This window comes from Streptomyces sp. NPDC059696, from assembly GCF_042733745.1.
GTDB lineage: Bacteria > Actinomycetota > Actinomycetes > Streptomycetales > Streptomycetaceae > Streptomyces.
The window spans coordinates 1-42,541 of record NZ_JBHWFG010000051.1; the positions used below are offsets into that span (position 1 = coordinate 1).

Annotated in this window: 34 protein-coding genes and 1 pseudogene; 22 read left to right on the forward strand and 13 right to left on the reverse strand. The window is 71.2% G+C overall.

Annotated features, from left to right (window positions below; translation table 11 throughout):
* Positions 1-46: 46 nt before the first annotated feature.
* Complete coding sequence (locus tag ACFV20_RS34325) at positions 47-601, reverse strand: YceI family protein (protein ID WP_385664377.1); 555 nt, start codon at positions 599-601, stop codon at positions 47-49.
* Between the two features lie 101 nt (positions 602-702).
* Between ACFV20_RS34325 and ACFV20_RS34330 the strand changes: the two genes are divergently transcribed.
* Positions 703-1,572: a helix-turn-helix domain-containing protein gene (locus ACFV20_RS34330; RefSeq protein ID WP_385664381.1), complete on the forward strand. Its 870-nt coding sequence runs from the start codon at positions 703-705 to the stop codon at positions 1,570-1,572.
* A gap of 73 nt (positions 1,573-1,645) precedes the next feature.
* On the opposite strand, the gene ACFV20_RS34335 is transcribed toward ACFV20_RS34330, so the two are convergent.
* From ACFV20_RS34335 to ACFV20_RS34350, 4 genes and pseudogenes are all read right to left on the reverse strand, one after another.
* Complete coding sequence (locus ACFV20_RS34335) at positions 1,646-2,551, reverse strand: carbohydrate kinase (protein ID WP_385664384.1); 906 nt, start codon at positions 2,549-2,551, stop codon at positions 1,646-1,648.
* Positions 2,548-3,591: a LacI family DNA-binding transcriptional regulator gene (locus ACFV20_RS34340; RefSeq protein ID WP_385664387.1), complete on the reverse strand. Its 1,044-nt coding sequence runs from the start codon at positions 3,589-3,591 to the stop codon at positions 2,548-2,550. The genes ACFV20_RS34335 and ACFV20_RS34340 overlap by 4 nt, the downstream gene beginning before the upstream one ends.
* A 340-nt stretch (positions 3,592-3,931) precedes the next feature.
* Positions 3,932-4,876, reverse strand: a pseudogene (locus ACFV20_RS34345) (hypothetical protein); the annotation flags it as partial.
* Positions 4,877-5,137: 261 nt separating this feature from the next.
* Positions 5,138-5,290 carry a hypothetical protein gene (locus tag ACFV20_RS34350; protein WP_385664389.1) on the reverse strand — a complete coding sequence of 51 codons (153 nt, stop codon included), beginning with the start codon at positions 5,288-5,290 and terminating at the stop codon, positions 5,138-5,140.
* Positions 5,291-5,553: 263 nt separating this feature from the next.
* On the opposite strand from ACFV20_RS34350, the gene uvrC reads away from it, so the two are divergent.
* The 13 genes from uvrC to ACFV20_RS34415 all read left to right on the forward strand — a co-directional run bounded on the left by uvrC (position 5,554) and on the right by ACFV20_RS34415 (position 22,341).
* Positions 5,554-7,719 (forward strand): excinuclease ABC subunit UvrC, encoded by a 2,166-nt coding sequence (gene uvrC, locus ACFV20_RS34355; protein ID WP_385664392.1) that lies wholly within the window; start codon positions 5,554-5,556, stop codon positions 7,717-7,719.
* Positions 7,716-8,675 (forward strand): RNase adapter RapZ, encoded by a 960-nt coding sequence (rapZ, locus tag ACFV20_RS34360; RefSeq protein ID WP_385664395.1) that lies wholly within the window; start codon positions 7,716-7,718, stop codon positions 8,673-8,675. The genes uvrC and rapZ overlap by 4 nt, the downstream gene beginning before the upstream one ends.
* Positions 8,672-9,766, forward strand: a complete 1,095-nt coding sequence (gene yvcK, locus ACFV20_RS34365) for a uridine diphosphate-N-acetylglucosamine-binding protein YvcK (RefSeq protein ID WP_385664397.1) — start codon at positions 8,672-8,674, stop codon at positions 9,764-9,766. The genes rapZ and yvcK overlap by 4 nt, the downstream gene beginning before the upstream one ends.
* Positions 9,757-10,746, forward strand: a complete 990-nt coding sequence (gene whiA, locus ACFV20_RS34370) for a DNA-binding protein WhiA (RefSeq protein ID WP_366709482.1) — start codon at positions 9,757-9,759, stop codon at positions 10,744-10,746. Before yvcK ends, whiA begins: the two co-directional genes overlap by 10 nt.
* Positions 10,747-10,897: 151 nt before the next feature.
* Complete coding sequence (locus ACFV20_RS34375) at positions 10,898-13,852, forward strand: M14 family zinc carboxypeptidase (RefSeq protein ID WP_385664400.1); 2,955 nt, start codon at positions 10,898-10,900, stop codon at positions 13,850-13,852.
* A gap of 227 nt (positions 13,853-14,079) precedes the next feature.
* Positions 14,080-15,087, forward strand: coding sequence for a type I glyceraldehyde-3-phosphate dehydrogenase (gene gap, locus ACFV20_RS34380; RefSeq protein WP_184845038.1), 1,008 nt, complete (start codon positions 14,080-14,082; stop codon positions 15,085-15,087).
* A 145-nt stretch (positions 15,088-15,232) separates the two neighbouring features.
* On the forward strand, positions 15,233-16,444 hold the full coding sequence (locus tag ACFV20_RS34385; protein ID WP_385664404.1) for a phosphoglycerate kinase: 1,212 nt from the start codon (positions 15,233-15,235) through the stop codon (positions 16,442-16,444).
* A 6-nt stretch (positions 16,445-16,450) separates the two neighbouring features.
* The gene (gene tpiA, locus ACFV20_RS34390; protein WP_385664406.1) at positions 16,451-17,227 is read left to right on the forward strand and encodes a triose-phosphate isomerase; all 777 of its coding nucleotides are present in this window, start codon (positions 16,451-16,453) and stop codon (positions 17,225-17,227) included.
* Positions 17,228-17,322: 95 nt separating this feature from the next.
* Positions 17,323-17,559: a preprotein translocase subunit SecG gene (gene secG, locus ACFV20_RS34395; protein WP_094052663.1), complete on the forward strand. Its 237-nt coding sequence runs from the start codon at positions 17,323-17,325 to the stop codon at positions 17,557-17,559.
* Between the two features lie 207 nt (positions 17,560-17,766).
* Positions 17,767-18,102, forward strand: a complete 336-nt coding sequence (locus ACFV20_RS34400) for an RNA polymerase-binding protein RbpA (RefSeq protein ID WP_003957010.1) — start codon at positions 17,767-17,769, stop codon at positions 18,100-18,102.
* 160 nt (positions 18,103-18,262) lie between these two features.
* Entirely contained in the window at positions 18,263-19,528 is a 1,266-nt protein-coding gene (locus ACFV20_RS34405; protein ID WP_385664409.1) for an MFS transporter, read from the forward strand.
* A gap of 65 nt (positions 19,529-19,593) precedes the next feature.
* On the forward strand, positions 19,594-21,243 hold the full coding sequence (gene pgi, locus ACFV20_RS34410) for a glucose-6-phosphate isomerase (RefSeq protein WP_385664411.1): 1,650 nt from the start codon (positions 19,594-19,596) through the stop codon (positions 21,241-21,243).
* 162 nt (positions 21,244-21,405) lie between these two features.
* Positions 21,406-22,341: a hypothetical protein gene (locus ACFV20_RS34415; RefSeq protein WP_385664414.1), complete on the forward strand. Its 936-nt coding sequence runs from the start codon at positions 21,406-21,408 to the stop codon at positions 22,339-22,341.
* 19 nt (positions 22,342-22,360) lie between these two features.
* On the opposite strand, the gene ACFV20_RS34420 is transcribed toward ACFV20_RS34415, so the two are convergent.
* From ACFV20_RS34420 to ACFV20_RS34430, 3 genes are read right to left on the reverse strand one after another with little or no spacing between them, the layout of a single operon-like run.
* Positions 22,361-24,643, reverse strand: a complete 2,283-nt coding sequence (locus tag ACFV20_RS34420) for an FtsX-like permease family protein (protein ID WP_385664417.1) — start codon at positions 24,641-24,643, stop codon at positions 22,361-22,363.
* Positions 24,644-24,682: 39 nt separating this feature from the next.
* Complete coding sequence (locus tag ACFV20_RS34425; RefSeq protein ID WP_385664420.1) at positions 24,683-25,441, reverse strand: ABC transporter ATP-binding protein; 759 nt, start codon at positions 25,439-25,441, stop codon at positions 24,683-24,685.
* Complete coding sequence (locus ACFV20_RS34430; RefSeq protein ID WP_385664423.1) at positions 25,438-25,953, reverse strand: PadR family transcriptional regulator; 516 nt, start codon at positions 25,951-25,953, stop codon at positions 25,438-25,440. Before ACFV20_RS34430 ends, ACFV20_RS34425 begins: the two co-directional genes overlap by 4 nt.
* 122 nt (positions 25,954-26,075) lie before the next feature.
* On the opposite strand from ACFV20_RS34430, the gene ACFV20_RS34435 reads away from it, so the two are divergent.
* The 5 genes from ACFV20_RS34435 (at position 26,076) to ACFV20_RS34455 (ending at position 32,737) form a co-directional block, all read left to right on the forward strand.
* The gene (locus ACFV20_RS34435) at positions 26,076-27,347 is read left to right on the forward strand and encodes an ABC transporter substrate-binding protein (RefSeq protein ID WP_385664425.1); all 1,272 of its coding nucleotides are present in this window, start codon (positions 26,076-26,078) and stop codon (positions 27,345-27,347) included.
* A gap of 164 nt (positions 27,348-27,511) precedes the next feature.
* Positions 27,512-29,170, forward strand: a complete 1,659-nt coding sequence (locus tag ACFV20_RS34440) for a glycoside hydrolase family 13 protein (protein WP_385664428.1) — start codon at positions 27,512-27,514, stop codon at positions 29,168-29,170.
* Positions 29,171-29,207: 37 nt separating this feature from the next.
* Positions 29,208-30,533, forward strand: coding sequence for an ABC transporter substrate-binding protein (locus ACFV20_RS34445; RefSeq protein WP_385664431.1), 1,326 nt, complete (start codon positions 29,208-29,210; stop codon positions 30,531-30,533).
* A gap of 6 nt (positions 30,534-30,539) precedes the next feature.
* Positions 30,540-31,901, forward strand: coding sequence for an ABC transporter permease subunit (locus tag ACFV20_RS34450; RefSeq protein ID WP_385664433.1), 1,362 nt, complete (start codon positions 30,540-30,542; stop codon positions 31,899-31,901).
* The gene (locus ACFV20_RS34455; protein ID WP_385664436.1) at positions 31,898-32,737 is read left to right on the forward strand and encodes a carbohydrate ABC transporter permease; all 840 of its coding nucleotides are present in this window, start codon (positions 31,898-31,900) and stop codon (positions 32,735-32,737) included. The genes ACFV20_RS34450 and ACFV20_RS34455 overlap by 4 nt, the downstream gene beginning before the upstream one ends.
* A 51-nt stretch (positions 32,738-32,788) precedes the next feature.
* On the opposite strand, the gene pgl is transcribed toward ACFV20_RS34455, so the two are convergent.
* From pgl to tkt, 5 genes are read right to left on the reverse strand one after another with little or no spacing between them, the layout of a single operon-like run.
* Positions 32,789-33,574: a 6-phosphogluconolactonase gene (gene pgl / locus ACFV20_RS34460; RefSeq protein WP_385664439.1), complete on the reverse strand. Its 786-nt coding sequence runs from the start codon at positions 33,572-33,574 to the stop codon at positions 32,789-32,791.
* Positions 33,571-34,695, reverse strand: coding sequence for a glucose-6-phosphate dehydrogenase assembly protein OpcA (gene opcA / locus ACFV20_RS34465; protein WP_385664442.1), 1,125 nt, complete (start codon positions 34,693-34,695; stop codon positions 33,571-33,573). Before opcA ends, pgl begins: the two co-directional genes overlap by 4 nt.
* The gene (gene zwf / locus ACFV20_RS34470; RefSeq protein WP_385664445.1) at positions 34,692-36,215 is read right to left on the reverse strand and encodes a glucose-6-phosphate dehydrogenase; all 1,524 of its coding nucleotides are present in this window, start codon (positions 36,213-36,215) and stop codon (positions 34,692-34,694) included. The genes opcA and zwf overlap by 4 nt, the downstream gene beginning before the upstream one ends.
* A gap of 4 nt (positions 36,216-36,219) precedes the next feature.
* Positions 36,220-37,338 carry a transaldolase gene (tal, locus tag ACFV20_RS34475; RefSeq protein WP_385664447.1) on the reverse strand — a complete coding sequence of 373 codons (1,119 nt, stop codon included), beginning with the start codon at positions 37,336-37,338 and terminating at the stop codon, positions 36,220-36,222.
* A 34-nt stretch (positions 37,339-37,372) separates the two neighbouring features.
* Positions 37,373-39,460: a transketolase gene (gene tkt, locus ACFV20_RS34480; protein ID WP_385664450.1), complete on the reverse strand. Its 2,088-nt coding sequence runs from the start codon at positions 39,458-39,460 to the stop codon at positions 37,373-37,375.
* A gap of 383 nt (positions 39,461-39,843) precedes the next feature.
* Between tkt and ACFV20_RS34485 the strand changes: the two genes are divergently transcribed.
* The 3 genes from ACFV20_RS34485 to ACFV20_RS34495 all read left to right on the forward strand — a co-directional run bounded on the left by ACFV20_RS34485 (position 39,844) and on the right by ACFV20_RS34495 (position 42,416).
* Complete coding sequence (locus ACFV20_RS34485) at positions 39,844-40,761, forward strand: heme o synthase (protein ID WP_385664458.1); 918 nt, start codon at positions 39,844-39,846, stop codon at positions 40,759-40,761.
* A 66-nt stretch (positions 40,762-40,827) separates the two neighbouring features.
* Entirely contained in the window at positions 40,828-41,160 is a 333-nt protein-coding gene (locus tag ACFV20_RS34490) for a hypothetical protein (RefSeq protein ID WP_385664453.1), read from the forward strand.
* A gap of 149 nt (positions 41,161-41,309) precedes the next feature.
* Positions 41,310-42,416 carry an amidohydrolase family protein gene (locus ACFV20_RS34495; RefSeq protein WP_385664456.1) on the forward strand — a complete coding sequence of 369 codons (1,107 nt, stop codon included), beginning with the start codon at positions 41,310-41,312 and terminating at the stop codon, positions 42,414-42,416.
* The last annotated feature ends 125 nt before the right edge of the window (positions 42,417-42,541 follow it).

Genomic DNA, 42,541 nt, shown 5'->3' on the forward strand with positions numbered 1-42,541 from the left:
GCCCCACGGGAAACAACCCGTGGGGCCCGGCGCGTTCGCCGTGCGGTCAGACGTTCTGCCGCGGTTCCACGAACTGCATGTCGAGCTGGATCTTGACCACGTCGCCGAGCAGGCCCGGAGCGAAGTCCAGCCCGAAGTCGCCGCGCCGGATCTCACCCGTCGCCTCGAACCCGGCGTGCCGGCTGCCGTCCATGGGCACATCGACCAACCCGCCGAACTCCACAGCGAGCGTCACCGGGCGGGTCACCTCGCCGATCGTCAGCTCCCCCTCCATGGTCCAGTCCTCACCCTCACCCGACACGCGCGTCGAGCGGTACGTCATCGTCGGGCGCTTCTCCACGTCCAGCAGGTCGGAGGCGCGGACGTGCGCGTCCCGGTCGGCGTTGCCGGTGTTGATCGAGGCCAGGTCGACGGTCGCGGAGATCCGCACGTCCTCGACCCGCTCCCCGATGTACAGCCCGGCCTCCAGTCGCTCGAAGCGCCCCCGCACCTTGGCGATGCCCAGGTGCCGAACCGTGAAGTTCACGGAGGAGTGGAACGGGTCGAGGGCCCACTGTCCGGGGGCCAGCGGCAGAGGCGTCACAGCGGTGTCATTCGTCATGCCCTCCACCCTGAGGGCCGGGCGGCCCCCGAGGGAGACCGGCCGGAGCCTGGTAGTGACGGGGCCACCCTCAGCGTCCACCCAGCCGGTACGTTCGGCGGGTGAGCGACAACGAGTTGGGCACGTTCCTGCGCACCTGGCGTGAAGCCGTCACCCCCGCCGAGGCGGGTCTGCCCGCGGGCCCCCGACGCCGTACCCCGGGCCTGCGCCGTGCCGAACTGGCCACCCTCGCGGGCGTCAGCGTCGAGTACATCACCCGGCTGGAACAGGGCCGCGACCGCAACCCGTCCGCCCAGGTGCTGGGCGCCCTCGCCGACGCCCTGCACCTCTCCCTCACTGACCGCGTGCTGCTGCGCCGCCTGACCAAGGAGGCGGGCGGCGGCGACCCGCTGATCTGTGCGGCGGCCCCGCCGCTCGGCCGCACGGCGCGCCCCACCGTACGGGCCGTGCTGGACCGGCTGGAGCCGGCTCCCGCGCTGGTGGTCAACTGGATCGGCGACGTCCTCGCCCACACGGCCGGCTACGAACGGCTGGTCGGCCCCCTCGGCCTGCTCGACGACGAGCGGCCCAACCTGCTGCGGTACCTGTTCACCGACGACCGGGCCCGCGACGCCTACAAGGACTGGGACCGGGTGGCCGACGACCTCGTCGCCCGGCTCCGGCACGGCGTGCCCCTGCGGGACCCGTACCTCGCCGAGCTGGCCGACGAGCTGACGGTGACGGCCGGCGCGGAGTTCACCGACCGGTTCGCCGACCTGGCCGCGGCCCCGCGACGGACGCCCTCCCAGCACATCGAGCACCCGGAGGCCGGGGCGCTGCGGCTGCTGAACGAGACGCTCGCTCTCCCCGACGAGGGGCAGCACCTCGTCGTCCACCTGCCCGCGGACGACGCCACGGCCACCGCCCTCGACCGCCTCAACGGCCGCCGGCCCGGCGCGCTGCGGGCGGTGGCGGCGGGGGAGACCGGCTGAACGCCGGCCGGTACGACACGCACAGGCCCCGGAGGTCCGGACATCGACCGGGGCCCCGGGGCGTCCGCCCCTGTCAGCCCTCCAGCTCGTGCGCGTACGGCGGCTCCGCCCCGGCCCGTGAGCAGGTGATCGCCGCCGCGCGGGCCGCGAAAGCCAGCAGCTCCGTCCAGCCGGCGTGGCCCAGCCCGGCAAGCCCCTGGGCGCTGAGGGCGTCGCGTACGGCGAGGCCGTGCAGCAGGGCCGCGTTCACCGTGTCGCCCGCACCGATGGTGTCCACGACCTCGACACGCTCGCCGGGCACCGTGTACTCGCCGTCGGCGGTGAAGGCGGTCAGACCGTCCCCGCCCCGCGTGATCACGACCGCGTCCGGGCCCGCCGCCAGCCATTCCCGGGGCGTGCCCCCGAGCCACTCCGCGTCCTCCGCGGACAGCTTCAGCAGCGACACCGACGGCAGCCAGCTCTTGAACCGCGCCCGGTAGGCGTCCGCGTCCGGAATCAGGCCGGGCCTGATGTTCGGGTCCAGTGCGGTGAACACGCCCTGTGCCGCCGCCCGCCGCATCATCTCCTCGTAGGCGCTCGCGCCCGGCTCCAGCACCAGGGAACAGGTGCCGAAGGACACCGCCCGGGTGCCGGACGGCAGCGCGGAGGGCGCCTCGAACAGCCGGTCGGCCGTCCCGTCGACGTAGAAGGAGTAGGCCGCCGAGCCGTCCGCGCCGACCGTGGCGACGGCGAGCGTCGTCGGCTCGGTGCCGCGCTGCACCGAGGACACGTCGGCCCCGGACGCGGTCAGTCCGTCCAGCAGCGCCTGTCCGAAGGCGTCGGACGACACCCGGGAGCAGAAAGCGGTGGGGGAGCCGAGGCGGCCCAGCGCCACAGCCGTGTTGTACGGGCCGCCCCCGAGCGCGGGCCGCAGCGCGGCCAGGGCACCCGTGCCCTGCGGTACCAGGTCGATCAGTGCCTCACCGGCGACGACGATCACGACGGGTTTCCTTCCTCGGACGGGCTGGGGCAGCCGCACGACGTGCGGTGCACGAAGGTGCAGGGCAGCCGCACGGTCCGGACGGGCCGGTCCGGTTCGGCGAGCCGCTCCAGAAGCACGTGGACGGCCCGGGCACCGATGTCCCTGCCGGGCTGGGCGATGGCGGTGAGCCGGGGGGAGAACAGATCCGCCCACGCGAAGTCGTCGAAACAGCACAGGGCGATGTCGCCCGGCACGGACAGCCCGTGCGCCCGCAGGGCACGCAGCACCCCGATCGTCATGGCGTTGTTGCCGGTCACCAGCGCGGTCGGCGGCACACCCAGCGACAGCAGGGCCCCGGTCGCCTGCTCGGCACCCGCCGACTCGGAGTCGCCGTGCACCAGCAGCCGCTCGTCGTACGCCAGCCCGGCGAAGGCCAGACCGCTGCGGTACCCGGTGATCCGTTCGCTCGTCGTGCTGAGCCCGGCCCGCCCCGCCACGAGTCCGATCCGCCGGTGACCGAGACCGGCGAGATGGGTGACCAGCCGGGACATCGGTTCGGCGTTGTCGGCGCACACCTGGTCGACGGGCGGACCGTCGTCCTTCCCGGGCGCGTGAACCAGCCGGTCCAGGAACACGGCCGGTACGTCGTGCCGGCCCAGGTAGGCGCGCAGGCCCCGCGGATCGGCGGAGGGCGCGACGATCAGGCCGTCGACCCGGCGCTCGTGCAGCAGCTGGACGACCTTCCGCTCGTGCTCCGGGTCGTCGTGCGGATCGGCGATCAGCAGGCTGTAGCCGGCTTCCAGCGCGGCGGTCTCGACGCCCTGGAGGATCTCCGTGAAGTAGGGATTGCTGATCGCCGACACCGCCAGCCCGATGGACCGGGTGCGGGCCGTCACCAGGGAACGGGCCAGCGTGTTCGGGGTGTAGCCGAGCTCCTCCACGGCGTCCAGCACGGCCTGGCGCGTGTGCGGCAGCACCGGCCGGGTGCCGTTGAGCACGTGCGAGACCGTCGCCACGGAGACACCGGCGCTACGCGCCACGTCGGCCATGGTCGCCATGGGCGTTCCCTCCTCCGCTTCCGGCGGGGAACGTATCGCATCGAGCGGCGGACGTAAACGTTTGCGCAATCGTTTACGTCCCGAGGGCCCCAGAGCCGGAGGGCGAACCTGGGCCCGGGCGGCGGCCCCATAAGGCGTTCCGGGCTGAGTGCCCGGTAGGCGTGCCGGACAGCGCCTCCGTCAGGCGCTCCCGGTCGGCGTTCTGGACAGCGCTTCCGTCAGGCGCTCCCGGTCGGCGTTCTGGACAGCGCCTCCGTCAGGCGCGCCCGGTCGGCGTTCCGGACGGCGGTCGGCCAGGCGTCCTGGGCGGCGGCGTCCCTGACGGTGTCCCGGGCGGCTCCTCCCAGTCCCAGCCGATGCCCAGGAACCCCGCGCGCACCCGGGGCTCGACCAGGTGCACCGAGTGGTGCCGACCGGTCAGCGCCAGGCCCTGGCACCCGCTGCGCGGCGCCGCGGCGGAGTGCTGGGCGAAGCGGTGGCACCGCACCGGCAGGGCCGCCGGGTCGAAGCACACCTGGAGGACGTACTGGCCCCCGGGGCAGTCGAAACCGCGCACGTACTCGCGTGCCACCCCCGCCGTGCCGTCCTCGACGCCGTAGCGGAACAGGAAGGTGTCCCCGGCCCGCAGCCGGGTGTCGAAGAGCAGTTCGGCGGCGAGCACCCCGGTGTCGCGGTGCCAACGGACGCGTCCGGTCCGGCAGTTCTCCAGGGCGTGCACCCGCATGCGCTCCGGCGCCGCACCCCGGTCCCCGTGGTGGACGGCCACGAAACGGTCGATGCCGTCCCGGTGGGCGCGCACGATGTGGTGCGACTCCCGCTCGGCGAGCTCGCGCCGCGCCCCGATCCGGAGCCGTTCGTGGTGGCCGAGGGAGTGCAGGCCCCCGTCCGGCGGGCAGTCCAGCTCGGCGAGCAGCCGGTCCAGGACTCCGGAGGCCTCGACGAGGGAGCGGTAGGAGCGGGCGGCGGACCGCAGCCCGGACGCGCTGTCCGCGCTCTCGGCGAGCAGCCGGATCAGCGACTCCTCGGGCAGCTCCAGGATCTCCTCCAGCGCGCGTACGGCCCGCAGCGACTCGGGGCGCTGCGGGCGCCGCGCGCCCTGCTGCCAGTAACTCAGGCTGGTGACACCGACCTTCACCCCGTGCCGGGACAGGTGGTGCTGCACGCGCTGCAGGGGCAGGCCGCGGGCGGCGATGGCGGCCCGCAGGGCGACGTGGAAGGGGCCGCCTTGCAGGACCGAGTCCAATGGCGCGGTGGCGACGTCCGCGTGCTGTGGGGCGTGCGGCATGCAGGGGCCTCTTCTCTGAGTCGGCAACGGCTGGTCAGACCGCTTGCACGGGGCCCTCCCGCCGGCGCGGGCAGGTCTTCACATCCGTACGCCGTCGTTCAGGGCCCGAGTTCCCCCGCATTGAAGCGTGTTGACCCGGCCCCGACAACACCTGATGCCGGACAGTGACCCACGTGCACCGGTGGCTCGCCCCGGACATGCGAACGCCCGGGGCGTGCGCCCCGGGCGTTCGCGTGGACGTGTGCTTCTGGGAGTGGTCGCCTAGGAGCGGTCGCCGCCGCCCTGTTCCCGCAGGGCCAGGCGCTTGGCCCGCACGATGTCGGGATCGCGCGGGTCCAGGGCGTCGGGCAGCGCGAACGCGTCGTCCGCGTACCGGCGGGCACGGACCGCCCGCCGGGTTTTCTCGATCCGCATCCGCTTCATCTGCGCAGCCCTCCGACCCGTGGCCCGCCCGCTCCCCACCGGGAAACGGCCGGTCCGCACCGACAACCTGTGCCTGCACCGGCACCGGCTCCGCCCACCGGACGTCGCCGTGTGCCGTGGGTGAGCCACATTCCCGCTCCTGGTGGGCCGTAACCCCGGGCGGCCCATGCCGTTGGAAACTGCCTGCCTCCGGGACCCTGATCATGTCCCTCCGCCGCGCCGCACTGTCGGTGCTCGCCAGTAGGGTGTGAGACATGGCCGACCCCTCCAGCTACCGCCCCAAACCGGGTGAGATCCCCGACTCGCCGGGGGTCTACAGGTTCCGTGACGAGCACCGCCGGGTGATCTACGTCGGAAAGGCGAAAAGCCTGCGCCAGCGCTTGGCGAACTACTTCCAGGACCTGGCGGGACTGCACCCGCGCACCCGCTCCATGGTCACGACGGCCGCATCCGTGGAGTGGACGGTGGTGTCGACGGAGGTCGAGGCGCTCCAGCTGGAGTACTCCTGGATCAAGGAGTACGACCCCCGGTTCAACGTCAAGTACCGCGACGACAAGAGCTACCCGTACCTCGCGGTGACGATGAACGAGGAGTACCCGCGCGTGCAGGTGATGCGCGGTCACAAGAAGAAGGGCGTGCGCTACTTCGGGCCGTACGCGCACGCGTGGGCGATCCGGGACACCGTCGACCTGCTGCTGCGCGTCTTCCCCGTGCGTACGTGCTCGGCGGGCGTGTTCAAGAACGCCGCCCGCACCGGCCGCCCCTGCCTCCTCGGTTACATCGGCAAGTGCTCGGCCCCCTGCGTCGGCCGTGTCTCCGCCGAGGAACACCGTGAACTGGCCGAGGAGTTCTGCGACTTCATGGCCGGCCGGACCCACACGTACATCCGCCGGCTGGAGAAGCAGATGGCGGAAGCGGCCGACGAGATGGAGTACGAGCGGGCCGCCCGGCTGCGCGACGACGTCGGCGCCCTGAAGAAGGCCATGGAGAAGAACGCGGTCGTGCTCGCCGACGCGACCGACGCCGACCTGATCGCGGTCGCCGAGGACGAGCTGGAGGCGGCGGTCCAGATCTTCCACGTCCGCGGCGGACGCGTGCGCGGCCAGCGCGGCTGGGTCACCGACAAGGTGGAGGAGATCACCACCGGCGCCCTCGTCGAGCACGCCCTGCAGCAGCTGTACGGGGAGGAGACCGGGGACGCCGTCCCCAAGGAGGTCCTCGTCCCCGCCCTGCCCGACCCCCTCGAGCCCGTCCAGGAGTGGCTCGCCGGGCGGCGCGGCTCCGGCGTCTCCCTGCGCATCCCGCAGCGCGGCGACAAGAAGGCCCTGATGGAGACCGTGCAGCGCAACGCCCAGCAGGCGCTCGTGCTGCACAAGACCAAGCGCGCCTCCGACCTGACCACGCGTTCCCGCGCCCTGGAGGAGATCGCCGACGCCCTCGACCTGGACAGCGCCCCGCTCCGGATCGAGTGCTACGACATCTCCCACCTCCAGGGCGACGACGTCGTGGCCTCCATGGTCGTCTTCGAGGACGGCCTGGCCCGCAAGAGCGAGTACCGCCGCTTCCAGATCAAGGGCTTCGCCGGGCAGGACGACGTCCGCTCCATGCACGAGGTGATCACCCGCCGCTTCCGGCGTTATCTCGCCGAGAAGGAGAAGACGGGGGAGTGGACCGACGGCGAGAACGCCTCGGCTCCCGTGTCCGACAGCGGCAGCGCTGCGGCTCCCGTGACTCACGGCGAGAACGCCATGACGCCCGTGTCCCGTGATGAGAACGCCGCGGCTCCCATGACCGACGGCAACGGCGACCTCGTCGGCACCGGCCCCACCGAGGACGACGGCCGCCCCAAGAAGTTCGCCTACCCGCCCCAGCTGGTCGTCGTCGACGGCGGCGCCCCTCAGGTCGCGGCCGCCCGGCGCGCCATGGACGAGCTCGGCATCGACGACATCGCCGTGTGCGGCCTCGCCAAGCGGCTGGAGGAGGTCTGGCTGCCCGGCGACGACGACCCGGTGGTCCTGCCCCGGACCAGCGAGGGCCTGTACCTGCTCCAGCGTGTCCGTGACGAGGCCCACAGGTTCGCGATCACCTACCAGCGCACCAAACGGTCCAAGCGCTTCCGCTCCAGCCCGCTGGACGATGTCCCCGGCCTCGGGGACACGCGCAAGCAGGCACTTCTGAAGCACTTCGGTTCGTTGAAGAAACTGCGATCCGCCACGATCGACCAGATCTGCGAGGTCCCCGGCATAGGCCGCAAGACGGCCGAGACGATCGCCGTGGCCCTCGCCCGCTCGGCCCCGGCCGCACCCGCCGTCAACACGGCGACCGGCGAGATCATGGAAGAGGAACCGGGCACCATGGGTTCCAGTGGGGAACCCATGGCAACGGGCGCCCCGGACGAACGACGGGGGCAGGAGACATGAATGTGAACGAGCACGACGCGCGACACGAGCAAGCCGGAGACGGAGCACAGGTGAATACGGGCACGCCCAACGAGAAGGCCCCGGTCCCGGAAGCGGCCATCCCCGAGCTGGTGATCATCTCCGGCATGTCCGGAGCCGGGCGCTCCACGGCGGCGAAGTGCCTGGAGGACCTCGGCTGGTTCGTCGTGGACAACCTGCCGCCCGCCCTGATCCCCACCATGGTGGAGCTCGGCGCCCGCTCCCAGGGCAACGTGGCGAGGATCGCCGTCGTCGTCGACGTCCGAGGGCGCCGCTTCTTCGACAACCTCCGCGAGTCCCTCGCCGACCTGGAGGCGAAGAACGTCACACGGCGGATCGTCTTCCTGGAGTCCTCCGACGAGGCCCTGGTCCGCCGCTTCGAGTCGGTGCGCCGCCCGCACCCCCTCCAGGGCGACGGCCGCATCGTCGACGGCATCGCCGCCGAGCGCGAGCTGCTGCGCGAGCTGCGCGGCGACGCCGACCTGGTGATCGACACCTCCAGCCTGAACGTCCACGAGCTGCGCGCCAAGATGGACGCCCAGTTCGCCGGCGAGGAGGAGCCGGAGCTGCGGGCCACGGTGATGTCGTTCGGCTACAAGTACGGCCTCCCCGTCGACGCCGACCTCGTCGTCGACTGCCGCTTCCTGCCGAACCCGCACTGGGTCCCGGAGCTGCGCCCGTACACGGGCCTCAACGAGGAGGTCTCCGGCTACGTCTTCAACCAGCCCGGCGCCAAGGAGTTCCTCGACCGCTACACGGAGCTGCTCCAGCTCGTCGCCACCGGCTACCGCCGCGAGGGCAAGCGCTACGTGACCATCGCCGTGGGCTGCACGGGCGGCAAGCACCGCTCGGTCGCCATGTCGGAGAAGCTCGCCGCCCGGCTCGCCGCCGAGGGCGTGGAGACGGTGGTCGTACACCGGGACATGGGACGCGAATGACACCACGTACACCCCGGCTGAGCCGGCTGCGCCGGGTGGTGCCCGAGAGCAACGGCGACAAGGGCACCACCGGCCAGAAGGGCGGCCGGCCCGCCGAGGCCCGGGGCGGCAGGCCGCGCCGCCGCGGCACCCAGCCCAAGGTCGTCGCCCTCGGCGGCGGCATGGGCCTGTCCGCCTCGCTCGCCGCGCTGCGCCGGATCACCGGCGACCTCACCGCCGTCGTCACCGTGGCCGACGACGGCGGCTCCAGCGGCCGGCTGCGGGACGAGCTGGGCGTACTGCCGCCCGGCGACCTGCGCAAGGCCCTGGCGGCACTGTGCGGCGACGACGACTGGGGCCAGACCTGGGCCCGGGTCATCCAGCACCGCTTCCAGTCCCAGGGCGACCTGCACGAGCACGCGGTCGGCAATCTGCTGATCGTCGCCCTGTGGGAACAGCTCGGCGACCACGTCCAGGCCCTCGACCTGGTCGGACGGCTGCTCGGCGCCCAGGGGCGGGTGCTGCCGATGTCCGCCGTGCCGCTGGAGCTCCAGGCCCTGGTCAAGGGCCACGACCCAAAGCGCCCGGAGGAGGTCGACACGGTCCGCGGCCAGGCGACCGTCGCCCTCACCCCGGGCGAGGTGCAGTCCGTGCACCTGGTCCCGTGCGACCCGCCGGCCGTGCCCGAGGCGGTCGAGGCCGTCCTGGACGCCGACTGGGTGGTGCTCGGCCCGGGCTCCTGGTTCTCCTCGGTCATTCCGCACCTGCTCGTGCCCGAGCTGCTGGACGCGCTCACGCAGACGAAGGCCCGCCGTGTACTCTCCCTGAACCTCGCGCCGCAGCCCGGAGAAACCGAGGGCTTCTCCCCGCAGCGTCATTTGGAGGTTTTGGGACGACACGCCCCTAAACTCGCCCTGGACGTGGTGCTGGCCGACGAGGCCGCCGTGCCCGACCGCGACTCCCTGACCGACGCCGCCAAGCGGTTCGGGGCCGCGGTCGAGCTGGCGCCGGTGGCCAGACCCGACGGAACCCCGAGGCACGACCCGGAGCTGTTGGCCGCCGCGTACGACCGTATTTTTCGGATGCATGGAAGGATCGGCCCATGGCGATGACGGCAGCGGTGAAGGATGAGATCTCCCGGCTCCCCGTCACCCGGACCTGCTGCAGAAAGGCGGAGGTCTCCGCCATTCTGCGGTTCGCCGGCGGCCTTCACCTCGTGAGCGGTCGGATCGTGATCGAGGCGGAGCTGGACACCGCGATGGCGGCCCGCCGCCTCAAGCGGGACATCCTGGAGATCTTCGGCCACAGCTCCGAGCTGATCGTGATGGCTCCGGGCGGGTTGCGCCGCGGCTCGCGCTACGTGGTGCGGGTCGTCGCGGGCGGTGACCAGCTCGCCCGCCAGACCGGCCTGGTCGACGGGCGGGGCCGCCCGATCCGCGGCCTGCCCCCGCAGGTGGTCTCGGGGGCCACCTGCGACGCCGAGGCCGCCTGGCGTGGCGCGTTCCTGGCGCACGGCTCGCTCACCGAGCCCGGCCGCTCCTCCTCCCTGGAGGTGACCTGCCCGGGTCCCGAGGCCGCGCTCGCCCTGGTCGGCGCCGCCCGACGGCTGTCGATCCCCGCCAAGGCCCGCGAGGTGCGCGGCGTGGACCGGGTCGTCGTCCGCGACGGCGACGCGATCGGCGCCCTGCTGACCCGGCTCGGCGCGCACGAGTCGGTGCTGGCCTGGGAAGAGCGCCGGATGCGCCGTGAGGTGCGCGCCACGGCCAACCGGCTCGCCAACTTCGACGACGCCAACCTGCGCAGATCGGCCCGTGCGGCCGTCGCCGCCGGCGCCCGGGTGCAGCGCGCCCTGGAGATCCTCGCCGACGACGTGCCCGAGCACCTCGCCGCCGCCGGCCGGCTGCGCATGGAACACAAGCAGGCCTCCCTGGAAGAATTGGGCGCGCTCGCCGACCCGCCGCTGACCAAGGACGCCGTCGCCGGCCGGATCCGCCGCCTGCTGGCCATGGCCGACAAGCGCGCCTCCGATCTCGGCATCCCGGGCACGGAGGCCAACCTCAGCGAGGAGCTGGCCGACAACCTCGTGGGCTGATCCCACGCGACGTCAAAAAGCCGGTTCCGGCGCCCACTTGGGTGACCGGCACCGGCTTTCGCGTGTCGCAGAGGCACCCTTGACTCGATCATGGACTGTCATGAGCCTGGCATCTGTTCGCTGCTGTGGCGGACCCACGCTAGGGGGGTTCATGAGACGAAGAGCGAGATCGATCCTCGCTGTCGGCGCGCTCCTGATCGGCGGAGCGAGCTTCGCACCCATCGCCCAGGCACAACCGGGGAGTCCGGCCCCGTCCGACCCGGACGAAGTCAAGGTCTTCCGGGCCGACGTCACACGGAAGCAGGTACCCCTGCTGCTGGCGGCCGGCCAGGACGGCCACGAACTGAGCGAGCGCGTCCCCGCGAAGGGCACCGCGACCGTCGAGGTCTACCTGACGGACCGGCAGGCGAAGAAGCTGGAGAAGCAGGGCGTCGGCCTCACCGAACACGAGCTCTCCGCCCGGGCCGAGGCCCGCGTCGAAGCCGCAGCGCAGGGCGTGTTCCGCCCGTACAGCGGCAAGGGCGGCCTGCGGGAGGAACTCCTGCGCACCGCCCAGGAGCACCCGGACCTCACCAAGGTCGTCTCCATCGGAAAGACCGTCAAGGGCCAGGACATCCTCGCGCTCAAGCTCACCAAGGGCGCCAAGAAGACGAAGGACGGCTCCAAGCCCTCGGTCCTCTACATGTCCAACCAGCACGCACGCGAGTGGATCACGCCGGAGATGACCCGGCGTCTGATGCACCACTACCTGGACAACTACACGAAGGACCGGCGCCTCAAGAAGATCGTCGACTCCACCGAACTGTGGTTCCTGCTGTCGGCCAACCCCGACGGCTACGACTACACCTTCGCGGACCCCGCCAACCGCCAGTGGCGCAAGAACCTGCGGGACGTCAACGGCGACGGCGCCATCACCACCGGCGACGGCGTCGACCTCAACCGCAACTTCGCCTACAAGTGGGGCTACGACAACGAGGGCTCGTCCCCCAACCCCACCAGCCAGACCTACCGCGGCGCGGGCCCGAACTCCGAGCCGGAGACGCAGGCCCTGGACGCCTTCCAGAAGCGGATCGGCTTCACGTACGGCATCAACTACCACTCCGCCGCCGAACTCCTCCTCTACGGAGTCGGCTGGCAGGTGGCCACGCACACCCCGGACGACGTTCTGCTCAAGGCGCTGGCCGGTACGCCCGACAACTCCGCGATCCCCGGCTACCACCCCCAGCTCTCCTCCGAGCTGTACACCACCAACGGGGAAGCCGACGGCCACGCGGCGAACGTCAACGGCCTGGCGATGTTCACCCCCGAGATGTCGACCTGCCAGACCGCCTCGGACCTGGACCCGAACGACGAGTGGAAGGCCTCCGACTGCCAGTCGGTCTTCACCTTCCCGGACGACGAGAAGCTGATCCAGCAGGAGTTCGCCAAGAACATCCCGTTCGCGCTGTCCGTCGCCGAGACCGCCGCCCACCCCGACCGGCCGTCCTCGTCGGTCGGCCTGAACGCCGCCGACTTCACCCCGGCCGCGTTCACCACGTCCTTCTCCCGCGGCGCCGACCAGGAGGTGTCCGTCGTCGTCCGCAAGGCCGTGCGCGACAAGGAGCTCAAGTACCGCGTCAACGGCGGCCGCACCCTGGACATGGCGCTCAAGCCCTGGAAGGGCGGCGAGACCTACGGCGGTGAGGACAACCTCTACTTCGACGAGTACCGGGCCGAGGTCAAGGACGGCGAGCCCGGCGACGAGGTCGAGGTGTGGTTCACCGGCGAGGCGAAGAGCGGCAAGAAGGTCTCCAGCGAGCACTTCACCTACACCGTCGCCGAGCGGCCCCGGGCGAACACCCTCGTCGTCGCGGAGGAGGGCGCGACCGCCACCCAGGCGCAGACGTACGTGGACGCGCTCAAGGCGAGCGGGCGCAAGGCGATCGTCTGGGACGTCGCCCGGCAGGGCGCGCCCGACGCGCTCGGCGTGCTGAGCCACTTCGACACCGTCGTCCACTACACGGGCGAGGCCGTCCCGGGTGTCGCCACCCAGCTCCAGCTGCGGGCCTTCCTCAACGAGGGCGGCCGGCTGATCGAGGCCGGTGAGCAGGCCGGCGGCGACGTCGACCTCGGCGGCGGCGCGCTGTCGGACGACTTCAGCCAGTACTACCTGGGCGCCTACACCCGCACCGCCACCCCCGGGGCGACCGGCTTCACCGGCTCCGGCGAGCTGGGCGGCGTCACCGGCCCGCTGGGCGCAGCCCCCGGCAACCCGCTGGACAAGGCGGGCACCTACAGCGTCACCTCCGACGAACTGCGGACCGACGAGTTCCCGCAGTTCGCCAGCAAGGGCGCCGGGCAGTTCGCCGGCACGGTCAACCCGTACGGCCCGTACGCCGGCACCTCGATGGCCGCCGCCGTGCACACCGACGACGCCTACAAGCGCCTCACCCGTACCGTGGACCTCACCGGTACCACCGCGGCCCAGCAGCCGGCCCTGCGCACCCAGCTCCTGTGGGACACCGAGCCCGGCTACGACCACGCCGTCGTCGAGGCCCACGTCACGGGCTCCGACGACTGGACGACCCTTCCCGAGGCCGGCGGCGCCACCAGGACCACCGTGCCGACGGAGTGCGAGGGCGGCTTCTACGTCAACGAGCACCCCTGGCTGAAGCACTACCTGACCGTGGCGGCCGGCGGCTGCGCCGCGACCGGGACCACCGGCGCGTGGAACAGCCTCACCGGCAGCTCCGGCGGCTGGCGGCAGGTGACCTTCGACCTGAGCGCCTACGCCGGGAAGACGGTCGAGGTCTCGATCAGCTACGTCACCGACCCGGGCAGCGGCGGGCGCGGCGTGCTCGCCGACGACGCCTCGCTCGTCGTCGGCGGCGCGGCGCGCGAGACCGAGGGCTTCGAGACCTCGCTCGGCGCCTGGAAGCCGGCCGGACCGCCCGCGGGCAGCCCGGCCGTCCTCAAGGACTGGGCGCGCACCGGCGCCCTGTTCCAGACGTACGGCGCGGTCACCACGGACGACACCGTGCTGCTGGGCTTCGGCCTGGAGCACGTCAGCGCCGCGGCCGACCGGGCGGCGCTGATGAGGAAGGCGCTCGCTTCCCTCGACGGGTGAATTCCCTGGTCGACAGGGAACCCGTGCGGTAGCGACATCGAGTGATCTTGCTCGCGGCGGTGGGCGGTCCGTACCCCTACTGGCGGGTACGGACCGCCGTGCCGTGTATGAGGCATCTGGATGTCACCACCAGCCCTTCCGGGAGGTAGGGTCGTAGGCGGTCGGGGACATCCCAAACAGAGCTCGCCGGCACTTCATGGCCGGCGTACCAACGAGGAGATCGGTTCGTGACGATCCGCGTAGGCATCAACGGCTTCGGCCGCATCGGTCGTAACTACTTCCGCGCGCTGCTGGAGCAGGGTGCAGACATCGAGATCGTGGCTGTCAACGACCTGGGTGACACCGCGACCACCGCTCACCTGCTGAAGTACGACACCATCCTGGGCCGCCTCAAGCAGGAGGTCACGCACACCGCCGACACGATCACGGTCGACGGCAAGACCATCAAGGTCCTGGCCGAGCGCAACCCCGCCGACATCCCGTGGGGCGAGCTGGGCGTCGACATCGTCATCGAGTCGACCGGCATCTTCACGAAGAAGGCCGACGCCGAGAAGCACATCGCCGGCGGCGCGAAGAAGGTCCTCATCTCGGCTCCGGCCAAGGACGAGGACGTCACCATCGTGATGGGCGTCAACCAGGACAAGTACGACCCGGCGAACCACCACGTCATCTCCAACGCCTCCTGCACCACCAACTGTGTGGCGCCGATGGCGAAGGTCCTCGACGAGAACTTCGGCATCGTCAAGGGTCTGATGACCACGGTGCACGCCTACACCAACGACCAGCGCATCCTCGACTTCCCGCACAAGGACCTGCGTCGCGCGCGTGCCGCCGCCGAGAACATCATCCCGACCACCACGGGTGCCGCCAAGGCCACCGCGCTGGTCCTCCCGCAGCTCAAGGGCAAGCTGGACGGCATCGCGATGCGCGTCCCGGTCCCGACCGGTTCGGTCACCGACCTGGTCCTCGAGCTGTCCCGCGAAGTCACGAAGGAAGAGGTCAACGCCGCCTTCCAGAAGGCCGCGGAGGGCGAGCTGAAGGGCATCCTCGAGTACACCGAGGACCCGATCGTCTCCTCCGACATCGTGAACGCCCCGGCGTCCTGCACCTTCGACTCCTCCCTGACCATGGTCCAGGAGGGCAAGAACGTGAAGGTCATCGGCTGGTACGACAACGAGTGGGGCTACTCCAACCGCCTCGTGGACCTCACGGTCTTCGTCGGCAACCAGCTCTGATCGAATAGACCAGGCACCACGGTGTGAGAGCAGGGCTCGGGCAGCGCGCGGTCGCGCTGTCCGAGCCCTGACTCACGTACAGATCAGATCTGTTAGATCACGAGCGCTTCCGAGCGATCACGAGCTCTTTCAGGAGTCCCCTTTCATGAAGACGATCGACGAACTCCTCTCCGAGGGAGTGGCGGGCAAGCGGGTCTTCGTCCGCGCCGACCTGAACGTGCCGCTGGACGGCACGCGCATCACCGACGACGGCCGCATCCGCGCCGTGCTGCCCACGGTCAAGGCCCTCGCCGAGGCGGGCGCCCGGGTCGTCGTCGCCTCCCACCTGGGCCGCCCCAAGGGCGCCCCGGACCCGGCCTTCTCCCTCGCCCCGGCCGCCGCGCGCCTCGGTGAACTCCTCGGCTCGGACGTGGCCTTCGCGACCGACACGGTCGGCGAGTCCGCCCGGGCCACCGTCGACGGCCTGGCCGACGGCCGGGTCGCGGTCGTCGAGAACCTGCGCTTCAACGCCGGTGAGACCAGCAAGGACGACGCCGAGCGCGGCGCCTTCGCCGACCAGCTCGCCGCCCTCGCGGACGTCTACGTCGGCGACGGCTTCGGCGCGGTGCACCGTAAGCACGCCTCGGTCTTCGACCTCCCGGCGCGCCTGCCGCACTACGCCGGATACCTCATCGCCACCGAGGTCGGCGTCCTGAAGAAGCTCACCGAGGACGTCAAGCGGCCCTACGCCGTCGTCCTGGGCGGCGCCAAGGTGTCCGACAAGCTCGCCGTCATCGACCAGCTGCTCGGCAAGGCCGACCGCCTGCTCATCGGCGGCGGCATGGTCTTCACCTTCCTCAAGGCCAAGGGTCACGAGATCGGCACGTCCCTGGTCCAGGAGGACCAGCTCCCGGCCGTCCGGGAGTACATCGAGCGCGCCGAGAAGAACGGCGTCGAGCTGGTCCTGCCGGTGGACGTCGTGGTCGCGCCGGAGTTCCCGGACCTCAAGACCAAGGCCCCGGCCCGGCCCAGCACCGTCGCCGCGGACGCCATGCCGGCCGGCCAGATGGGCCTGGACATCGGCCCCGAGTCCCGCACGCTGTACGCCTCGAAGATCACCGACGCCGCAACCGTCTTCTGGAACGGCCCCATGGGCGTCTTCGAGCACCCCGATTTCGCCGAGGGCACCAAGGCCGTCGCCCAGGCACTGCTCGACTCGAACGCCTTCACGGTGGTCGGTGGTGGCGACTCCGCCGCCGCCGTCCGCATCCTGGGCTTCGACGAGAACGCATTCGGCCACATCTCGACCGGTGGCGGCGCCTCCCTCGAATACCTCGAGGGCAAGACGCTCCCCGGCCTCGCCGCACTGGAGGACTGACCCTTTATGAACACGCGCACGCCGCTGATGGCGGGCAACTGGAAGATGAACCTCAACCACCTCGAGGCCATCGCGCACGTCCAGAAGCTCGCCTTCGCCCTGGCCGACAAGGACTACGAGGCCGTCGAGGTCGCCGTCCTGCCCCCCTTCACCGACCTGCGCTCCGTGCAGACCCTGGTCGACGGTGACAAGCTCAAGATCAAGTACGGCGCCCAGGACATCTCGGCGCACGACGGCGGTGCCTACACCGGCGAGATCTCCGGCCCCATGCTGGCCAAGCTGAAGTGCACGTACGTCGCCATCGGCCACAGCGAGCGCCGCCAGTACCACGCCGAGACCGACGAGCTGGTGAACGCCAAGGTCAAGGCCGCCTACAAGCACGGCCTGACCCCGATCCTGTGCGTCGGCGAGGAGCTGGAGGTCCGCGAGGCGGGCAACCACGTCTCCCACACCCTCGCCCAGGTCGAGGGCGGTCTGAAGGACCTCCCGGCCGAGCAGGCCGAGACCGTCGTGATCGCCTACGAGCCGGTGTGGGCCATCGGCACCGGCAAGGTCTGCGGCGCCGAGGACGCCCAGGAGGTCTGCGCGGCGATCCGTGGCAAGATCGCCGAGCTGTACTCGCAGGAGCTGGCCGACAAGGTCCGCATCCAGTACGGCGGCTCCGTGAAGTCGGGCAACGTCGCGGAGATCATGGCCCAGGCCGACATCGACGGCGCCCTGGTCGGCGGCGCCTCGCTGGACGCCGACGAGTTCGTCAAGATCGTGCGCTTCCGCGACCAGTGAGTATGCGGTAGCGGCGATCCGTCGTACCCTTGCGGGGTCCAGCGCTGTGCTGGGCCCCGCGTCGTCCATCCGAATCCGAGGAAGTTGGTCCAGCCGTGGTTTTGGGGTTCTCGATCGCCCTGATCGTCTTCAGCCTGCTGCTGATGCTGCTGGTGCTGATGCACAAGGGGAAGGGCGGCGGCCTCTCCGACATGTTCGGCGGCGGCATGCAGTCCTCCGTCGGCGGCTCCTCGGTCGCCGAGCGCAACCTCGACCGGATCACCGTCGTGATCGGTCTGCTGTGGTTCGCGTGCATCGTCGTGCTCGGCATCCTGATGAAGGTGAACAACTGACCGAGCCGCGATCCGCCCGGACTCGTACGTAGGGCCCCATGTTCGGTACGCGCAGCTATGCGCGGCCTATCATGGGGCTTGCGTCTAGGTGTGAGGGTTGTAACTCCAATCACTGGACGCGCGTTGGGCCTTACGTAGACTGAGGCGCTCGCGGCGAAGCGGAACGCCGACTCGCTTCGCGGCACCATCACGCAGGGAGTTACGACCGTGGCAAGTGGCAACGCGATCCGGGGAAGCCGGGTCGGGGCGGGGCCGATGGGCGAGGCCGAGCGCGGCGAGTCCGCGCCGCGGCTGCGCATCTCCTTCTGGTGCTCCAACGGACACGAGACCCAGCCGAGCTTCGCCAGCGACGCGCAGGTGCCCGATACCTGGGACTGTCCCCGCTGCGGCTTCCCGGCAGGCCAGGACCGGGACAACCCGCCGGACCCGCCGCGCACCGAGCCCTACAAGACCCACCTGGCGTACGTCCGGGAGCGGCGCAGCGACGCGGACGGCGAGGCGATCCTCGCCGAGGCGCTCGCCAAACTGCGGGGCGAGATCTAGAAGTCGAGACCGGCCGGGCACCAGCGGGCGCCCTGCCCTCCGTGCCTCCCCCTGGTCCCTCCTCTGGTCCCTCCTCTGGTCCCTCCTCGCCGTCACCGTCGGCCGATTGTCAGTGGTGCCCCCTACGGTTTGTGCATCGGACGAACCATGAGGGGGAGCGGTGGCGACGGTCGAGGCGGGGGTGCGCGCGCCCGCGTGGCGCGGGGGCTTCGGACGGCTGTGGAGCGCCGCCGTCCTGTCCAGCTTCGGCGACGCGCTGCGCACGTCCGCGCTGCCCCTGCTGGCCGTCACCTTGACCGACGATCCGCTGCTCATCGCTTCCGTCACGGCCTGCGGCTACCTGCCCTGGATCGTCTTCGGCCTGCTCGGCGGGGCCGTGGCCGACCGGGTGGACCAGCGGCGGGCCATGTGGACGGTGGACGCCGCACGCGGGGTGCTGGTGGCCGCCTTCGCGGTGGCCGTCGCGCTCGGACACGCCTCGATCGGCCTGCTCATCGGACTGGCCGTCGCGCTCACCACCTTCCAGACCCTCTTCGACAACGCTGCCACGGCGCTGTTGCCCGCCCTCGTCCACCGGGACGCGCTCGGCAGCGCCAACGCCCGGTTGATGACCGGTCAGCGCATCGCCGGAGGCCTGCTCGGCGGCCCCGTCGTGCCCCTGCTGCTGGCGGCCGGGGCAGCCGTGCCGTTCGCGGCGGACGCCGTGACCTTCCTCGCGGCCGCCGCGCTGGTCGCCTCCCTGCCGGCCGCCGAAACCGACCGCGAGCCGCGACCGGCGGGCAGCACCCTGCGCCGCGAGATCGCGGAGGGCCTGCGCACCCTGTGGCGCGACCGGGCCCTGCGCGCCCTGTGCACGGCCACGGCCCTGTGCAACATCGGCATGGGCACCCTGCTCGCGATGCTGGTCGTCCTCGTCACCGACTGGCTCCGGGCGGGCCCCGCGGCATACGCGGCGGCGGGCACCGCCTTCACCCTGGGCAGCCTGGCCGGGGGAGTGGTGAACGGCCGGCTGGTGGCGCGGCTCGGCCGGCTGCGCTCGGTGCTCCTCGCCGGCTCGGTGCAGGCCGCCCTCCTCGTCGTCATGGGCACCGTGCGCAGCCTCGCCGTACTCGTGGGCGCGCTCGCCGTCTTCGGGCTCCTCGGCATGGTGTGGAATGTCAACACGACGACGCTCATGCAGGAGCGCAGCCCCACCGGACTACTGGGCCGCGTCAGTTCGGCCTTCCGCACCCTGGCCTTCGCCGGAGTGCCCCTCGGTGCCCTGCTGGGCGGAGCCGTCGCCGCCGCCCGGGGTCCGAACACCCCGCCGTTGCTCACGGCGGCCTTCTTCGCCCTCGCCGTCGTCGCGCTGATACCCGTGCGCACGGCGGACGTATCTGTGGTGGAGCCGGAGGACGGCACCACGACAGCCGACGTCGCGCGCTGATCAACTAGGTTGGGACCGGCAGCGGGGCAAGGTACGCAGGACAGGAAAGAAGGCTGAAGTCCGAGATGAACGCAGACAGCCGTACCAGACTCAACCAGACGCCTGAGTGGACGGCACTGGCCAAGCACCGCGAGGAGCTCGGCGACGTGGGACTGCGCGAGCTGTTCGCCGCCGACTCCGGCCGCGGCACCGCGTACACCCTCCGGGTCGGCGACCTCCACGTCGACTACTCCAAGCACCTCGTCACCGACGACACCCTGCGGCTGCTGCGCGAACTGGCCGCGGCCACCGACGTCTTCGGACTCCGGGACGCCATGTTCCGAGGCGAGAAGATCAACACCACCGAGAACCGGGCCGTGCTGCACACCGCGCTGCGCGCCCCGCGGGACGCGGTGATCGAGGTCGACGGCGAGAACGTGGTGCCGGATGTGCACGCGGTGCTCGACAAGATGGCCGACTTCGCGAACCGGGTGCGGTCGGGCGAGTGGACCGGCCACACCGGCGAGCGGATCCGGAACATCGTCAACGTCGGCATCGGCGGCTCCGACCTGGGCCCCGCCATGGCCTACGAGGCGCTGCGGGCCTTCACCGACCGCTCGCTGACGGTGCGTTTCGTGTCCAACGTGGACGGTGCCGACCTGCACGAGGCGGTCCGCGACCTGGACCCGGCGCAGACGCTGTTCGTCATCGCCTCCAAGACCTTCACCACGATCGAGACGGTCACCAACGCCACCTCCGCGCGCGCCTGGCTGCTGGACGCGCTCGGTGACGAGGCCGCCGTCGCCAAGCACTTCGTCGCCCTGTCGACGAACGCGGAGAAGGTCGCCGAGTTCGGCATCGACACGGCCAACATGTTCGAGTTCTGGGACTGGGTGGGCGGCCGCTACTCGTACGACTCTGCGATCGGCCTGTCCCTGATGATCGCCATCGGCCCGGACCACTTCCGGGAGATGCTCGACGGCTTCCGCATCGTCGACGAGCACTTCCGCACCGCGCCGGCCGAGTCCAACGTGCCGTTGCTGCTGGGCCTGCTGGGCATCTGGTACGGCAACTTCCACGACGCCCAGTCGCACGCGGTGCTGCCCTACAGCCACTACCTGTCGAAGTTCACCGCCTACCTCCAGCAGCTCGACATGGAGTCCAACGGCAAGTACGTCGGCCGGGACGGGCGCGAGGTCGAGTGGCAGACGGGCCCGGTGGTGTGGGGCACGCCGGGCACCAACGGGCAGCACGCCTACTACCAGTTGATCCACCAGGGCACCAAGCTCATCCCGGCCGACTTCATCGGCTTCGCGAGGCCGGTCGCCGAGCTGAGCGAGCAGCTGAAGGCGCAGCACGACCTGCTGATGGCCAACTTCTTCGCCCAGACGCAGGCGCTCGCCTTCGGCAAGACGCCCGAGGAGGTGCGCGCCGAGGGGGTGCCGGAGGAGCTGGTGCCGCACAAGACGTTCAAGGGCAACCACCCCACCACGACGATCCTGGCCCCCGAGCTGACGCCGTCGGTCCTCGGCCAGCTGGTCGCCCTCTACGAGCACAAGGTGTTCGTGCAGGGCGCGGTGTGGAACATCGACTCCTTCGACCAGTGGGGCGTGGAGCTGGGCAAGGTTCTCGCCAAGCGCGTCGAGCCCGCGCTCACCGAGGGCGCCGAGGTCGAGGGCCTGGACGCCTCCACCCGGGCCCTGGTCGCCACGTACCGGGAGCTGCGCGGCCGGTAGTCGGGAGAGCCGGGCGGGGAAGCGGGCGGCAGCGCGTCGAGTCGTACGGCCGGCAGCAGTGCGCCCGGCGGGAAAGCGGGCGGCGGCGCGCCGTCCGCTTCCCGTAGACTCCCGGACGATCATCACGGACGTCATCACGGCGAGTGCTCGGGGGAGCGCGAAGTGGCACGCACACGCGGCAGTTGGACCGGCGGCACGCTGACGGTGGGGTCCGTACTGAAACCCCAGGACGTGGCCCGGGCGGTGTTCCATCCCGCCTGGATCCCGCAGCCGCTCGACCCGTCCGTGGAACGCCTGAAACGGTTCCGTGTCATCGCCGGGGCGGTCGCCTCGCTCGGTGTCTACACCTTCGTCGAAGGCGGCTTCGACCTCACGGAACTGCTGGAGAACGCGATGACGGCCTCCGTCGTCCTGCTCTTCCTCACCCCGCTGACGGTCGGCGTGATGCTGTGGGTGTGGCGGCGCGGGGGCACGGTGCGGCAGTTGCGGACGTCCCTGTTCAGGTCCCTCGCGCTGCTCGTGCTGTTCGTCGGCTGCGTGGCCGCCGTGCTGCTGCTGGTGCGGACGGTGAACGCGTCCGCGAACGTCGCCGTGATCATCGGGTTCGGCATGACGATGCTGTGGCTGCTCGCCTTCACGGCCTACGGAGCCGTGCGCGTCTCGGGCAACTTCTTCGGCACGGCCGCCGTGCACCGCTGCCTGCCGCCGCTGCTCGCCATCGTGACCAGCTGGCTGGTGGCGGTCCCGGACCTCGTGACCGGTGATCTGCACGGGCTCAGCCTCACCCTGGGGATCGTCTTCATCCTGGGCGCACCGGTGACGGTCACCGCCATCGCGCTGCTGGAGATGCGGCGGCTGAAGCGCCGGTACGGAATCCGGCTGAACGCCCATCCGGCGACCCACCCGCCGGTGCCCGGGCCGGTTCCGCCGATGCCCCCGGCGGGCTCACCCCACCTGCCACCGCAGGGGCACCCCTACGGGCATTCCTACGCCCCGGGCGGTCAGCACCTCTACCCGCCGGGCGGTCAGCACCCCTACGCCTCCTACGCTCCGCACCCCCGGCCTCCGCACCCGCCGCAGCAGCCGTACGGGGGCTGACGCCGGGCCGGTGCCGGCGTCAGGCCACCGCGCTCAGCGTGTCCGCGAGGCGCCGGCGGGCCGCCCGGGCCGCGGGAAGCGCTGCCAGGGCCGCGGCGCAGAGGACGGCCGCCGTGCCCAGCAGCACCATCAGGACCGCGGAGGGCCCCTGGGCGATCCCCGCCCCGATGCCGCTGGAGCGGCCCTGGGCGTCGATCAGCCACCGGGCGAGGGGCAGGCCCAGGGCCAGGGCGGCGAGGACGGCCGCCAGGGCCGTGAGACCGGTGGCCGTGACGGTGATGGCCGTGATCTGCCGGGGGGACAGCCCGATGGCCTTCAGCGCCAGCAGGTCCCGCTCGCTCTCGCGGACCGTGCCGCCGATCGCGGTCAGCAGTTCGATGAGCCCGATGAGGGCGAGGACGGCGATCAGCCCGGCGACCACCGCGCGCAAGGGGGAGAGCTCGTCGGCCGGGTTGGTCACCGTGTGCACGTCCAGATGGCCGTGCCCCGCGGCGGCGAGCCGGTCGGCGACCTCCCGCGGGTCCGCGCCCGGGTCCAGGCGGAGCTCGTAGAGGGTCGGGCGGAGCCCGGGATCGTTCTCGCGGAGTGTGTCGAGGGAGGTGGAGATGACCCGGCCGGCGTTCTCCGGCTCGATGCTGCGGCCCACGATGTGCAGGATCTGCGGCCGGTCACCGACGGTCATCCGCACCCAGGCGCCGACCCGTACGTCCAGCAGGTCGAGCAGCCCCTGCCCGGCCACCGCCTCGTCGAGGCCGCGGGCGGGGCGGCCCTCGGCGAGGGTGTGCGGGTAAGGGTCCTGCTGGGTGCCGAGGCCGCGCAGGGCGATGGTCGCGGTCTGGCTGGGGCCCAGGGCGGCCGTCTCGACGCCCGGGTAGGCGGCGGCCACCTGCGGGTCCTTCTCCAGGAGGGAGCGGACCCGCTCTTCGCCGAGGCCGGAGTCGGCGCGGACGCTGAGCGCGGCGGGCAGGCCGATCCGCTCGGGCGCGCTGTGGAAGCGGTCGAGGGTGGTCCAGGCGCTCATCGCCACGACGATCAGCAGCAGCGGCAGCGTGAGCCGGGCGACGGTGGCCAGGGACCGGGGGCGGCGGGTGAACGCCTTGTGCCAGCCCAGCACCAGCGCGGGCGGGATCCGCACGCCGAGGGCGCGGCGCGCCACGCCGGACAGCCGTCCGCCCGAGGTCGCGGCCGGTCGCGGCACCGGCACGGGCGGCACCCGCCCGGCCCGCCACGCGGCCAGCCCGGTGGTGGCGCCGATGAACAGCACCGCGCCCACGGGCACCGCGAGCAGCGCGGCGGTGTGGCCGGGCAGCCCCTGCCACACGCCGACGGCGTCCCCGAGCCGCCCGGGGATCCGGCTGCCCAGGGCCTCGGCGAGTCCGGCGGCGGCCAGGGCGCCCAGCAGGGCGTAGGCGAGGTGCTGGAGCAGGAAGACGCGGACCACCTGGCCGGGGGTGAAGCCGATGGCCTTCAGGACGGACAGGTCGCGCAGATGCCCGCGGATGCGGGTGCCGATCGCCCCGTGCACGGCGAATCCGGCCGCGATCAGGGCGCCCAGGCCGAACAGGCCCAGCACCTGGCCGAGCAGCCGGTTGTCGCCCTGCGCCTCGGCCCGCGCCTGCTGCCAGGTGGAGACCTCGCCGATCGACCCCGGGCCCAGCACGGTCACGGCGCGCTGGACGATGTAGGACGTGTCACCCGGGTCGGTCAGCCGCAGCCCGATCACCTGGCCGCCCGGGGCCGGCACGGACGACGCAAGCGCCCACACCAGACCCGGCTGCTCACCGGGCCGGTAGCGCGGCTCGGCACTGTCGGCCAGGCCCACGACGGTCAGCCGGCGGGCGGTGCCGGGCACGTCGAGGGTGTCGCCCGGTTCGGCCAGCAGGGCACGGGCCAGGCGGCTCTCCAGGACCACGCCGTCGGGTGTCGACGGGATGAGCCAGTGCCCGGAGACGACCGGAGGGCGGCCGGCGGAGGGCTTCTGCGGCATGCCGCGCAGTTCGACGGCGGCGCGGCTGCCGCGCGAGGAGACGGTGGTGGCGGCACTGGGGTAAGGGCCGACGACGGACTCCACCCCGTCGAGCCGGGCCAGCTTCCCCGGGTCGGCCGCCGTATCGGTGTGCAGCCACACGTGCGCGCCGTGCGACTGCGTGAAGACGCGCTGCCAGGGGTTGGTCGCGTAGCCGAACAGGGCGGTGGCCAGCAGCAGGGAGGCGACGATGCCCGCGGTGGCGAGGACGAGGAACAGCGCCTCGCCGCGGTGCGTGCGCAGATCGGAGTGCGCCCAGCGCAGGGTGGCTCGCATACGGATCAGCCCCCTCGCGGATCGTCGTGCCCGCGCATGTCAGTCCTTCAGCTCCAGCACACCGGATATGCCGGCGCGGCGCGGCGGGGTGGCGCCGCCGTCGAGTGCCGCGTCGTCGGCGATCCGGCCGTCGAAGAAGCTGATCACCCGGTCCGCGGCGCTCGCCAGCCGGGCGTCATGGGTGACCAGCACGATCGTCTGGCCCCGCTGGTGGAAACGGGACAGCAGCCGCATCACCTCGCGGGTGCCCTTGCTGTCCAGGCTGCCCGCGGGCTCGTCGGCCAGCAGCAGCGGCGGGTGGTTGACCAGCGCCCGGGCCAGGGCGACGCGCTGCTGCTCACCGCCGGACAGCTCGCCCGGCATGCTGCGCTCCTTGCCCGTCAGGCCCAGCTCCGCCAGCAGCGCCTCGCGCTCGGCGCGCGCCTGCTTCGGCGGGGTCCCGGCGAGCAGGGCGGGCAGTTCCACGTTGTCGGCGACGGACAGGTTGGAAACGAGGTTGAAGAACTGGAAGACGATGCCGATCCGCTTCCGGCGCTCCACCGCCCAGCGCGCCTCGCTGTAGGTGCCGGTGGACTCGCCGTCGAGCCAGATGTGGCCCGCGTCCGGACGCTGGAGCCCGCCGAGCAGATGCAGCAGCGTCGACTTGCCCGCCCCCGAGGGACCGGTGATCGCCACGAACTCGCCCTGCCGTACACACAGGTCGACCCCGCGCACGGCGTGCGCCGGGGCGCCCTCGCCGTGATGGGTCTTGGTCAGTCCCTCGGCGCGCAGCACAGGAGCGGGACGGTCGTCGCTCACTCCAGCTCCTCCAGCTCTTCCTGGCACCGTTCCAGCCAGTCGAGGTCGGCCTGCAGGTGCAGCATCGCGCCCTCGATCAGCAGATGGGCGATGCGGTTGTCGCGGTCTTCGGCGGCGGCCAGCTTCGACAGCTGCCGCATGGTGTTCAGGTACTGGCGCCGCTGCTGGTTGATCAGGGTGATCTGCTCGGCGAGACCGGTCTGCGGAGCGAGCGCGAGTTTCATGAAGAACTCGTCCCGCACCCGCGGCTCGTCCTCGGGCTCCTCGAACCAGGCGCGCAGCGCCTCCCGCCCGGCCTCGGTGAGGTGGTAGACCTTCTTGTTGGGCCGGCTGGACTGCGTCACGTCCTCGCCCTCGATCAGTCCCGACTTCTCGAGGCGGCCGAGGGTCACATAGATCTGGCCGACGTTCGGCTGAGGGTACGCGGAGCCCAGCAGTTGCTCAAGGTCCTGCTTGAGCTCGTAGCCGTGGGCGGGTCCGCGGGCGAGGAGAGCCAGGAGGGGCAGGCGCACGCGTGCAGTCCTCCTGTCCGGTCCAATGTGCTCCAGGCCCTAGTATCGCCCATACCTAACAGGTATACATGGCCTCTGATTCCGGGCAAGGGTGCCCAGCGCCGGTGTACAGGGAGGAACCTATGCGGTGGATCCATGCCGCGGGTAGGGGCCTCCTCGTTCTGATCGTGGTCCTGACCGGCTACGTCGCCGCCGGAGCGCAGGCGGGCGAGCCCTCCGCCGGGTCCCGCGGGCCGCTCACCCTGGCCACCGCCGGCGACCTCACCGGCTACCTCGGCCCCCTGCTGGAGGGCTGGAACCGCACCCATCCCGGCGAGAAGGTGACCCTGGTCGAGCTGCCGGACTCGGCCGACGAGACCCAGGCCCAGATGATCACGGACCTGCGCGACGGTGACCGCAGCCGGTTCGACGTGCTCAACATCGACGTCAACTGGACCTCGGAGTTCGCCGCGGCGGGCTGGATCAGACCGCTGCCCCGGGACCGCTTCCCGCTGGAGACGTTCCTCCAGCCGGTCGTGGACACGGCGACCTACGACGGGCAGCTCTACGCGGTCCCGTACGTCACGAACGCCGGTCTGCTCCTGTACCGCAAGGACGTCCTCGCCGAGGAGGGCGTCGATCCACCGCGCACCTGGGCGGAGCTGGAGCGGTACGCGAAGACCATCGCCCCGAAGCACGGCCTCGGCGGCTACGCCGGACAGTTCCTGCCCTACGAGGGCCTCACCGTGAACGCGGCGGAAGCCGTCTACTCGGCGGGCGGCTCGATCCTCGGTGACGAGGGCGAGCGCGTCACCGTCGACTCGGCGGCGGCCCGCGAGGGCATCGGGTTCCTGGCGCGCGGGGTGCGTGAGGGCTGGATCCCCAGGGAAGCGCTGACGTACAAGGAGGAGGAGTCCAAGCAGGCCTTCCAGGACGGCCGGCTGCTCTTCCTGCGGAACTGGCCGTACGCCTATGTCGGCGCCTCCGCTCCCGGCTCGAAGGTCGCCGGGAAGGTCGGCGCCGTGCCCCTGCCCGGGCCCGGCGGGCCGGGAACCAGTGTGCTCGGCGGATCCAACCTGGCCGTCAGCGCGCACGCGCGGCACCCCGACTCGGCGGCCCGCCTGATCGCGTATCTCACCGGTGAGCGCGTCCAGCGGCAGGTCCTCACGCGCGGCGCGCTGCCGCCGGTGCGCGCGGACCTCTACCGGGATCCCGCGCTCGTCCGCAGGTTCCCCTATCTGCCGACGCTGCGCACGAGCGTCCTCGCGGCCGCGCCGCGTCCCAAGAGCCCGCGCTACGACCAGGTCAGCCTGGTGGTGCAGGCCGTCGTGAACGACGCGATGGCGGGGCGGCAGACGCCCGCCGCGGCGGTCCGGCGGCTGGCGCGCGAGCTCGCCGTCATCTCGCGCGGCTAGCGCTTTCGACGCCCCCTCGGCGCCCTCCCCTACTTACTTGTTAGGTAACGCGGGCATCTCATCTCGCTGAGTATCGACCTGGTATGTCCCTGTTTCTGCACCCCGACCGCTGGATACCTTCTGCCTTTTCATTGACACCCTCTCGACACGCCTACTTAACATGCATGCATAACCGCTGCCCTCCTCAGAGACAGGTCGATGGGTTGAACAGGCACCACTGGTGGCGTGACGCAGTGATCTATCAGGTGTACGTCCGCAGCTTCCTCGACAGCACCGGCGACGGCATCGGCGACCTCGCCGGCGTCCGGGCCGGACTGCCGTACCTCAAGAAGCTCGGCGTCGACGGGATCTGGCTGAGCCCCTTCTATCCCTCGCCGCAGCACGACCACGGCTACGACGTGGCCGACTACTGCGACGTCGACCCGCTCTTCGGTGACCTCGACGAGTTCGACCAACTGGTCGGGGCCGCGCGGCGGCTCGGTATCAAGGTGCTCCTCGACATCGTCCCGAACCACTGCTCCAGCGAGCACCCCTGGTTCCGCGAGGCGCTCGCGGCGGCCCCCGGCAGCCCCGCCCGGGCCCGCTTCCACTTCGCCGACGGCCGCGGCCCGGACGGCTGCGAGCCGCCCAACAACTGGCACGCCATGTTCGGCGGACCGGCATGGAGCCGGGTCACCGACGCGGACGGGCGCCCCGGCCAGTGGTACCTGCACATGTTCACGCCCGAGCAGCCCGACTGGAACTGGCGCGAGCCGGAGGTCGCCGCCGAGTTCGACCGGGTACTGCGCTTCTGGCTGGACCGGGGCGTCGACGGCTTCCGCATCGACGTCGCCGCCGGCCTCTACAAGCACCCCGAACTGCCCGACTCCGACGACCCGGAGGCCGACGCCCGCACCCGCGACTCGGTCAACCCGCTCGCCTGGAACCAGCCCGAGGTGCACGACGTGTGGCGCCGCTGGCGCTCCATATGCGAGGAGTACACCGAGCGCGACGGCAGCGAACGCCTCCTCGTCGGCGAGGTCTCCGTCCCGACCGCCCGCGAACACGCCCGGTACGTCCGGGCAGACGAACTGCACCAGGCCTTCTTCTTCGACCTGCTCAGTGCCTCCTGGGACGCCGACGCCTTCCAGAAGGTCATCACGGAGGCCATGCAGGACATCGCCGGCACCGGCTCGACCGTCACCTGGGTCCTCAACAACCACGACCAGGTCCGCACCGTCACCCGCTACGGCGAACCCGCCACCGAAGGCAGCGGCCTCGGCGCCGCCCGCGCCCGCGCCGCCGCGCTCCTCATGCTGGCCCTGCCCGGCGCCGCCTACATCTACCAGGGCGAGGAGCTCGGATTGCCGGAGGTCGTCGACCTGCCCGACGACGTGCTCACCGACCCGATCTTCCACCGCACCGGCAGCCGCGCCCGCATCCGCGACGGCTGCCGGGTGCCGCTGCCCTGGTCGGGACAGGCCTCGCCGTTCGGCTTCACACCCGGCGTCGAGAGCGCCAAGCCGTGGCTGCCGCAGCCGGAGTACTTCGCCGAGTACGCCACCGACCGCGCCCTCGCCGACACCCGCTCGTTCTGGCACCTGTACCGCGACGGCCTCCAACTGCGCGCCGCTCTGCCCCAGTTGGGCGAGGGAACGCTGCGCTGGCTGGACGCCCCGCCCGGCGTACTGGCCTTCGAACGCGGCGACGACCTGGTCTGTGCCGTCAACTTCGGCACGGCACCCACCCCCGCGCCGGTCCCCGGCACCCCCCTGCTCGCCAGCGGCTCCTGCCCGCCCGGAGTCCTCTCCGGCTCGACGGCCGCCTGGTGGATCCGTTCCTGAACGCCCCGCAAGTCAACTCCCCGAAGGGACATCAACGATGATGCGACGACGTACCACCCTGCTCACCGGCTGCACCGCTCTCGTCCTGGCGCTCGGCGCGACCGCCTGCGGCGGCGGCCCCGTCGCGGCCGGCGGCGGCGACAAGGCGCTCGACGGCCAGTCGATCACCGTCGCCGGCGTCTGGTCCGGCACCGAGCAGAAGAACTTCCAGAAGGTGCTCGACGCCTTCACCGAGAAGACCGGCGCCAAGACACAGTTCGTCTCCACCGGCGACAACGTCTCCACCGTCGTCGGCAGCAAGATCGAAGGCGGCAACGCCCCCGACGTCGTGATGGTCCCGCAGGTCGGCGTGCTCAAGCAGTTCGCGCAGAAGGGCTGGCTCAAGCCGCTGTCGCAGAAGACCGAGCAGGCCGTCGACGCGGGCTACGCCCCGGTGTGGAAGAAGTACGGCAGCGTCGACGGCACCCTCTACGGCCTCTACTTCAAGGCCGCCCACAAGTCGACCGTCTGGTACAGCCCCGACGCCCTCGAACAGGCCGGCGTGAAGCCCCCGAAGAGCTACGACGAGATGCTCAAGGCCGGGCAGACCGTGTCCGACTCCGGGCTCGCCGCGTTCTCCGTCGCCGGACAGGACGGCTGGACCCTCACCGACTGGTTCGAGAACGTCTACCTCTCCCAGGCCGGACCCGAGAAGTACGACGCCCTCGCCGCGCACAAGCTGAAGTGGACCGACGCCTCCGTCGTCGACGCCCTCACCACCCTCGGCAAGCTCTTCAAGGACAAGCAGCTCATCGCCGGCGGCCAGAAGGGCGCCCTGAACACCGACTTCCCCGGCTCGGTCGAGAAGGTGTTCGGCCCCGAGCCCGAGGCCGGCATGGTCTACGAAGGCGACTTCGTCGCCGGTGTCGCCAAGGACCAGTTCGGCAAGAAGGTCGGCGAGGACGCGAACTTCTTCCCGTTCCCGCCGGTCGGCGGCGGCGAGGCACCCGTCGTCAGCGGCGGCGACGCCGCCGTCGTCCTCAAGGACGGCAAGAACCAGAAGGCCGCCCAGGCCCTCCTGGAGTACCTCGCCACCCCCGAGGCGTCCGCGGTGTGGGCCGAGGCCGGCGGCTTCCTCTCCCCGAACAAGAAGCTCGACCTCGCCTCCTACGGCGACGACGTCACCCGCGCCACCGCCAAGTCCCTCGTCGAGGCCGGGGACTCGGTCCGCTTCGACATGTCCGACCAGGCCCCGGCCGCGTTCGGCGGCACCAAGGGCACCGGCGAGTGGAAGCTCCTCCAGGACTTCCTGCGGGACCCGTCCGACCCGAAGGGCACCGCGGCGAAGCTGGAGGCCGCGGCGGCCAAGGCGTACCAGGACTGATAGGCCATGACAGCGACCCTCGTGAAAGAGACGAACCCGCCGCCGCCGGGCCCGGTCGCCGACCGCACCCGGGTGCTGCGCCGGCGCGGGAAGATCATCGCCCTGCTGTTCGTGCTGCCCGCGCTGCTGCTGCTCGGCGCGCTCGTCGTCTACCCCGTGCTGTTCAGCATCGGCCGCAGTTTCTTCGACGCCTCCGGGACGAGCTTCGTCGGCGGCGACAACTACGCCGAGATGTTCCGCGACCCGGCGACCCTCAAGGCCGTCCGCAACACGGCCATCTGGGTCGTCGTCGCCCCCGCCCTGCTCACCGGCCTCGGACTGATCCTCGCCGTGCTGGTGGAGAAGGTCCGCTGGGCGACCGCCTTCAAGCTGCTCCTCTTCATGCCGATGGCGGTGTCCTTCCTCGCCGCCGGCATCATCTTCCGGCTCGCCTACGACGAGGACCCGGACAAGGGCGTGCTCAACGCCGCCGTCGTCTCCGTCCACGACGCCTTCAAGGGGGAGTCCACCTATCCGACGGCACGGGCGCGTGACGCCCAGGGACTGACCAAGGAGAAGGACGGCTCGTACCGCACGAGCACCAGCGTGTCGCCCGGGGACGCGGTGGCACTCGGCCTGGTCGGCGTGCAGCCCGACGACCTGCCGGGCGGGGCCGAGCCGGCGTACGCGGCGGCCGGCCGGAAAGCAGCCGCCGACGAACTGCGCGGCGTGGTCTACCTGGACTTCACGCCCGGCGGCGGAGGGGAGCAGGGCAAGGTCGACCGGCGGGAGAGCGGGCTGCCGGAGATGACGGTCGAGGCGGTCCGCGACGGCGAGCAGGTCGCCTCGACGACCACGGCCGCCGACGGCTCCTTCCGCTTCGGGAAACTCGAACCCGGCTCCTACGAGGTGCGCCTGCCGTCGTCCAACTTCGCCCAGGCCTACGACGGTGTCTCCTGGCTCGGGCCGGCGCTGGTCACCCCGGCGATCATCGGCGCGTACCTGTGGATCTGGACCGGCTTCGCCATGGTGCTGATCGGGGCGGGGCTGTCGACGCTGCCCCGGGACGCCCTGGAGGCGGCGCGGATGGACGGCGCGAACGAGTGGCAGATCTTCCGGCGGATCACGGTGCCGCTGCTGGCACCGGTGCTGTCGGTCGTCTTCATCACCCTCGTCATCAACGTGATGAAGGTGTTCGACCTCGTCTACATCATCGCGCCCGGCCCCGTGCAGGAGGACGCGACCGTCCTCGCCACGCAGATGTGGCTGGTGTCGTTCGGCGGCGGCAACAACCAGGGGCTCGGCAGCGCGCTCGGTGTGCTGCTCCTTCTGCTGGTCGTCCCGGCGATGGTGTTCAACGTCCGCCGTTTCCGAAGGAGTCAGCGATGAACGCGGTCCGGCGCGGACTGGGCAACGGGGCCGTCCAGGCCTTCCTCGTCCTGATCGGCCTGGTGTGGATGACACCGCTGGCGGGACTGTTCCTGTCCTCGCTGCGGTCCGCCGAGGACACGGCCAAGGGCGGCTGGTGGACGGTGTTCTCCAGCCCCGGGCAGCTGTCCTTCGACAACTACTCGGAGCTGCTGGGCAACGCGGGGATCACGCAGGCGTTCTGGAACACGGTGCTGATATCGGTGCCGACGACCGTGCTGGTCGTGGTGATCGCGGCGCTCGCCGGGTACGCCTTCGCGTGGCTGGACTTCCCCGGGCGGGAGACCGTCTTCCTCGTCGTGGTCGCGCTGCTGGTGGTGCCCGTACAGATCGGTCTGCTGCCGGTCGCCAAACTCTTCGGCCAGCTGGGCCTGTTCGGCACGATCCCCGGCGTCGTCCTCTTCCACGTCGCCTATGGGCTGCCGTTCGCGGTGTTCCTGCTCCGCAACTACTTCGCCGAGATGCCGAAGGAGATGCTGGAGGCGGCGCGCATGGACGGGGGCAGCGAGTGGCGCATCTTCACACGGCTGGTCCTGCCCGTGGGGCGGCCGGCGATCGCCTCCCTGGCCATCTTCCAGTTCCTGTGGGTGTGGAACGACATGCTGGTGGCGCTGCTGTTCGCGGACAGCACGTCACAGCCGCTGACCGTGGAACTCCAGTCCCAGATACGCCAGTTCGGCAGCAATATCGACGTCCTGGCCCCCGGGGCGTTCGTCTCCCTGGTCGTCCCGGTCGTCGTGTTCTTCGCCTTCCAGAGGCACTTCGTACAGGGCGTGATGGCCGGCTCGGTCAAGTAGCACCTGCGTTTCGGGCCCCCACTTCGCCACGAAGTGGGGGCCCGAGTGCGTTCACGGTGATGCCGGTGGATACAGCGAACGCGGCAGTTGGGAAGCCGCTGCCCCGTCCATGAGCCACAGGGTCCGGCTCCTGCCGTACGCCCCCGCCGCCGGGGCCTGGATCTCTCCGGCTCCCGACAGGGCGATCGCCGCCGCCTGGGCCTTGTCCTCGCCCGCCGCCAGCAGCCACACCTCCCGGGCCGCACGGATCGCCGGCAGCGTCAATGTCACCCGGGTCGACGGCGGCTTCGGCGCGCCGTGGACACCCACGACCGTCCGCTCCGTCTCCCGGACCGCGGGCAACTCCGGGAACAGCGACGCCACATGCGTGTCCGGCCCGACGCCCAGCATCAGCACGTCGAACGCGGGCACCGGCCCGTGGTTCTCCGGCCCCGCCGCCCGCGCCAGTTCCTCCGCGTACGCGGCCGCCGCCGCGTCCACGTCCGTGCCGTACGGCCCGTCCGACGCGGGCATCGTGTGCACCCGCTTCGGATCGAGCGGCACCGCGTCGAGGAGGGCCTCCCGCGCCTGGGTGTCGTTGCGCTCCGGGTCGCCCTCGGGCAGGAACCGCTCGTCACCCCACCAGAGGTCGAGCCGGCCCCAGTCGATCGCGTCCCGGGCGGGTGCCGAAGCCAGCGCCGCCAGCAGGCCGTTGCCGTTGCGGCCGCCCGTCAGGACCACGGACGCCGAGCCCCGGGAGGCCTGCGCGTCCACGATCCTGGTGATCAGCCGGGCCGCCGCGGCCTGCGCCATCAGCTCCTTGTCGCGGTGGACGACCAGCTGCGGTGCCGTACTCACTTCGTCGCCTTCCGTACGGGTTCCAGCTTCGGCGGTTCCCGCCTCACCGGTTCCTGCGCCGTCGCTTCCGCAGCGGGTGCCTTCGCAGCCGCTTCAACGGGAGCGGGGAGGGCGAGTCCTGCTCGCCCCTCACTTTTGGGCACCGACGACACCGACGACACCGACGGCTCCGACGGCTCCGACGGCACGGCCGACGCGGACTTCAGCCGGTCCACCCCGTACCGCAGCGCCGACGCGTACGTGTCGTCCGGGTCGAGACGCCGCAGCTCCTCCGCCATCAGCTCGGCGGTCTCCCTGCGCTTGAGCGCCACGGCCCGGTCCGGCTGGCCCTCGATGGACAGCGTCGCCAGCGAGCCGTCGGCCCGGTCCAGCTTGATCGGGCCGCAGTTGGTGTCCATGCGGACGGCCGTCAGACCCGGACCGCTGGACAGCGACCGCTTCACGGGAACGTCCAGCCGGTCCGCGAGCCACATCGCCAGCAGCTCGCAGCTCGGGTTGAACTCCTCGCCCTCCACCTCGACGGCCCGCACCTCGCAGGTGACCTGGTCGAGAGCCGCCGCCAGCATGGAACGCCAGGGCGTGATGCGGGTCCAGGACAGGTCCGTGTCGCCGGGGGTGTAGGTGCCCGACCGGGTGGCCAGGTCCCGTACCGGCTGCTCGGATGCGTAGGTGTCGGTGACGCGGCGCTGCGCGAGGGCACCCAGGGGGTCCTTCGCCGGGTCGAGCGGCGCGTTCACCGGCCACCACACCACCACTGGGGCGTCCGGCAGCAGCAGCGGCAGCACCACCGACTGGGCGTGGTCCGCGACCTCGCCGTACAGCCGGAGCACGACCGTCTCGCCGGTGCCCGCGTCCGCGCCGACCCGCACCTCCGCGTCCAGGCGGGACTGCGTACGGTCGCGGGGTGAGCGGGAGACACGCTTGATGACGACGAGCGTGCGCGAGGGATGCTCGTGCGCGGCGTCGCTCGCGGCCTTCAGCGCGTCGTAGGCGTTCTCCTCGTCCGTCACGATGACCAGCGTGAGCACCATGCCGACCGCCGGGGTGCCGATCGCCCGGCGGCCCTGCACCAGCGCCTTGTTGACCTTGCTGGCCGTGGTGTCCGTGAGGTCTGTCTTCATGGCCGGCGCCAGCTCCGTCCGTGTCGCTCGAGCATTTCGTCCGCCTCGACGGGCCCCCAGGTACCGGCCGGGTACTGGGCGGGCTTGCCGTTCTTGTCCCAGTACTCCTCGATCGGGTCGAGGATCTTCCAGGACAGCTCGACCTCCTCGGTGCGCGGGAAGAGGTTCGAGTCACCGAGCAGCACGTCCAGGATCAGACGCTCGTAGGCCTCCGGGCTGGACTCGGTGAAGGACTCGCCGTAGGCGAAGTCCATCGACACGTCCCGGATCTCCATCGACGTGCCCGGCACCTTCGAGCCGAAGCGCACCGTGACACCCTCGTCCGGCTGGACGCGGATGACGATCGCGTTGGAGCCGAGCTCCTCGGTGGCCGTCGAGTCGAAGGGGGAGTGCGGGGCCCGCTGGAACACGACGGCGATCTCCGTCACCCGGCGGCCCAGGCGCTTGCCGGTGCGCAGGTAGAAGGGGACGCCCGCCCAGCGGCGGTTGTCGATCTCCAGCTTGATCGCGGCGTACGTGTCGGTCTTCGAGGAGGGGTTGATGCCGTCCTCGTCGAGATAGCCGATCACCTTCGCGCCGCCCTGCCAGCCGGCCGCGTACTGGGCGCGCACGGTGTCGCGGCCCATGTCCTTCGGTAGCCGTACGGCGCCGAGCACCTTGGTCTTCTCGGCGGCCAGCGCGTCCGCGTCGAAGGAGGCCGGCTCCTCCATCGCGGTGAGGGCCATCAGCTGGAGCAGGTGGTTCTGGATGACGTCACGGGCGGCGCCGATGCCGTCGTAGTACCCGGCGCGGCCGCCGATGCCGATGTCCTCGGCCATGGTGATCTGCACGTGGTCCACGAAGGACCGGTTCCAGATCGGCTCGAACATCGTGTTGGCGAAGCGCAGCGCCAGGATGTTCTGGACGGTCTCCTTGCCCAGGTAGTGGTCGATGCGGAAGACCTGGTCCGGGGCGAAGACCTCGTGGACGACCTTGTTGAGCTCCTCGGCCGACTCCAGGTTGTGCCCGAACGGCTTCTCGATGACCGCGCGCCGCCAGGAACCGCCCGTCTGGTCGGCCAGCTGGTGCTTCTTCAGCTGCTGGATGACCACGGGGAACGCCGACGGCGGCACGGACAGGTAGAAGGCGAAGTTGCCGCCCGTGCCCTGCGCCTTGTCCAGCTCCTCGATCGTGGAGCGCAGCCGCTCGAAGGCGTCGTCGTCGTCGAAGGTGCCCTGCACGAAGCGCATGCCCTGGATGAGCTGCTGCCAGACCTCCTCACGGAAGGGCGTGCGGGCGTGCTCCTTGACCGCGTCGTGGACCTCCTGTGCGAAGTCCTCGTGCGCCCACTCGCGGCGGGCGAAGCCCACCAGGGAGAAGCCCGGCGGCAGCAGACCCCGGTTGGCGAGGTCGTACACGGCGGGCATGAGCTTCTTACGGGACAGGTCGCCCGTGACGCCGAAGATGACGAGGCCCGACGGCCCCGCGATACGCGGGAGCCGTCGGTCCGCGGGGTCACGCAGCGGGTTGCTGCTCGACACCTGTTCAGCCCTCCGAGGGGGCGAGGCGCTGAAGTTCGGCCTCGGTCGACTTCAGCAGGTCGGTCCAGGAGTCCTCGAACTTCTGGACGCCCTCTTCCTCCAGCAGCCGCACCACGTCGTCGTACTTGATCCCGAGCTTCTCGACCGCGTCGAGGTCGGCGCGGGCCTGCTCGTAGGTGCCGGCGATGGTGTTGCCGCGGATCTCGCCCTGCTCCTCCGTGGCGAACAGGGTCGCCTCCGGCATGGTGTTCACCGTGTTCGGAGCCACCAGTTCTTCGACGTACATGGTGGGCTTGTACGCCTTGTCCTTCACGCCGGTGGAGGCCCACAGCGGACGCTGCTTGTTGGCGCCCGCCTTCTCCAGGGCGCTCCAGCGGTCCGAGGAGAAGACCTCCTCGTACGCCTGGTAGGCCAGCCGGGCGTTGGCGACGCCGGCCTTGCCGCGCGCGGCCTTGGCCTCGTCGGTGCCCAGGGCGTCGATCCGCTTGTCGATCTCGGTGTCCACGCGGGACACGAAGAACGAGGCCACGGAGTGGATCCGGGACAGGTCCAGGCCGCGCTCCTTGGCCTTCTCCAGGCCCTCCAGGAACGCGTCCATGACCAGGCGGTAGCGCTCCAGCGAGAAGATCAGCGTGACGTTGACGCTGATGCCCAGGCCGATGGTCTCGGCGATGGCCGGGATGCCCGCCTCGGTCGCCGGGATCTTGATGAGGGTGTTGGGCCGGTCCACCAGCCAGGCGAGCTGCTTGGCCTCGGCGACCGTGGCCCGCGTGTTGTGCGCCAGGCGCGGGTCGACCTCGATCGAGACCCGGCCGTCCTGGCCGCCGGTGGCGTCGTAGACCGGGCGCAGGATGTCGGCGGCGTCGCGGACGTCCGCCGTCGTGATCATGCGGATGGCCTCTTCGACGGTGACCTTGCGGGCGGCGAGGTCGGTCAGCTGCGTGTCGTAGCCGTCGCCCTGCGAGATGGCCTTCTGGAAGATCGAGGGGTTGGTGGTGACGCCCACGACGTGCTGCTGGTCGATCAGCTCGGCGAGGTTGCCGGACGTGATCCGCTTGCGCGACAGGTCGTCCAGCCAGATCGCCACGCCTTCCTCGGAGAGGCGCTTCAGTGCGTCTGTCATGGAAATTCCATCTCCTACGTGTCGTATATGAGCGTCAGCGCTGAGCTGCGGCGATCGATTCCCGCGCGGCGGCGGCCACGTTCTCGGGAGTGAATCCGAACTCGCGGAAAAGGACCTTGCCGTCGGCCGAAGCACCGAAGTGCTCCAGGGAAACGATGCGGCCGGCGTCCCCCACGTACTTGTGCCACGTGAGACCGATACCGGCCTCGACCGCGACACGGGCCCGGACGGACGGCGGCAGGACGCTGTCCCGGTACCCCTGGTCCTGCTGCTCGAACCACTCCACCGACGGCATGGACACGACGCGCGTGGGCACGCCGGCGCCCTGGAGCTGCTCGCGCGCCTCGACGGCGACGTGCACCTCCGAGCCGGTGGCGATCAGGATGACCTCGGGCTCGCCGCCCTCGGCCTCGAACAGCACGTAACCGCCGCGCGCGGCGTCCTCGTTGGGCTCGTACGTCGGCACGCCCTGACGCGTCAGCGCCAGACCGTGCGGCTGGCCCTTGCCGAACTCCTTCGTCCAGCGCTTGAGGATCTCGCGCCAGGCGATCGCGGTCTCGTTGGCGTCCGCCGGACGCACGAGGTTCAGGCCGGGGATCGCGCGCAGCGACGCGAGGTGCTCGACGGGCTGGTGCGTCGGGCCGTCCTCACCGAGACCGATGGAGTCGTGCGTCCACACGTACGTCACCGGCAGGTGCATCAGCGCCGACAGCCGCACCGCGTTGCGCATGTAGTCGGAGAACACCAGGAAGGTGCCGCCGTAGATCCGGGTGTTGCCGTGCAGCGCGATGCCGTTCATCTCGGCGGCCATCGCGTGCTCGCGGATACCGAAGTGGATCGTGCGCCCGTACGGGTCCGCCTCCGGCAGCGGGTTGTCCGCCGGGAGGAAGGAGCTCGTCTTGTCGATCGTGGTGTTGTTCGAGCCGGCCAGGTCGGCCGAGCCGCCCCACAGCTCGGGGACGACCCCGCCGAGCGCCTGGAGGATCTTGCCGGACGCGGCGCGCGTGGCGACACCCTTGCCGACCTCGAAGACCGGGATCTTCTCCTCCCAGCCCTCGGGCAGCTCACCCTTGGCGATCCGGTCGTACTCGGCGGCGCGCTCGGGGTTGTTGTCCCGCCACTGCTGGTACGCCTTCTCCCACACCGCGCGGGCCGCCTGGCCCCGCTCCAGCGCCTTGCGGGTGTGCGTGATGACCTCGTCGGAGACCTCGAAGGTCTGCTCCGGGTCGAAGCCCAGCACACGCTTGGTCGCCGCGACCTCGTCGTCGCCGAGCGCCGAGCCGTGCGCGGCCTCGGTGTTCTGCGCGTTCGGGGCCGGCCAGGCGATGATCGAGCGCATCGCGATGAACGACGGCCGGTCCGTGACGGCCTTGGCCTTCTGGATCGCCTCGTAGATCGCGGCCGGATCCAGGTCGCCGTCGGCCTTCGGCTCCACGCGCTGCACGTGCCAGCCGTAGGCCTCGTAGCGCAGAGCGGTGTCCTCGGAGACGGCCGTCTCGGTGTCGCCCTCGATCGAGATGTGGTTGTCGTCCCACAGCAGGATCAGGTTGCCGAGCTTCTGGTGGCCCGCGAGGGAGGACGCCTCGGCGGAGATGCCCTCCTGGAGGCAGCCGTCACCGGCGATGCAGTAGATGAAGTGGTCGAACGGCGACTCGCCCTCGGCGGCCTCCGGGTCGAACAGGCCGCGCTCGTAACGGGCGGCCATCGCCATGCCCACCGCGTTGGCGACACCCTGGCCCAGCGGCCCGGTCGTCGTCTCCACACCGGTCGTGTGCCCGTACTCGGGGTGGCCGGGGGTCTTGGAGCCCCAGGTGCGGAAGGACTTCAGGTCGTCCAGCTCCAGGCCGAAGCCGGCCAGGTACAGCTGGGTGTAGAGGGTCAGGGACGAGTGGCCGGCGGACAGCACGAAGCGGTCCCGTCCGACCCAGTCGGCGTCCGCCGGGTCGTGCCGCATCACCTTCTGGAAGAGGGTGTAGGCGGCAGGCGCCAGGCTCATCGCCGTACCCGGATGGCCGTTACCGACCTTCTGTACGGCATCGGCGGCCAGGACACGCGCGGTGTCGACGGACCGCTGGTCCAACTCGGTCCACTCGAGGTCTGTGGTGGTCGGCTTGGTGCTCACCCTGAGTCAGGGCTCCTCTCCACATGTCGGATGCCGGTGTATCGGGGCGCCCACCGGCCGCAGTCGAGCCTACCCCCGTGGGACGTGCGTTTTTTCGAGTCACTCCAGAGTGCCGGGGCTGATCCCGATCCGCCTCCTGACTGGGCCGTACCGCATTCGACAGGTGAATACGGAGCCGCTCATCCGGGTGCTCAATCGAGCTTCGAGGCGCCCTTCCGAAGGCGTCCGCCAACACGAGCCGACCCCCGCGAATGTCCGAGTCTGGGCAACGTCTAAAGTGGCGTGGTACGCGCGAGCCTTTACCGGGACTTCACAGCGGTGAGGCTTGCTGGGATGTCTCTGTAGGGGTGTGCGTGACGGCCGTTGAATCCCGTCCAGCGGGGATGCTGGGGGCGGACCAGAGCCCGGCCCACCGGCCGTTCGGGGCCCGCGTCAAGGCGTTCGTGGCTCTCACCAAGCCGCGGATCATCGAGCTGCTGCTGATCACGACGGTGCCGGTGATGTTCCTGGCGGAGCAGGGCGTGCCCGACCTGACGCTGGTGCTGCTGACGTGCCTGGGCGGCTACCTGTCCGCGGGCGGCGCCAACGCGCTCAACATGTACATCGACCGCGACATCGACGCGCTGATGGACCGCACCTCGCAGCGCCCGCTGGTCACCGGCATGGTCAGCCCGCGCGAGTGCCTCGCGTTCGGCATCACGCTGGCCGTCGTCTCGACCCTGCTCTTCGGCCTCACGGTGAACTGGCTCTCGGCCTGGCTCGCCCTCGGCGCGCTCCTCTTCTACGTGGTCGTCTACACGATGATCCTCAAGCGCCGTACCTCGCAGAACATCGTGTGGGGCGGCATCGCCGGCTGCCTGCCGGTGCTGATCGGCTGGTCCTCGGTCACGAACTCGATGTCGTGGGCGCCGGTCGTCCTCTTCATGGTCATGTTCTTCTGGACGCCGCCGCACTACTGGCCGCTGTCCATGAAGGTCAAGGAGGACTACGCGCGCGTGGGCGTGCCCATGCTGCCGGTGGTCGCCTCCAACAAGGTGGTCGCCAAGCAGATCGTGATCTACAGCTGGGTCATGGTCGGCGTCTCGCTCCTGCTCACCCCCCTCGGCTACACCGGCTGGTTCTACACCTCGGTCGCGCTGCTCGCGGGCGGCTTCTGGCTCTGGGAGGCGCACGGCCTGCAGAACCGCGCGAAGGCGGAGGTGACGGGCGCGAAGCTGAAGGAGATGCGCCTGTTCCATTGGTCCATCACCTACGTGTCGCTGCTGTTCGTGGCGGTCGCGGTCGACCCCTTCCTGCGCTGACACCCGGGCGTACGTCACAGAACCCTGCCCTCGCCAGTCGATCTACCGGTGAGTAGCATCCTGGTCATGGCAGACACGCAGCAGGTTGACCCGAAGGCCGAGCGCAAGGTGGCCCGGCTGGCCAAGCAGATCTCCTCCTTCTCCAAGGCCCACGGCGGCGCCGAGGGCCAGGTCGCCTACCTCGGCGAGCGCGGCGCCCGCATCGTCCTGGTCGGCGAGGACGGCAACTGGGGCGACCTGGTGGCCCCGTCCTACGAGATCGCCGAGCAGGCGGTGGACACGTCGGGCATCACCCGCCACGAGTCCTTCGACGGCGAATTCGCGGCGAAGGTCAAGACGGGCCGCTACGAGTGGAGCCGCATGGCAGGGATCCAGGTGGGCGGCCCGAAGAACGACTGACGTTCTCGGGGGCGCGGGGAACCGCGCGATCAGCCACGGGCAACCCGCGGCCGCCAGAACACCCGCACCCCCCACCGGGCCCGCGACCTCGAACCCGGTTCACCCGTTAGGACCCTTGAGAGCAACAGGGTCCACACCGGGAGGCCCGGATGATCGAAACGCCGTCCTTGGTGGACCAGTACTGCCACGGAGTGCTCCGCACGGAGCTGGGCCTCGGCACCTTCGAGGCCCACCTCAGCCACACCGAGGGCCCGCCCGCCCCCGGCACGACCCTCTTCGACACCCAGACCGGCTTCGCCGTACGGCGCTGGTGCCCGCCCCTGCTCGGCCTCGAACCCCACTGCGCCCCCGCCCGCTATCTGGCCCGGCGCCGGGAACTGGGCGTCCTGGAGTCGGGCCGCCGCCTCCTGCGCGGCAGCGGCATCACCACGTACCTGGTCGACACCGGTCTCCCCGGCGACCTGACACAGCCGGGCGAGCTGGCCGGGGCCGGAGCCGCGCAGGCCCGCGAGATCGTGCGTCTGGAACTCCTCGCCGAGCAGATCGCCGACACCTCCGGGACCGTCGAGTCCTTCCTCGCGAACCTCGCCGAGTCGGTCCACGCGGCAGCCGCGCACGCCGTCGCCTTCACCTCGGTCGCCGGCGTACGGCACGGTCTCGCCCTGGCTCCGGAGCCGCCCGGGCCGGGGGAGGTGCGCGGCGCGGCCGACCGCTGGCTCGGCGGGCGCGGCGTCGGCGGTGAGCTGAGCGACCCGGTGCTGCTGCGGCACCTGCTGTGGAGCGCGGTCGCCACGGGGCTGCCGCTCCAGCTGCACGCGGGGCTGGGTGCGCCGGGGCTGCGGATCGACCGGACCGACCCGGTGCTACTGACCGACTTCGTGCGGGCCACCGCCGGCCTCGGCACGGACCTGGTCCTGCTGCACGGCTACCCCTACCACCGGCAGGCCGCCCATCTCGCCGGTCTCTTCCCGCACGTCCATGTGGACTGCGGTGCCGCCCTGGTCCGCACGGGCGCCCGAGCCGCGACCGTCCTCGCGGAGATCCTGGAACTGGCCCCCTTCGGCAAGATCCTCTTCTCCACCGGCGCGCGGGGGCTGCCCGAACTGCACGTGGTGGGCGCCCGTCTGTTCCGTGAGGCCCTGGGGCGGGTGCTGGGCACCTGGGTCGCCGAGGGCGCCTGGTCCCTGTCCGACGCGCAGCGGGTCGCCGGGATGCTGGCGTCGGGGAACGCGAGACGGGTCTACGGGCTGGACTAGGCCTCGGTCAGGCCGGGTGCACCCGCTGGGCTAGGTGTACTGCCCAGGGACGTTGGTCAACCTGGTGACGGGTGGTTTGCCGCCGGTCGCGGTGTGGGGGCGGTGGTGATTGTAGTGATGGAGCC

Bases quoted from the DNA above. Each gene is read 5' to 3' on its own strand.
- ACFV20_RS34325 (WP_385664377.1), bottom strand. From the start codon at position 601: ATGACGAATGACACCGCTGTGACGCCTCTGCCGCTGGCCCCCGGACAG.
- ACFV20_RS34340 (WP_385664387.1), bottom strand. From the start codon at position 3,591: ATGGCGACCATGGCCGACGTGGCGCGTAGCGCCGGTGTCTCCGTGGCG.
- ACFV20_RS34350 (WP_385664389.1), bottom strand. From the start codon at position 5,290: ATGCGGATCGAGAAAACCCGGCGGGCGGTCCGTGCCCGCCGGTACGCG.
- uvrC (WP_385664392.1), top strand. From the start codon at position 5,554: ATGGCCGACCCCTCCAGCTACCGCCCCAAACCGGGTGAGATCCCCGAC.
- rapZ (WP_385664395.1), top strand. From the start codon at position 7,716: ATGAATGTGAACGAGCACGACGCGCGACACGAGCAAGCCGGAGACGGA.
- yvcK (WP_385664397.1), top strand. From the start codon at position 8,672: ATGACACCACGTACACCCCGGCTGAGCCGGCTGCGCCGGGTGGTGCCC.
- whiA (WP_366709482.1), top strand. From the start codon at position 9,757: ATGGCGATGACGGCAGCGGTGAAGGATGAGATCTCCCGGCTCCCCGTC.
- ACFV20_RS34375 (WP_385664400.1), top strand. From the start codon at position 10,898: ATGAGACGAAGAGCGAGATCGATCCTCGCTGTCGGCGCGCTCCTGATC.
- ACFV20_RS34385 (WP_385664404.1), top strand. From the start codon at position 15,233: ATGAAGACGATCGACGAACTCCTCTCCGAGGGAGTGGCGGGCAAGCGG.
- tpiA (WP_385664406.1), top strand. From the start codon at position 16,451: ATGAACACGCGCACGCCGCTGATGGCGGGCAACTGGAAGATGAACCTC.
- pgi (WP_385664411.1), top strand. From the start codon at position 19,594: ATGAACGCAGACAGCCGTACCAGACTCAACCAGACGCCTGAGTGGACG.
- ACFV20_RS34420 (WP_385664417.1), bottom strand. From the start codon at position 24,643: ATGCGAGCCACCCTGCGCTGGGCGCACTCCGATCTGCGCACGCACCGC.
- ACFV20_RS34435 (WP_385664425.1), top strand. From the start codon at position 26,076: ATGCGGTGGATCCATGCCGCGGGTAGGGGCCTCCTCGTTCTGATCGTG.
- ACFV20_RS34440 (WP_385664428.1), top strand. From the start codon at position 27,512: ATGCATAACCGCTGCCCTCCTCAGAGACAGGTCGATGGGTTGAACAGG.
- ACFV20_RS34445 (WP_385664431.1), top strand. From the start codon at position 29,208: ATGATGCGACGACGTACCACCCTGCTCACCGGCTGCACCGCTCTCGTC.
- ACFV20_RS34450 (WP_385664433.1), top strand. From the start codon at position 30,540: ATGACAGCGACCCTCGTGAAAGAGACGAACCCGCCGCCGCCGGGCCCG.
- ACFV20_RS34455 (WP_385664436.1), top strand. From the start codon at position 31,898: ATGAACGCGGTCCGGCGCGGACTGGGCAACGGGGCCGTCCAGGCCTTC.
- opcA (WP_385664442.1), bottom strand. From the start codon at position 34,695: ATGAAGACAGACCTCACGGACACCACGGCCAGCAAGGTCAACAAGGCG.
- tal (WP_385664447.1), bottom strand. From the start codon at position 37,338: ATGACAGACGCACTGAAGCGCCTCTCCGAGGAAGGCGTGGCGATCTGG.
- ACFV20_RS34485 (WP_385664458.1), top strand. From the start codon at position 39,844: ATGCTGGGGGCGGACCAGAGCCCGGCCCACCGGCCGTTCGGGGCCCGC.
- ACFV20_RS34490 (WP_385664453.1), top strand. From the start codon at position 40,828: ATGGCAGACACGCAGCAGGTTGACCCGAAGGCCGAGCGCAAGGTGGCC.
- ACFV20_RS34495 (WP_385664456.1), top strand. From the start codon at position 41,310: ATGATCGAAACGCCGTCCTTGGTGGACCAGTACTGCCACGGAGTGCTC.